The organism is Rhizobium sp. SJZ105 (assembly GCF_007828365.1).
Taxonomy (GTDB): Bacteria; Pseudomonadota; Alphaproteobacteria; order Rhizobiales; family Rhizobiaceae; genus Agrobacterium; species Agrobacterium tumefaciens.
The window spans coordinates 115343-173013 of record NZ_VIUP01000007.1 but is presented as its reverse complement, the minus strand read 5'-3'; the positions used below and the strand labels follow the sequence as shown (position 1 = coordinate 173013).

51 protein-coding genes and 1 pseudogene (1 of these 52 cut by a window edge) are annotated in these 57671 nt (G+C 58.9%); 16 read left to right on the top strand and 36 right to left on the bottom strand.

Annotated elements, in window-relative coordinates:
• The 4 genes from FB593_RS20045 to FB593_RS20030 all read left to right on the top strand — a co-directional run.
• On the top strand, positions 1-1037 hold the 3' portion of the coding sequence (locus FB593_RS20045; protein WP_035199683.1) for a 5'-nucleotidase C-terminal domain-containing protein. Its footprint begins 895 nt before the window's first position; the window shows 1037 of its 1932 coding nt (coding positions 896-1932); the start codon falls outside the window, past its left edge; the stop codon is at positions 1035-1037.
• A 357-nt stretch (positions 1038-1394) separates the two neighbouring features.
• Positions 1395-2429: a ferrochelatase gene (gene hemH / locus FB593_RS20040; RefSeq protein ID WP_013761853.1), complete on the top strand. Its 1035-nt coding sequence runs from the start codon at positions 1395-1397 to the stop codon at positions 2427-2429.
• Between the two features lie 60 nt (positions 2430-2489).
• Positions 2490-3539 carry an SPFH domain-containing protein gene (locus tag FB593_RS20035; RefSeq protein WP_013761854.1) on the top strand — a complete coding sequence of 350 codons (1050 nt, stop codon included), beginning with the start codon at positions 2490-2492 and terminating at the stop codon, positions 3537-3539.
• Positions 3540-3541: 2 nt separating this feature from the next.
• The gene (locus FB593_RS20030; protein ID WP_035199685.1) at positions 3542-4009 is read left to right on the top strand and encodes an NfeD family protein; all 468 of its coding nucleotides are present in this window, start codon (positions 3542-3544) and stop codon (positions 4007-4009) included.
• 3 nt (positions 4010-4012) lie between these two features.
• Here the strand turns inward: FB593_RS20030 and FB593_RS20025 are convergent, their stop codons facing one another.
• Both FB593_RS20025 and FB593_RS20020 read right to left on the bottom strand, forming a co-directional pair.
• A complete protein-coding gene (locus FB593_RS20025; protein WP_035199687.1) occupies positions 4013-5008 on the bottom strand; it encodes a KpsF/GutQ family sugar-phosphate isomerase in 996 nt (331 codons plus the stop codon).
• 60 nt (positions 5009-5068) lie between these two features.
• Positions 5069-5434 (bottom strand): PAS domain-containing protein, encoded by a 366-nt coding sequence (locus FB593_RS20020; RefSeq protein WP_013761857.1) that lies wholly within the window; start codon positions 5432-5434, stop codon positions 5069-5071.
• Positions 5435-5838: 404 nt separating this feature from the next.
• Here FB593_RS20020 and uppP point away from each other — a divergent pair, with 404 nt between their 5' ends.
• Positions 5839-7317: a polysaccharide biosynthesis protein UppP gene (gene uppP, locus FB593_RS20010; RefSeq protein ID WP_111782979.1), complete on the top strand. Its 1479-nt coding sequence runs from the start codon at positions 5839-5841 to the stop codon at positions 7315-7317.
• A gap of 59 nt (positions 7318-7376) precedes the next feature.
• Here uppP and galU read toward each other — a convergent pair whose 3' ends face one another.
• On the bottom strand, positions 7377-8264 hold the full coding sequence (galU, locus tag FB593_RS20005) for a UTP--glucose-1-phosphate uridylyltransferase GalU (RefSeq protein ID WP_003511458.1): 888 nt from the start codon (positions 8262-8264) through the stop codon (positions 7377-7379).
• A 195-nt stretch (positions 8265-8459) separates the two neighbouring features.
• On the opposite strand from galU, the gene FB593_RS20000 reads away from it, so the two are divergent.
• The 4 genes from FB593_RS20000 (at position 8460) to FB593_RS19985 (ending at position 13216) form a co-directional block, all read left to right on the top strand.
• The gene (locus FB593_RS20000; RefSeq protein WP_003511460.1) at positions 8460-9683 is read left to right on the top strand and encodes a lytic murein transglycosylase; all 1224 of its coding nucleotides are present in this window, start codon (positions 8460-8462) and stop codon (positions 9681-9683) included.
• Positions 9684-9747: 64 nt separating this feature from the next.
• Positions 9748-10983, top strand: a complete 1236-nt coding sequence (locus tag FB593_RS19995) for an SGNH family hydrolase (RefSeq protein ID WP_035200604.1) — start codon at positions 9748-9750, stop codon at positions 10981-10983.
• 206 nt (positions 10984-11189) lie between these two features.
• Positions 11190-11864: a response regulator transcription factor gene (locus FB593_RS19990; RefSeq protein ID WP_003511462.1), complete on the top strand. Its 675-nt coding sequence runs from the start codon at positions 11190-11192 to the stop codon at positions 11862-11864.
• On the top strand, positions 11861-13216 hold the full coding sequence (locus tag FB593_RS19985; protein WP_145166859.1) for a sensor histidine kinase: 1356 nt from the start codon (positions 11861-11863) through the stop codon (positions 13214-13216). The genes FB593_RS19990 and FB593_RS19985 overlap by 4 nt, the downstream gene beginning before the upstream one ends.
• Before the next feature lie 180 nt (positions 13217-13396).
• Here FB593_RS19985 and FB593_RS19980 read toward each other — a convergent pair whose 3' ends face one another.
• Genes FB593_RS19980 through gltB form a run of 3 tightly spaced genes read right to left on the bottom strand, consistent with a single transcriptional unit; the run spans position 13397 to position 19779 of the window.
• Positions 13397-14851, bottom strand: a complete 1455-nt coding sequence (locus FB593_RS19980; protein WP_003511464.1) for a glutamate synthase subunit beta — start codon at positions 14849-14851, stop codon at positions 13397-13399.
• A 15-nt stretch (positions 14852-14866) separates the two neighbouring features.
• Entirely contained in the window at positions 14867-15025 is a 159-nt protein-coding gene (locus FB593_RS27575) for a hypothetical protein (RefSeq protein WP_158006613.1), read from the bottom strand.
• Between the two features lie 8 nt (positions 15026-15033).
• Positions 15034-19779, bottom strand: a complete 4746-nt coding sequence (gene gltB, locus FB593_RS19975; protein ID WP_065704450.1) for a glutamate synthase large subunit — start codon at positions 19777-19779, stop codon at positions 15034-15036.
• A gap of 371 nt (positions 19780-20150) precedes the next feature.
• Between gltB and FB593_RS19970 the strand changes: the two genes are divergently transcribed.
• A complete protein-coding gene (locus FB593_RS19970; protein WP_019564929.1) occupies positions 20151-21203 on the top strand; it encodes a low specificity L-threonine aldolase in 1053 nt (350 codons plus the stop codon).
• Positions 21204-21239: 36 nt separating this feature from the next.
• Here FB593_RS19970 and FB593_RS19965 read toward each other — a convergent pair whose 3' ends face one another.
• The 10 genes from FB593_RS19965 to FB593_RS19930 form a co-directional block, all read right to left on the bottom strand.
• Positions 21240-21929, bottom strand: a complete 690-nt coding sequence (locus FB593_RS19965) for a response regulator transcription factor (RefSeq protein WP_003511468.1) — start codon at positions 21927-21929, stop codon at positions 21240-21242.
• A gap of 18 nt (positions 21930-21947) precedes the next feature.
• Positions 21948-24650: a sensor histidine kinase gene (locus FB593_RS19960; protein ID WP_019564930.1), complete on the bottom strand. Its 2703-nt coding sequence runs from the start codon at positions 24648-24650 to the stop codon at positions 21948-21950.
• Between the two features lie 54 nt (positions 24651-24704).
• Entirely contained in the window at positions 24705-25271 is a 567-nt protein-coding gene (kdpC, locus tag FB593_RS19955) for a potassium-transporting ATPase subunit KdpC (protein WP_025595364.1), read from the bottom strand.
• An 11-nt stretch (positions 25272-25282) separates the two neighbouring features.
• Positions 25283-27367, bottom strand: a complete 2085-nt coding sequence (kdpB, locus tag FB593_RS19950; protein WP_035199695.1) for a potassium-transporting ATPase subunit KdpB — start codon at positions 27365-27367, stop codon at positions 25283-25285.
• Positions 27368-27411: 44 nt separating this feature from the next.
• Positions 27412-27576 (bottom strand): hypothetical protein, encoded by a 165-nt coding sequence (locus tag FB593_RS27570; RefSeq protein ID WP_162995269.1) that lies wholly within the window; start codon positions 27574-27576, stop codon positions 27412-27414.
• Between the two features lie 9 nt (positions 27577-27585).
• The gene (kdpA, locus tag FB593_RS19945) at positions 27586-29289 is read right to left on the bottom strand and encodes a potassium-transporting ATPase subunit KdpA (protein ID WP_035199696.1); all 1704 of its coding nucleotides are present in this window, start codon (positions 29287-29289) and stop codon (positions 27586-27588) included.
• Positions 29290-29322: 33 nt separating this feature from the next.
• Positions 29323-29412: a K(+)-transporting ATPase subunit F gene (gene kdpF, locus FB593_RS19940; RefSeq protein WP_003511473.1), complete on the bottom strand. Its 90-nt coding sequence runs from the start codon at positions 29410-29412 to the stop codon at positions 29323-29325.
• A gap of 12 nt (positions 29413-29424) precedes the next feature.
• Positions 29425-29562 (bottom strand): hypothetical protein, encoded by a 138-nt coding sequence (locus FB593_RS27565; protein WP_003497749.1) that lies wholly within the window; start codon positions 29560-29562, stop codon positions 29425-29427.
• Positions 29563-29728: 166 nt separating this feature from the next.
• Complete coding sequence (locus tag FB593_RS19935; RefSeq protein WP_065704452.1) at positions 29729-30682, bottom strand: asparaginase; 954 nt, start codon at positions 30680-30682, stop codon at positions 29729-29731.
• Positions 30679-32136: an amino acid permease gene (locus FB593_RS19930; RefSeq protein ID WP_019564934.1), complete on the bottom strand. Its 1458-nt coding sequence runs from the start codon at positions 32134-32136 to the stop codon at positions 30679-30681. Before FB593_RS19930 ends, FB593_RS19935 begins: the two co-directional genes overlap by 4 nt.
• Positions 32137-32425: 289 nt before the next feature.
• On the opposite strand from FB593_RS19930, the gene FB593_RS19925 reads away from it, so the two are divergent.
• Positions 32426-33838 carry an aspartate ammonia-lyase gene (locus FB593_RS19925; RefSeq protein WP_065704453.1) on the top strand — a complete coding sequence of 471 codons (1413 nt, stop codon included), beginning with the start codon at positions 32426-32428 and terminating at the stop codon, positions 33836-33838.
• Here the strand turns inward: FB593_RS19925 and FB593_RS19920 are convergent.
• The 4 genes from FB593_RS19920 to FB593_RS19905 all read right to left on the bottom strand — a co-directional run bounded on the left by FB593_RS19920 (position 33807) and on the right by FB593_RS19905 (position 39970).
• Complete coding sequence (locus FB593_RS19920) at positions 33807-34523, bottom strand: FadR/GntR family transcriptional regulator (protein WP_019564936.1); 717 nt, start codon at positions 34521-34523, stop codon at positions 33807-33809. The two genes, FB593_RS19925 and FB593_RS19920, sit on opposite strands and share 32 nt — an antisense overlap.
• A gap of 217 nt (positions 34524-34740) precedes the next feature.
• Positions 34741-37812 (bottom strand): efflux RND transporter permease subunit, encoded by a 3072-nt coding sequence (locus FB593_RS19915; RefSeq protein ID WP_019564937.1) that lies wholly within the window; start codon positions 37810-37812, stop codon positions 34741-34743.
• Positions 37809-38894 carry an efflux RND transporter periplasmic adaptor subunit gene (locus FB593_RS19910; RefSeq protein ID WP_145166858.1) on the bottom strand — a complete coding sequence of 362 codons (1086 nt, stop codon included), beginning with the start codon at positions 38892-38894 and terminating at the stop codon, positions 37809-37811. The genes FB593_RS19915 and FB593_RS19910 overlap by 4 nt, the downstream gene beginning before the upstream one ends.
• Positions 38894-39970: an efflux RND transporter periplasmic adaptor subunit gene (locus tag FB593_RS19905; protein WP_113048788.1), complete on the bottom strand. Its 1077-nt coding sequence runs from the start codon at positions 39968-39970 to the stop codon at positions 38894-38896. Before FB593_RS19905 ends, FB593_RS19910 begins: the two co-directional genes overlap by 1 nt.
• 305 nt (positions 39971-40275) lie before the next feature.
• Here FB593_RS19905 and FB593_RS19900 point away from each other — a divergent pair, with 305 nt between their 5' ends.
• Both FB593_RS19900 and FB593_RS19895 read left to right on the top strand, forming a co-directional pair.
• Entirely contained in the window at positions 40276-40890 is a 615-nt protein-coding gene (locus FB593_RS19900) for a TetR/AcrR family transcriptional regulator (RefSeq protein WP_019564940.1), read from the top strand.
• 570 nt (positions 40891-41460) lie between these two features.
• The gene (locus tag FB593_RS19895) at positions 41461-42492 is read left to right on the top strand and encodes a fatty acid desaturase (protein WP_035199703.1); all 1032 of its coding nucleotides are present in this window, start codon (positions 41461-41463) and stop codon (positions 42490-42492) included.
• 47 nt (positions 42493-42539) lie between these two features.
• On the opposite strand, the gene FB593_RS19890 is transcribed toward FB593_RS19895, so the two are convergent.
• The 3 genes from FB593_RS19890 to FB593_RS19880 are packed head-to-tail and all read right to left on the bottom strand — an operon-like array spanning position 42540 to position 43944.
• Complete coding sequence (locus FB593_RS19890; RefSeq protein ID WP_035199704.1) at positions 42540-43115, bottom strand: DUF4865 family protein; 576 nt, start codon at positions 43113-43115, stop codon at positions 42540-42542.
• Positions 43112-43546 carry a cupin domain-containing protein gene (locus FB593_RS19885; RefSeq protein WP_080671296.1) on the bottom strand — a complete coding sequence of 145 codons (435 nt, stop codon included), beginning with the start codon at positions 43544-43546 and terminating at the stop codon, positions 43112-43114. The genes FB593_RS19890 and FB593_RS19885 overlap by 4 nt, the downstream gene beginning before the upstream one ends.
• Entirely contained in the window at positions 43543-43944 is a 402-nt protein-coding gene (locus tag FB593_RS19880; RefSeq protein ID WP_145166857.1) for a tautomerase family protein, read from the bottom strand. The genes FB593_RS19885 and FB593_RS19880 overlap by 4 nt, the downstream gene beginning before the upstream one ends.
• 107 nt (positions 43945-44051) lie before the next feature.
• Here FB593_RS19880 and FB593_RS19875 point away from each other — a divergent pair, with 107 nt between their 5' ends.
• From FB593_RS19875 to FB593_RS19865, 3 genes are all read left to right on the top strand, one after another.
• Positions 44052-44954 (top strand): LysR substrate-binding domain-containing protein, encoded by a 903-nt coding sequence (locus FB593_RS19875; RefSeq protein WP_013761885.1) that lies wholly within the window; start codon positions 44052-44054, stop codon positions 44952-44954.
• Between the two features lie 147 nt (positions 44955-45101).
• The gene (locus tag FB593_RS19870; protein ID WP_013761886.1) at positions 45102-45557 is read left to right on the top strand and encodes an Lrp/AsnC family transcriptional regulator; all 456 of its coding nucleotides are present in this window, start codon (positions 45102-45104) and stop codon (positions 45555-45557) included.
• Positions 45557-46186 (top strand): LysE family translocator, encoded by a 630-nt coding sequence (locus tag FB593_RS19865; RefSeq protein ID WP_035199708.1) that lies wholly within the window; start codon positions 45557-45559, stop codon positions 46184-46186. The genes FB593_RS19870 and FB593_RS19865 overlap by 1 nt, the downstream gene beginning before the upstream one ends.
• A gap of 38 nt (positions 46187-46224) precedes the next feature.
• Here the strand turns inward: FB593_RS19865 and FB593_RS27865 are convergent.
• The 13 genes and pseudogenes from FB593_RS27865 to FB593_RS19800 all read right to left on the bottom strand — a co-directional run.
• A pseudogene (locus FB593_RS27865) lies at positions 46225-46359 on the bottom strand (aldehyde dehydrogenase family protein); the annotation flags it as partial.
• Positions 46360-46395: 36 nt separating this feature from the next.
• Positions 46396-47478, bottom strand: a complete 1083-nt coding sequence (locus FB593_RS19855) for an ABC transporter ATP-binding protein (RefSeq protein WP_065660446.1) — start codon at positions 47476-47478, stop codon at positions 46396-46398.
• A complete protein-coding gene (locus FB593_RS19850) occupies positions 47475-48275 on the bottom strand; it encodes an ABC transporter permease (RefSeq protein WP_035199713.1) in 801 nt (266 codons plus the stop codon). The genes FB593_RS19855 and FB593_RS19850 overlap by 4 nt, the downstream gene beginning before the upstream one ends.
• A 1-nt stretch (position 48276) precedes the next feature.
• Positions 48277-49104, bottom strand: a complete 828-nt coding sequence (locus tag FB593_RS19845; protein WP_370647636.1) for an ABC transporter permease — start codon at positions 49102-49104, stop codon at positions 48277-48279.
• A gap of 109 nt (positions 49105-49213) precedes the next feature.
• Positions 49214-50224 (bottom strand): ABC transporter substrate-binding protein, encoded by a 1011-nt coding sequence (locus FB593_RS19840; protein ID WP_026330721.1) that lies wholly within the window; start codon positions 50222-50224, stop codon positions 49214-49216.
• 56 nt (positions 50225-50280) lie between these two features.
• Complete coding sequence (locus FB593_RS19835; RefSeq protein ID WP_145166856.1) at positions 50281-50610, bottom strand: NIPSNAP family protein; 330 nt, start codon at positions 50608-50610, stop codon at positions 50281-50283.
• 4 nt (positions 50611-50614) lie between these two features.
• The gene (locus FB593_RS19830) at positions 50615-52081 is read right to left on the bottom strand and encodes an aldehyde dehydrogenase (protein ID WP_065704548.1); all 1467 of its coding nucleotides are present in this window, start codon (positions 52079-52081) and stop codon (positions 50615-50617) included.
• Between the two features lie 4 nt (positions 52082-52085).
• Entirely contained in the window at positions 52086-53126 is a 1041-nt protein-coding gene (locus tag FB593_RS19825; protein WP_035199716.1) for an LLM class flavin-dependent oxidoreductase, read from the bottom strand.
• Entirely contained in the window at positions 53123-54061 is a 939-nt protein-coding gene (locus FB593_RS19820) for a flavin reductase family protein (protein ID WP_035199719.1), read from the bottom strand. Before FB593_RS19820 ends, FB593_RS19825 begins: the two co-directional genes overlap by 4 nt.
• Positions 54058-54903, bottom strand: coding sequence for an alpha/beta fold hydrolase (locus FB593_RS19815; RefSeq protein WP_145166855.1), 846 nt, complete (start codon positions 54901-54903; stop codon positions 54058-54060). Before FB593_RS19815 ends, FB593_RS19820 begins: the two co-directional genes overlap by 4 nt.
• 11 nt (positions 54904-54914) lie before the next feature.
• Entirely contained in the window at positions 54915-55517 is a 603-nt protein-coding gene (locus FB593_RS19810) for an amino acid synthesis family protein (protein WP_113048785.1), read from the bottom strand.
• Positions 55518-55635: 118 nt separating this feature from the next.
• Complete coding sequence (locus FB593_RS19805) at positions 55636-56814, bottom strand: iron-containing alcohol dehydrogenase (RefSeq protein ID WP_038494319.1); 1179 nt, start codon at positions 56812-56814, stop codon at positions 55636-55638.
• A gap of 97 nt (positions 56815-56911) precedes the next feature.
• Positions 56912-57643 carry an amino acid ABC transporter ATP-binding protein gene (locus tag FB593_RS19800; RefSeq protein ID WP_025595347.1) on the bottom strand — a complete coding sequence of 244 codons (732 nt, stop codon included), beginning with the start codon at positions 57641-57643 and terminating at the stop codon, positions 56912-56914.
• Between the last annotated feature and the right edge of the window lie 28 nt (positions 57644-57671).

The following is a 57671-nucleotide window of genomic DNA, read 5'->3' as shown; positions in this document are numbered from 1 at the left end:
TGGTCAAGGAAAGCAAGGGCGATCCGATCCTGATCGATTCATCCTTCAAACCCGACGAAGCAACGCTCAAGCGTATCGATGAACTGAAAGCACCAATCGAGGCGTTGAAATCGAAGGTCGTCGGCACTTCGGAAGGCCCGATCGAAGGTGACCGCAAGGTTTGCCGCGTCAAAGAATGCTCTATGGGTAATCTGGTAGCGGATGCGACCCTGGCCCGCGTCAAGGATCAGGGCGTCACCATCGCTTTCGCAAATAGCGGTGGCCTGCGCTCCTCCATCGATAGCGGCGATGTCTCGATGGGCGAAGTCCTGACGGTTCTGCCGTTCCAGAACACGGTCGCGACTTTCCAGCTGAAGGGCGAGGATATTCGCGCTGCCCTCGAAAACGGCGTCAGCCAGATCGACGATGGCGCAGGTCGTTTCATGCAGGTTTCAGGCATGAAATATTCCTTCGACCGCTCCAAGCCGGCCGGCAGCCGTGTTACTGCGGTCGAGGTCAAGGAGGGCGACGCTTTCGTGCCTCTCGACCCGGCAAAGACCTACACTGTTGCGGCGAATAATTACGTTCGCACCGGCGGCGATGGCTTCAAGGTATTCGCGACCAAGGCGATCAACGCCTATGACTTCGGCCCCAACCTCGAAGAGGCTGTAGCTGCATATATTACGGCCAACAGCCCCTATAAGCCCTTCACGGACGGCCGCATCACTGAAGTGACGCCTGCCGGTTATGTAGCTCCGGCAAAGCCCGCTGCACCAGCGCCTGCCGCAACAGCACCGGCGGCAACTGCAACCGCTCCGGCCGCCACACCGGCCCCGGCTCCCACAGCACCTGCCGCGACCGCACCTGCCACCACCACGCCGGCAGCGGCCGCGGCTGCCGCCAGCAAATATGTTGTCGCAAAGGGCGATTCGCTCTGGAAGATCGCGGCGGAGAAGTATGGCGACGGTGCCCTTTGGACCAGGATTGCCAAGGCAAACACGCTGAAGCATCCGAACCATATCGAGATCGGCGAGGAACTGGAGGTTCCGGCTCAATAAGCCGCGAACACATACAGACAGGGCAATTTGCCGCAGATGGGAAGCCGGCCTCGCACCATGAGGCCGGCTTCTTATTTTCCCTTTAAAAACAGATCATTACAGGCTGCGTTTTATCAAAAGACAATGCGTCCGTTACCGCACCTCGGAAATCACCTCCGCAGGTGGTTCAATCCTTACAAATTTCGTCTAGAACACGTGAACAAATTGACGGCACGAGCATATAGCTTGAGCATTTCCGGCAAAACCGCGTCACGGTTTGCGTCCGGCCATGTATAAAAACAAAAAATGGAGCGTTTCCGCCCTTTATCCCAAACGGAAACGTTCTCACGCAACCAGTACGAGTTCAGGGTGTCATTCATGACGACAGAATTATCCGCACTTCCCGTAGACCATCCCCGCGTAAGATTTGGCAAGGTTGGCGTTCTGCTTGTCAATCTTGGCACGCCGGATGGTACGGACTATTGGCCGATGCGCCGTTATCTGGCGGAATTTCTGAGCGACAAACGCGTGATCGAATGGTCGCGCCTCTACTGGTATCCGATCCTGTACGGCATCGTCCTCAACAAGCGCCCGCAGAAGGTCGGCAAGGCCTATGAGGCAATCTGGAACCGCGATCGCAACGAAAGCTATCTGCGCACCTATACCCGAAGCCAAGGCGAACTGATGGCACAGGCGCTGAAGGATTTGCCGAATGTCGTCGTTGACTGGGCCATGCGCTACGGCCAGCCTTCCATCGCCTCGAAAATCGACGCGCTGAAGGAGCAGGGATGCGAGAAAATCCTGCTATTCCCGCTCTATCCGCAATATGCCGCATCGACCACGGCGACGGTGAACGACAAGGCTTTCGAACATCTGATGAAGCTGCGCTGGCAGCCCGCCATCCGGACCGTTCCGCCCTATCATGACGATCCTGCCTATATCGAGGGGCTTGCCGCCTCCGTCAAAAACCATCTGGCAACGCTGGACTGGGAACCGGAGATGCTGATCACCTCCTTCCACGGCATTCCGCAATCCTACTTCAGGAAGGGCGATCCCTATTATTGCCACTGCCAGAAGACCGCCCGTCTGCTGAAGGAAGCGCTGGGACGGACCGAGAAGAACTTCATGATCACCTTCCAGTCGCGTTTTGGGCCAGAAGAATGGCTGCAGCCCTATACCGACAAGACCATGGAAAAGCTGGCATCCGAGGGCATCAAACGCATCGCCGTCATGAACCCCGGTTTCGTATCGGATTGTCTTGAAACGCTGGAGGAAATTGCCGGTGAGGCCGGAGAAATCTTCCTGCACAATGGCGGCGAGAAATTCACCCACATCCCGTGTCTCAACGACAGCGTAGAGGGTATGACAGTTCTCGAAAAGGTTGTACGACAAGAGTTGCAAGGTTGGGTGTAATCTTGCCATAACGATGCGGGTGTAAGATCCCAAAAGGTTGTGGTGCTGGAGGAAGAAGTGATGATTGCATTGGGCGGTTTCGATATCGTCGTCATAGCGGCGGTTGTTTTGGTCATTCTGGTGCTCTTTGCCGGCATCAAGACCGTACCGCAGGGACATCGCTACACGGTTGAACGGTTCGGGCGCTACACCCGCACACTCGAGCCGGGCCTCAACCTCATCGTGCCGTTCTTCGAAAGCATCGGTTCGAAGATGAATGTGATGGAGCAGGTTCTGCATATACCGACACAGGAAGTTATCACCCGCGATAATGCCAGTGTCTCGGCTGATGCCGTCACTTTCTATCAGGTCCTGAATGCCGCACAGGCCGCTTACCAGATTACCAATCTGGAAATGGCGATTGAAAACCTCACCATGACCAACATCCGCTCGGTAATGGGCTCGATGGATCTCGATGAGTTATTGTCGAACCGTGATGCCATCAACGATCGCCTGCTGCGCGTGGTGGACGAGGCGGTGGGACCATGGGGTATCAAGGTCACGCGCATCGAGATAAAAGATATCGCGCCGCCGAAAGATCTCGTCGATTCCATGGCTAGGCAGATGAAGGCGGAGCGTGAAAAACGCGCGCAGGTGCTGGAGGCCGAGGGCGCCCGCAATGCTCAGATTCTGCGCGCAGAGGGCGCAAAACAATCTGCCATTCTCGAGGCGGAAGGCCAGCGCGAAGCGGCGTTCCGCGATGCCGAGGCCCGCGAGCGTCTGGCCGAGGCCGAAGCCAACGCCACCCGCATGGTGTCGGAAGCCATCGCTGCCGGCAATGTCCACGCGATCAATTACTTCGTTGCCCAGAAATATACCGAAGCGCTCTCCAGTATCGGTACCGCCAAAAACTCGAAAATCGTGTTGATGCCGATGGAGGCGTCTGCGTTGATCGGCTCGCTCGGCGGCATAGGGGCAATCGCCCGTGACGTTTTCGGCGACAAGGGCGATGCACCAACGGCGCCTGCCGTCCCCGCATCTTCCCGCTCGGTGCCGCCGTCGCGGCCTTCGGCCCAGGCCATCAACGTGACAATTCCCGGTAATCCCTTCGGCTCTTCATCGGAGAAGTGACGATGCTGCAACGGCTTGCCACGGAACTGGGACCATGGAGCTGGTGGATTGCCGGCTTCATTCTGCTGGCTGCCGAGCTGGTCGCTCCGGGCGTGTTTCTGATCTGGATTGGCATTGCCGCGCTGGTGATCGGCGCGCTCTCCCTGCTGTTCTGGGATGCCGCATTCTGGGCGTGGCAATTGCAACTGGTGCTGTTTGCCGCCCTCTCCATCGCCTTCGCCCTGCTTGGCAGGAAATATTTCGGCAAAAACCGTGAGGCAAGCGACGAACCCTTCCTCAATCAGCGGGAAGCCAGCCTTGTTGGCCGCACAGCGACCCTGCAGGAGCCGGTTGTCGAAGGGCGCGGCCGCATAAGGCTGGACGATACCTGGTGGTCCGTTAACGGTGAGGACATGCCAGCAGGAACACGTGTCAGGATCGCAGCTGCGCGTGGCCGCACCCTGACAATAGAGCCGCTCGACCGCTCATAGCGATCAGGCCACACCGATTCTCAACAGATCGTGGAAATGCACCAGCCCTATCGGCCGGTTATCGTCATCAACGACGATCAGCGCACCGATGTGGAATTTTTCCAGCGTCGCGAGAGCGCTGGTCGCCAGCACCGATTTTTTGACCGTTTTCGGAGTACGGGTCATGATGTCGTCCACCGTCAATTCAGCGAGGTTGCGCGACAGGTTGCGCGCCATATCGCCCTCGGTGACGATGCCACACAGACGGCCATCCTCGTCCAGAATACCGACGCAGCCGAAATGCTTGCGGGAAAGAACACTGACTGCTTCCGGCATGGAAGTTCCCTTGCCGACTAGCGGCACCCGGTCGCCGGTATGCATGATATCGCTGACCAGCGTAAGGCCCGCGCCCAGTTTGCCGCCGGGGTGAAACACCTTGAAATCACCGGCAGTGAAATTGCGTGCTTCCAGAAGCGCAACGGCAAGGGCATCGCCAAGTGCCAGCTGCATCAATGTGGAGGTGGTAGGCGCAAGACCGAGCGGGCAGGCTTCCTGTTCATTGGGAACCAGAAGCACGATATCGGCTGCCTTCGCCAGCGATGCACTCTCCGAACAGGTAAGTGCAATCAGCGGGATGGAGAAACGGCGCGAATAGTTGATGATGCTACGCAGCTCTGAACTTTCACCGCCTTTGGAGATCGCCAGCACCACATCATCGCCGCCGATCATGCCCAGATCGCCATGGTTGGCCTCTGCCGCATGCACGAAAAATGCAGGCGTTCCGGTGGAGGCGAAGGTGGCCGCGAGCTTGGCGCCTATGTGGCCGCTTTTACCAACACCGGTGATGATGAGGCGGCCATTAGACTGGCCGATCGTCTCGATCGCCTTGCAGAAAGGTTCGGAAAGCCCGTTTTTGAGGGCCTCTTCAAGAGCGGCAAGGCCAGCCCTCTCCATCGAAATCGTCCGCACGGCGGATTCAATCGCATTGTCTTCAACCAGTTTCACGGCTCTCGTAATCATGGCCGACTGTTACTATTTCAACTGGAATAAGTCCACTCTACAGCCGAAAATTGCCGCTCTTTAGTGACGCAGGTTCGGCGGAGAAATCTCCTCCATCGTTCCCATCCGCTTGAAAGGGATGTTCTCTTCATCGACCAAATATCGCCCGACTGTCCTAATCCACGAGATAGAGCCGTCATCACGGCGCACAGCATATTCCTGATGGTAAAAGCTGGCGGCCTTGAGCGTCGTGAGCGCAGTTTCGATCACATGATTGCGATGGCCGATATCCACTTTTTCGAGCATCTGGAAAATGCTGATGCCCTGCATCGCCTGCCGCAAAGGAATGCCCAAGAGTTCAGCGCAGACTTCGTCTAGATAGAATCGGTCATTGGTAATATCCCAGCAATAAAAACCGACCTGCTTGACGTTCAAAACGGGATTCATGAAACGACGCTGTGACACAAAATAAAAATCAATTGGATTGCTAAAATAAAACGGATGAGTTCCACCCAATCATAGGGCGATTCCGTATCAAAATGAAACGTTTAAATCTGATCATATTCGAAATATTGGGCATCTCGGCAAATTTTCTTCAGTCGCGGTGCCGAAGCGGCCAGATCGAACTAGGAAGCCCCCCAGCTTTGCCGCAGCCACAGATGTGGTGAAATCCGGGAGGTCTTTATCAACTGTTAACCATAAAAATCCTATTGTTAAAGCGATATTAAAACTTGCGTCGCGTGTCTGGTCTCTGGGTCGTCCACTTCATCCGTCTGCCGCTCATTCGGCTTCAGGAAATGCTGAGACGAACTTTCGATCCGACATCGGCCAAATGCGCCGGGTGAAGAGGAATGATTGTGAAGGGCACCGCCACACGTCTGCCGACGTCGCGGAAAGCAGCAACCCTGCTGCTGCTTGCCTGTACGCTTCTCTACACCCCGGGAACTGTTTTCGCGCAAACAGCGGCCACGCGGCTGCCGGTCGCAGTTCCATCCGGCGATGCAACGCCGACAGAGAACCCCACAACGACAACTGAAAACGAGGCAAGCATGGTGCGAGCAGCACCGCAACAGCAACTATGGCGCCCCTCGAATAATCCGGGCGACCCGATTTCCGAACAGCGGGAAGAAGCGGGCCAGCCTTATGCCGACGCGGAAAACCCATATGAGCCAACGGTAGACGGCGGTGAAAACCCGCAAAGAGCCACCGAACCCGGACAAACCCCCGGTATCCGGCTCGGTACATTCCTGCTGCGGCCTTCGATCAGCCAGACGATCAATACGGAAAAGCAGACGAACACCGGCGGCCCTTCCAGACGTAACTACCTAACGACAGGTATTCGCGGCACACTAACCAGCGACTGGTCCCGCCATGCGCTGACTGTAACAGGCGATGGAGCCTGGGAGAAAAATTTCGGCAGCAAGAATGGTGAAGAGCCGAGGGCGCGGATAGAAGCCGATCTGCGCCTCGATCTCGGCGAAGAAACGACGGCTAATCTCAAGGCGGGTTACGAATTCAGTCGTGAAGGCACTACGGACCCCAACGCTTTGACTGGCGCTGCCGTGCAGGGCGGAGAACACCGTTTCACGACCGGCGCATCGATCCAACGGGATTTCGGCAAGCTGCGCGGGCTAGCGGCGCTCGATCTGTCGCGTACGGTCTACACGGATGCAAAGGGCATAAACGGCCAGCCGATCAGTCTTAGCGATCGCGACCAGAACGGCGCGAACCTGCGCGGCCGTATCGGCTACGAATTGTCACCGGCCCTGATCCCGTTCCTCGAATTGAACGCGGGAACGACCAAATATGACAGGCGCCTGGACAATACCGGTTACGCACGGTCCTCGAATTCCTACGGCGCCAAAATTGGAGCCGAGGTCGATCTTGGCGAGAAGACCCGCGGCGAGGCCGCCATCGGCTATCTACGTAAACAATATGACGACGACCGCATCGCTTCCATCGGCGCGCTGACACTGGACGGCGAACTGAACTGGTCGCCGCAGCGCGGCACCAACGTCAATCTTGGCCTGCGCACGACGATAGAGGATTTCGCCGGCGGACCACAGGGCGGCTGGATTTCCTATCGGCTGGATGCCGGGCTGACCCATGAATTGCGCAGCAATCTGGTCGCGCGGCTGACCGGGCAGATCGTGCACCGGACATTTCCCTCCTCCGATATCGAGGATGCCGTGGAATACACCGCAGGCGCTGGCTTGACCTGGGGGCTGAACCGCTATCTCGATCTGACGGCGGACGTTAGTTATCAGTGGACGCCAATTTATGACAGCAACGAACTGCGCGTCGGCGCGGGGCTTGTCCTGAAACGATAACGTTGCCCCAAACAGAAATCCCGGCGCGAAGGCCGGGATCCCGTTGTCCAGTTGGTAAATTACTTCAGTCCGTCGATAAGAGCCTTGATCGGCTCCTCGATTGCGGGGCGGATGTCAGCGCGTTCGAGCGCGAAAGCAACGTTGGCAAGAATGAAACCGTCCTTGGCGCCGCAATCGAACGTCTGCCCGCGGAAATGATAGCCAGCGAATTCCTGGGACTTGGCAAGCGTCAACATGCCGTCCGTCAGCTGGATTTCGTTGCCGGCGCCCCGTTCCTGATTTTCCAGAATGTCGAAAATCTCAGGCTGAAGGATGTAGCGACCGTTGATGTAGAAATTCGAAGGTGCCGTACCCTTGGCAGGCTTCTCGACCATTTCAGTGATCTTGAAACCCTCGCCCACGGCGTTACCCACGCCGACGATGCCGTATTTATGCGTCTGATCGGGAGCGCATTCCTGCACCGCGATGACGTTGCCGGCGGTCTGGTCATAAAGTTCGACCATGCCCTTGAGGCAGCTTTTCTGTGAATGCATGATCATATCAGGCAGCAGCACGGCGAAAGGTTCGTCGCCGACGATATCACGCGCACACCAGACCGCATGGCCAAGACCAAGCGGCACCTGCTGACGCGTGAAGCTTGCCGTGCCCGCCTTGGGCAGAAGGCCGGCCAGCAATGTAAGCTCGGCATTCTTGTTGCGCTCGCGCAGCATTTGTTCGAGTTCAAATTGAATATCAAAATAATCTTCAATCACCGCCTTGCCGCGGCCGGTGACAAATACAAAATGCTCGATGCCCGCTTCCGCCGCCTCGTCGACGACGTATTGAATGACCGGCTTGTCAACGACAGTGAGCATTTCTTTCGGAACCGCCTTGGTTGCGGGCAGGAAACGCGTACCCAGACCTGCGACCGGAAATACGGCCTTCCGAATTTTCTTATGTTCTACCACATATCCCTCCTGAGAGATAAAACTTGATCACAATCCCCGCACAGTGTTGTTATTTCAAAAATAACAACGTTTTGTAAAGGGTGACGCTACCATCTATTAATGGTAAAGAATTTGTTGACATTCTTTTGTTATGCATGACGACGCCCGATGCGTTTTCGCAATCGAAATGATATTCGAGAGAACGAAAGACTGACGATGACAAAGATGATCCTTTCAAATGTCCGCAAATTCGGCTGCATGATGGTTGCAGGTCTGGCGATCTCGCTGGCCCCCGTCTCGGCCCGGGCCGATGCTGGGTTCAAGCAGTGGATCAACCAGTTCTACGCAACAGCCGCGAAAGAAGGCATTAGCAAGGCGACCTACCAGAAAGCCTTTGCTGGTGTCAGCGAGCCGGATCCGGATGCGCTGCGCAAGGCGACCTTCCAGCCGGAATTCACCACCCAGATCTGGGATTATCTCGATTCCCGCGTCAACCCCTATACGGTGCGCATCGGCCGCGAGATGAAGATGAAGCACGCGACGACGCTCAACTGGATCGAGCGCAACTTCAACGTCGACAAACATATCATTCTCGCCATCTGGTCGATGGAATCGAATTACGGCGCGGTTCTCGAAAAGCCGGAGCGCCTGCACAATATTCCGCAGGCACTGGCCACGCTCGCCTATTCCGACCCCAAACGCGCCAAGTTCGCGCGCACGCAATTGATCGCCGCACTCAAAATCCTGCAGGCAGGCGATGTCACGCCCAAGCAGCTGACGGGTTCCTGGGCGGGGGCAATGGGCCATACCCAGTTCATTCCGACCAGCTACCTGCTCTATGCTGTCGATGCGGACGGCAACGGTAAGCGCGACATCTGGCACTCGGTTCCGGACGCGCTGGCGACGGCCGCCAATCTACTCGCCAAGAATGGCTGGGAACCCGGCCGGACCTGGGGTTACGAAACAGCCGTGCCGCGTGGCGGCGCCCGTTATGAGGGGCAGACGAAGTCCATTGCGGAATGGACCAAGCTTGGCTTTGCCCGCCCGAACGGCAAGAATTTCACCCGCGGCTCCGATCGCGCCATGCTGAAACTGCAGGGTGGGGCAAATGGTCCAGGTTTCCTGATGATGAAAAACTTCTTCACCATCAAGAAATACAACGCATCCGACAGCTATGCGCTGGCCGTTGGCCTGCTTGCTGACGAGATCGCCGGTTATGGCGGCATGCAGCAGAAATGGCCGCGTCCGGACGGCACGCTGGATATTCGTGAAAAATTCGAACTCCAGACCCGCATGAAGGAACTTGGCTATTACGATGGCGAAGTCGATGGCAATTTCGGCTCCGGCTCGAAGGCGGCGATCAGCGCCATCCAGTCGCGCATGGGCCTCGAAACCGACGGTCAGCCGTCGCAGCGATTGCTGAGAGCACTGCGGAATTGATAATATGCCGGTGAATTCGGCGGCGGTCTTCAACGCCGCCGAAGCATCCGGAAGGATCGATGTCATGAGTAGGAAACCTGCGGCGAAAAGCACAAGTACGGGCTGGCGCATCTGCGCCATCATTCTTTGTGCTGTCTTGTGCACGCCGCTTGTCCCTTCGCAAACCTTCGCCCAGGAACAGCGACGCACCCTTTTCGAAATGCTGTTTGGCCGGCCCGTGGGCCGGGAGGACACGCCCGGCCGCGAATACCAGCCCCGCAGTCGCCGGGATTTCCCGGCTGCCCCGCGTGAAAAATCAGTCACCCGTCCGCAACCCGCAAGAAAAGCGCCTTCGGTGGTTCAAATGCGAACCATAAAACCGGAGCCGACCGCCAAGCTTGAAAATGCCAGGCGTGTTCTGGTCGTCGGTGATTTTCTGGCCGGTGGCATGGGGGAAGAATTGGTCAATGCCTTCGCCAGCTCTCCGGGAATTTCGGTCGATGTGCGCGCGAATGGTTCTTCGGGCCTCGTACGCACGGATTATTACGACTGGTTCGCCAATCTGCCGCAGTTCATAACCGAAACAAATCCCGCCACCATCGTCATCATGATGGGATCGAACGATCGCCAGCAGATGCAGATCGGCGATACCAGGGAAAAATTTGGCACCGATGTCTGGTTCAAGGAATATGAGCGGCGGATCGATGAACTTCTGACCCTTGCCGGCCGCCCGAAGGTGCCGCTGCTGTGGGTTGGCCTGCCGGCCTTCCAGTCAACCTCACTCTCGGCCGATCTCGTCGGCTTCAACCGGCTTTATCGCAGCCATATCGAAAAATACGGCGGCGAATTCGTCGATGTCTGGGACGGCTTTGTCGACGAGGCCGGTAAATTTGTCATCACCGGCTACGACATGAACGGGCAGCAGGCCCGTCTGCGTGAGGCAGATGGCGTCGGCATGACGCAGGCCGGCAAACGCAAGCTTGCTTTTTACGTCGAGAAATTCGTGCGCAGGCACCTCGACAGCGCCGGACCGGACCTCGTGAAACTGGACGGCAGCAATTTGCCTGCACTCACCTCCCTGCCCGCGCTTGGCATCGACGCGGGACAGGTGCGCACCCAGCCGATCAGCCTGACCGATCCGAACCTCGATGGCGGTGACAAGCTGCTTGGCGATGTCCCTTCGACGGCCGTATCGGCACGTGTCTCGGTGGTGGAATCGCCACGCGAACGGCTGACCAAGCGGGGCGAGATGGCCGATGCACCGGCGGGTCGTATCGATGACTACCGGATTGTCCCGGATACTGCTCAGGCCAGACAGTAGCCACTTCTCCGCCGTCGCTACGGCTCGAACCGGCGTAATGTTGAGGCAACCCGGCAATGGCAGGATAAATTCAGCTTTGCAGCAAATGCGGGGTCGGCCAATTGCCCTCCCCTGCCCGCGTCTTACTGCACGGTGATATTTATCCGATGCCCCCGCGCCCCTTCCTCTCCGGGAAGGCGTACGCCAGACACTGCCGAGAACAATTCATGCGCCTGCTGCTTGTTGAAGACGAACGCGAAATGGCAGCAGCCCTTTCCGCCGCCCTGCACCGGTTCGATATCATCGTGGACAATGTCGGCACGCTCGATCTTGCCCGGCATGCGATCATGGACGGTGTTCACGATCTTGTCGTACTCGACCGGCAATTGCCCGATGGCGATGGCATCCAGCTTATAGAAGATCTGCGTCTGCTTCCCGTCACACCGCCCGTCATCGTGCTGACAGCGCAAGGCACGCTTGCGGATCGGGTGAACGGCCTGAACCTTGGTGCGGACGATTATCTGGCCAAGCCCTTCGCTGTCGAGGAACTCCTTGCTCGCATCCGCGCCCTGATGCGCCGGCCAGCCGGCAGCGTGACGATGACGGCGAAACTGGGCAAGCTGGAATTTTGCTTCGAAACCCGCGAAGTCCGCATCAAGGGAGAGTTTATTCCCCTGACCAGACGCGAATTGCTGATCCTTGAAGCCCTGTTGCGTCGGCAGGGCAGAACGGTGCTGCGATCGGTACTGGAAGAGGCGGTTTATAATTTCGACGATGAAATCCAGTCGAATGCGCTTGATTCCCATATCTCCCGTCTGCGCCGCAAATTGCAGGCAGCGGATGCGGGTCTGGAGGTTCACGGTATTCGCGGCGTCGGTTATCTGCTGAGGGCGGCCTCATGAAATCGGCCGGAAGGAAATCGCTCAAGCGACGCCTGACCATTCAATTGCTGCTTTTCCAGATCGGCAGCCTTTTCATCGTCACTGCCGCCTTCGTCGCTTACCTGTCCAGCGGCGCTTCGGGCAGCGCCCTTCTCAGCCCGGCAGCGGCCCAGATTACAGCCAATGCCATCATGCGTGACAAGGATGGCCGGCTGATGCTTGACGAAACAAATGAATTTGTCGAGCTGCGCGACAGCATGCCCGGTTTCTGGTTCGTTGCAGTCAGCGAGAAAGGTGAGATCGTGCAGGGTGGGCCGGTGCCTGAGGCCTTTAGCAACATGGATCAACAGCTTAGCGACGTCAAAGTGTCGGACGTACGCGATGCGGCATTGTCCTACTCCTATCTTGCTGTCTTGCGAATCGCCGTCGTGCGTCGTGCATCGGGACCGGCGGGCGAATTCGTTATGGTCGGCAAGGGCGGAGCCTTCAGTATGGCATTCCCGGTCCTGCTGTTCTCCAACATACTGATCATGCCGATCCTCCTTATCATGTCCATTGTGACAATCGTGACCATTCCATGGATCATCCGTCGGGAATTTTTCGCACTTTCCGCAATTGCGCGAACGGCGGAAAGCATCGACATCGACAAGCGCGGATATCGATTGCCGGATGGCGATATTCCATGGGAGGTGCAGCCGCTCGTGCATGCCGTCAACGGCGCGCTGAAACGGCTGGACGATGGTTACGAGCGGCACAAGCGCTTCATTCTCGACGCCGCCCATGAATTGCGGACCCCTGTCGCCATTCTCCAGACCCGTGTCGAAACGTTGCTGGACGGACCGGACCGGAGCCGGATATTAGCCGATGCCAGCCGTCTCGCCGTGCTTGCCGAACAGTTGCTCGATCTGCAACGACTTGGCGGGCAAAAGGCGCCGCTTATTCCACTAGATCTTGTTGGCCTCTGCCGGTCTGTCGTCGCTGATATGGCGCCGCTTGCAATCTCTCAAGGCTACGAACTTTCGTTCGAGCCGGACGAAGAGCCGATCCTCGCCCTTGCCGATGACGCCTCGCTGCAACGCGCCCTGATGAACGTCGTGCAAAACGCCATCGAACATGGCGGCAATCGCGGAACGATCACCATAAAAGTGGGGGCCAACCGCGTGATCGACATATCCGACCAAGGCAACGGAATTCCCGAAGAGGACCGGGAAGCCGTGTTTGACGCATTTCACCGGTTGATACCGAAGGATCGCGGTACCGGGCTCGGTCTCAATCTCGTGCAGGAAATCGTCCGCTACCATGGAGGGGAGATCACCATCAGTGATTCCTCATCCGGCGGCGCCTCCTTCCGTATCAGCCTTCCCTATTGCTGACACGAACCCCGTCTTCGGAAGCACGTAGTGTCATCGCAATTCTCAGGCGCGATATGTTGCCGTCCCCCTGCATGCGACACCTCCATCGCGTTTCGGTTCTCCAGTCAACCGAAAGGCCTGTTGTGAAACACAACAGGCCTTTTTGTTTTCGTTACGACGGCTTGCGCCGCGTCAACTCGCTCAGCGCGGAAGGACGGTTGCGCCCATCAGCTCTTCGTCGATCGCACGTGCGGCCTGACGGCCTTCGCGGATTGCCCAGACCACCAGCGACTGGCCACGGCGAACGTCGCCCGCCGCCCACAGCTTGTCGACCGAGGTCTTGTAGTCCGTTTCGTTGGCGATCACGTTGGTGGAGCCGCGACGATCGGTGTTGAGCGACAGCTTGCCATCCATTTCCTTCAGCACGCTATCGGTGAAAGGACCGGAAAAACCGATGGCGATGAAGGCGAGATCAGCCTTGATGATAAATTCCGTACCGGCAATGGGCTTGCGCCGGTCGTCCACCTGACAGCACTTCACACCCGTCAAAACGCCGTCTTCACCGACGAATTCAAGCGTGGCAACCTGGAACTCGCGAACGGCACCTTCTGCCTGCGAAGAAGAGGTGCGCATTTTCGTTGCCCAGAAGGGCCATACGGCAAGCTTGTCTTCCTTTTCCGGCGGCATCGGGCGGATATCGAGCTGGGTGACTTTAACCGCACCCTGACGGAAGGCCGTGCCGACGCAGTCAGACGCCGTATCGCCACCGCCGACGACGACGACATGCTTGCCGCCGGCGAGGATCGGATCGGCCGGCCAGCCGATGCTGTCGATGTTTTCGCGGCCAACGCGGCGGTTCTGCTGCACGAGATAGGGCATGGCGTCGTAAACGCCATTGAAATCGGCGCCACCGATGCCAGCCGGGCGCGGAGTTTCCGAACCGCCGCAATAAAGAACCGCATCGTGATCAGCCAGAAGCGCTTCGACCGTTACATCCACGCCGACGTTGACGCCGCAATGGAAGGTAACACCTTCACCCTTGATCTGCTCGACACGGCGGTCGATGAAGTTCTTCTCCATCTTGAAATCCGGAATACCGTAACGCAGCAAACCGCCGGGCTTTGATTCACGCTCGTAAACGTGGACCTCATGACCGGCGCGGCCAAGCTGCTGCGCTGCCGCCATGCCGGAAGGACCGGAACCGATGATGGCGACCTTCTTGCCGGTGTGGATCGTCGCCGGCTTCGGCACGATAAAGCCCAGCTCGTAGGCCTTGTCGGCAATCGCCTGCTCCACGGTCTTGATGGCGACCGGTGCATCCTCGAGGTTCAGCGTGCAGGCTTCCTCGCAGGGTGCCGGACAGACGCGGCCGGTGAATTCCGGGAAGTTGTTGGTGGAATGGAGGTTGCGGATCGCCTCTTCCCAATTGTTGTTATAAACCAGATCGTTCCAGTCGGGGATCTGGTTGTGCACGGGACAGCCCGTCGGGCCGTGACAGTAGGGAATGCCGCAATCCATGCAGCGCGCCGCCTGCTTCTGCACCTCGGCATCCGACATCGGAATGGTGAATTCGCGGAAATGGCGGATACGGTCCGATGCGGGCTGATACTTGCCCACCTGCCGGTCGATCTCAAGAAAACCTGTAACCTTGCCCACGTTTATGTCCTCACATCAAAGCGGAGCGCCTGTTAGGCCCCAGTACCAGTAAGCGAAACCGAAAGCCGCCCCCAATACGATGAATTCAAATCCGGTCTCGCCGCTTGTCCAATAGATCACCATGGGAACGGCGACCGCGATCATCAGCGAGACCAGTTGGTGTAGTATCCCCACGCGGCGGATTATTCCGCCGCGACGCCCATACGCATGCGCTCCATTTCCTCAAGCGCACGACGGTATTCGACCGGCATGACCTTGCGGAATTTCGGACGGAACTCGCTCCAGCGGTCGAGTATATCCTTGGCGCGTGCAGAGTTGGTGTAGTGGAAGTGATTGGAAATCAGCTGGTAGAGCCGCTCCTCGTCGTGACGCGTCATGTCCTCGGATACGTCAACGCGTCCCTTGTGCATGAGGTCGCCACCGTGATGGTGCAGCTTCTCGAGCATGTCGTCCTCTTCCGGAACCGGCTCCAGCTCGACCATGGCCATGTTGCAGCGGGTGGCGAAATCGCCCTTCTCGTCGAGAACGTAAGCCACGCCACCGGACATGCCGGCCGCGAAGTTGCGGCCCGTCTCGCCGAGCACCACGACAATACCGCCCGTCATATATTCGCAACCGTGGTCGCCGACACCTTCGACAACCGCGACCGCGCCGGAGTTGCGCACTGCAAAGCGCTCACCCGCAACACCACGGAAATAGCACTCGCCGGTGATGGCGCCGTAAAGAACGGTGTTGCCGACAATGATCGAGTTTTCAGCGACGATACGGGTGTTTTCCGGCGGGCGCACGATGATGCGGCCACCCGAAAGACCCTTGCCGACATAGTCGTTGCCGTCACCCACCAGATCGAAGGTGATGCCGCGAGCGAGAAACGCGCCGAAGGACTGACCAGCCGTGCCGCGCAGCGTCACGTGGATCGTATCGTCCTTCAGACCCTTATGGCCCCAGCGCTTGGCAAGCGCGCCTGACAGCATGGCACCGGCGGAACGGTCGACGTTCTTGATCGGCACTTCGAAAACGACAGGCTCGCGGTTTTCCAGCGACGGTAGCGACTTCTCGATCAGCTTGCGATCGAGAATATCGTCGATCGGGTGCTTCTGACGCTCGGTCCATAAAGTTGCCTCCTTGGGAGCCTCTACCTTGTGGAAGATGCGGCTGAAATCCAGACCCTTGGCCTTCCAGTGCGCCAGCATCTCATCCTTTTCGAGAAGTTCGGAAGCGCCGATGATCTCGTCCAGCTTGGTAACGCCAAGCGAGGCGAGTATTTCGCGCACTTCTTCAGCCACGAAGAAGAAGTAGTTGATGACGTGTTCCGGCGTGCCCTTGAAGCGCTTGCGCAGAACCGGGTCCTGCGTTGCGACGCCGACGGGGCAGGTGTTCAGATGGCACTTGCGCATCATGATGCAGCCCGCAGCAATCAGCGGCGCGGTGGCAAAGCCGAATTCATCCGCACCAAGCAGCGCGCCGATGATGACGTCGCGGCCGGTCTTCAGACCACCATCCACCTGCAGCGCGATGCGCGAACGAAGGCCGTTCAGCACCAGCGTCTGCTGGGTTTCGGCAAGGCCGATTTCCCAAGGCGAACCGGCATGCTTCAGCGACGTCAGCGGCGAAGCACCGGTGCCGCCATCGAAACCGGCGATGGTGATATGGTCGGCGCGCGCCTTGGCGACACCCGCCGCAACCGTGCCAACGCCCACTTCCGACACGAGCTTCACAGAAACATCTGCTTCCGGGTTGACGTTCTTCAGGTCGTAGATCAGCTGCGCCAGATCTTCGATGGAGTAGATATCGTGGTGTGGCGGCGGCGAAATGAGGCCGACGCCCGGCGTGGAGTGACGGGTTTTTGCAACCGTGGCATCCACCTTGTGGCCGGGCAGCTGGCCGCCTTCGCCGGGCTTGGCACCCTGCGCGACCTTGATCTGCAACATGTCGGCATTGACGAGATATTCCGTCGTAACACCAAAGCGGCCGGATGCGATCTGCTTGATGGCGGAACGCTCGGGGTTCGGCTTGCCGTTCAGAAGCGGCATGTAACGGTCGGATTCTTCGCCGCCTTCGCCGGTGTTGGACTTGCCGCCGATGCGGTTCATCGCAATCGCAAGCGTGGTATGCGCCTCGCGGCTGATCGAGCCGAAGGACATGGCGCCAGTCGAGAAGCGCTTGACGATATCGACCGCCGGTTCGACGTCGTCGATGGAAACCGGCTTGCGGCCGAGCGCTTCCGCCGATTTGACCTTGAACAGGCCGCGAATGGTGTTCATGCGCAGCGCCGTCTCATTCACCATGTCGGCAAATTCACGGTAGCGCTCCTGGCTGTTGCCGCGCACGGCGTGTTGCAGCGAGGCGACGGCATCCGGCGTCCAGGCGTGGCTTTCGCCGCGCATGCGATAGGCATATTCGCCGCCGATATCGAGCGTGTTGGCAAGGATCGGATCCTTGCCGAAAGCCGCTGTGTGGCGCGTTACGGTTTCTTCGGCGATCTCGGTCAGACCCACGCCCTCGATGGAGGTGGCGGTGCCGAAGAAATACTTCTCGACGAATTCCGACGACAGGCCGATGGCGTCGAAAATCTGCGCGCCGCAATAGGACTGGTAGGTGGAAATGCCCATCTTGGACATGACCTTGAGGATGCCCTTACCCACCGCCTTGATGTAGCGATAGACGACTTCGTCGTCCGACACTTCCTTCGGGAAGGCGCCGTGCTTGTGCATGTCGAGCAGCGTGTCGAAGGCGAGGTAGGGGTTGATCGCCTCCGCGCCATAGCCAGCGAGCAGACAGAAATGATGGATTTCGCGCGGTTCGCCGGTTTCAACGACGAGGCCGACCGAGGTGCGCAGACCCTTGCGGATCAGGTGGTGATGCACAGCAGCCGTCGCCAGCAGCGCGGGGATCGCAATCCGGTCCGGGCCGAGCTGGCGGTCGGACAGAACGATGATGTTGTAACCACCGCGAACAGCGGATTCAGCCCGCTCGCACAGGCGGTCGAGCATGTCAGGCATGCCTTCGGCGCCGCGCTCCACATCATAGGTGAAGTCGAGCGTCTTGGTATCGAAACGGTCTTCGGTGTGGCCGATGGAGCGGATCTTTTCCAGATCGCCATTGGTGAGGATCGGCTGGCGCACTTCCAGACGCTTGGCACGGGCCGCACCCTCGTGATCGAGAAGGTTCGGGCGTGGGCCAATGAACGAAACGAGGCTCATCACCAGTTCTTCGCGGATCGGATCGATCGGCGGGTTGGTCACCTGCGCGAAGTTCTGCTTGAAATAGGTGTAAAGCAGCTTGGACTTGTCCGACATGGCCGAAATCGGCGTATCGGTACCCATCGAGCCGATGGCTTCCTGGCCCGTTGTTGCCATCGGCGACATCAGGAGCTTGGTATCTTCGCTGGTGTAACCGAAGGCCTGCTGGCGATCGAGCAACGACACGTCACGCCGCAGCGCCCGTGGCTCCACCGGCTTCAGATCCTCAAGAATGAGCTGGGTGCGGTCTAGCCAGGTGCGATAGGGGTGCTTGGCAGCAAGCTCGTGCTTCACGTCCTCGTCGGAAATGATCGAGCCCTTTTCCATGTCGATCAGCAGCATCTTGCCGGGCTGCAAACGCCACTTCTTGATGATGCGTTCTTCCGGAACCGGCAGCGTGCCGGCTTCCGACGCCATGATGACGCGGTCGTCGTCGGTGACGAGATAGCGCGCCGGGCGCAAACCGTTACGGTCGAGGGTTGCGCCGATCTGCTTGCCATCGGTGAAGGCAACGGCGGCCGGGCCGTCCCACGGCTCCATAAGCGCGGCATGATATTCGTAGAAAGCCTTGCGTTCAGCCGACATGGACAAGTTGCCCGACCAGGCTTCCGGGATCAGCATCATCACGGCATGGGCCATGGAGTAACCGCCGCGCACGAGGAATTCGAGCGCGTTGTCGAAGCAGGCGGTGTCCGACTGGCCTTCATAGGAAATCGGCCAGAGCTTGGAGATATCGTCACCGAACAGCGCCGACGAAACAGACGCCTGACGCGCCGCCATCCAGTTCACGTTGCCGCGCAGCGTGTTGATCTCGCCGTTATGGGCGACCATGCGATAGGGATGCGCGAGCTTCCAGGACGGGAAGGTGTTGGTGGAGAAACGCTGGTGCACCAGCGCAACCGCGGATTCGAAACGCGGGTCCGCCAGATCCTTGTAATAGGCCCCAACCTGATAGGCGAGGAACATGCCCTTGTAGACGATGGTGGAGGAGGACAGCGAGACGGGATAGAAATCCTGCGTTTCCTTGCCGCCGCCCTCGTCGTAGATGCGGTTGGAGAGAACCTTGCGGATCAGGAACAGCTTGCGCTCGAAGTCATGATTGGTCGCCGCATCGCGGCCGGCGCCGATGAAAACCTGAACATGGTGCGGTTCGGTGCCAGCGATATCGGGTGCCTTGGAAAGGGAAGAATTGTCGACTGGCACGTCGCGGAAGCCGAGGAACTGCTGTCCCTCCTCGCCGATCACGTCGACAATGACCTTCTTGTAGTGATCGATACGGGACGGATCGCGCGGCATGAAGATGTGGCCAACGGCATATTCGCCAGCTTTCGGCAGCGTCACACCCTGGCTCGCCATTTCCTCGCGGAAAAAGCGGTCGGGGATCTGCACGAGAATGCCCGCACCATCGCCCATCAGCGGATCAGCGCCGACAGCACCGCGATGCGTCAGGTTTTCAAGAATGAACAGGCCGTCCTTGACGATCTGGTGCGACTTCTGACCCTTCATATGGGCAACAAAGCCGACGCCGCAGGCATCGTGCTCATTGCGCGGATCGTAAAGACCCTGCTTTTCCGGCAGGCCGCCCGCGAAACGCCCCTTCGCAGAAACGGGTGCGGCCGCAGCCGCGGTGGGACAGTCTGTGGTCAGGGTTGCGGCGACGTTGTCTGCCTGCAGCTTGTTTGTCATTTTCGTCCCTCCTGCAAAATTACTTGCATGGTTTCATGCGAAGATCCGGCTCGACACGAATTTCGCTTTCCGAAAAATCCGCATTCAATCCGGCTCGACCAAATTTAGGACAGCAAAGCTGTCTCAATTCGAGAGAATTTTGGCAGAAACCCGCGGGTTTAGCAAGGGTGCGAATCCAATTAGTCGCAGTGCCGATTTGCAGCGAAGTTTCGATACTGACCCATTGCGCGAAACTTTCTTGTCACAAAACGCTTCGGGCCGTTGCTTTCATTGCCGGATTTGCCAACCGCGAGGTTAGGTCCTAGAACTTTGCGGATCATCGTCAACGCATTCCCAACACCAGCACAACAGCCATCGGAAAGCTTTCAGAGATGTTTTTTGCCTCAGACAACTGGGCCGGCGCCCACCCTGCCATCAACGAGCGCCTTTCGCGGGAATCCACCCGATTTGCGGCTGCCTATGGCACCAGCGCCCTCGACCTTTCCATAGAAAAGCGCTTCAATGAAATATTCGAACGCGAAGTGGCGGTGTTTTTCGTCGCCACAGGTACGGCGGCCAATTCTCTTTCGCTGGCAAGCATTGCCCGCCCCGGCGGCCTGACCTTCTGTCATTCCGAAGCCCATGTGATCGAGGATGAATGTGGAGCGCCGGATTTCTTCTCCGGCATGCGCATGGTTGCCGTCGAGGGACCGAACGGCAAAATGCTGCCGGAAAATCTGATCGAGCGCATTTCGCGCTATCCGCAGGACGCCGTTCATCACGGACGCGCCGCAGCGGTTACGATGACACAGGCAACCGAGGCCGGTACTGTCTATACGCTCGATGAAATCGACGCGATTGCCAAAATCGCCAAGGAGAACGGCCTGCCGCTGCATATGGACGGCGCGCGCTTTGCCAATGCGCTTGCCGCACTCGGCACCACGCCCGCCGAAATGACCTGGAAACGCGGCGTTGATGTGCTCTCTTTCGGTGGCACGAAAAACGGCTGCTGGTGCGCGGAAGCGATCGTGTTTTTCGACCCCGCGCTCGCCAAAGACTTCGCCTTCCTGCGCAAGCGCACCGCCCAGCTTTTTTCGAAGTCGCGCTTCATCGCCGCACAATTCGAAGCCTATCTGCAGGACGATCTCTGGTTGGGTCTCGCAAGCCACGCCAATGCCATGGCCAATCGGCTGCGGGCCGGCTTCGCCTCGCTTAACAGTGCCCGTCTGGCATGGCCAACCACTGCAAACGAGGTTTTCGCCATTCTGCCGAAAGCCGCCGCTGAAGCGGCAACGGAGAAAGGCGCGAAGTTCTACGACTGGCTGGTGCCCCGCGATATGCCGGAAAAGGTCGGAAAGGACGAGGTGCTGATCCGCATGGTCACCAGCTTCGCAACGACCGAGGCTGATGTCGACGAATTCCTGTCGATCTGCGCCGCCGTCTGACAAAACATTCGGGGGCGCCGTTTCTTAACGGCGCCCTCAAACCTCCTGCAGCCGGTAGCCGACACCAGTTTCCGTAAGGATATAGCGCGGCTGATCCGGAATTTTTTCGATCTTCTGGCGAAGCTGGCGTACGTAAACGCGCAAATATTGCACGTCGGTCAACTCGTCCCACACATGCTCCAGCAGGAAACGGTGCGTCAGCACCTTGCCCGCATGCTGGACCAGGACCCGCAGAATATCATATTCCTTGGGCGAGAGTTTCACCTCCCGGTCCTCCACCTTGACGATGCGTCTGACGAGATCGACCGAAAGATCGCCGGTATGAAACACCGGTCTCTCACCCTGGCTCTGAAGGCGATGGCGCAGGGCGACACGAATGCGGGCAACAAGCTCGTTCATGCCGAAAGGCTTGGTGATGTAATCGTCGGCACCCAGCTCCAGTGCCTTGACGATACCCGCCTCGTCAGTGCGGCTGGAAAGAATGATGACGGGTAGGGAAAGTCCCTCGCCCCGCCATTTCTCCAGAAGCTCGTGTCCCGACATATCCGGAAGACCGAGATCAAGGACCACGAGATCGGGCTTGTCCTCGTTCATCAACTCCATCGCGACGCGGGCATTCATCGCCTCGCTGACCGCATAGTCCTGCGTCGAGAGACCGACCCGCAAAAGTTTGCGGATCGGCGGTTCATCGTCGACGATCAGAATGCGAACGGCGGAATTGGTCATTGCCGATCTCCTTCAGCCCTAGTCATGATTCAGCACCGGCACTTCGGCGGGAACGGGCAGGCTTATGGTAAATTGCGCGCCCGTGCGACCTGATCTGTTTTCAGCGCGGATAGATCCACCCATGGCCTCGATAAACCCCTTGCAGATGGAGAGCCCGAGGCCGGTCCCGGCCTGCACATGGTCCGCCTTGCGCACACGGTAGAAACTGTCGAACACCCGCTCGGTATCATCAGGGGGAATACCCGGCCCCTCGTCGGCAACGGACAGGAAGACATGTCTGCCCTGCCGCCACCCGCGAATCTGGATTAGGGTTTGTTCGGGCGCGTATTTGGCGGCATTGTCGATCAGATTGAACAGAACCTGCTCAAAAAGCACCGGATCGACCTTCAGCATCGGCAGATCGGAGGGAATGTCCAGAACGATCTCGTGCCTGACAATTATTTTCGCCGCGCGTGAAAGCGCTGTTCCGACCATATCGCCAACAAAGTGCAATCCGTAATTCGGCTCCATCGCGCCCGAACCGATCCTCGTCATATCGAGCAGGTTGGAAATGAAGCGGTTCAGCCGTTCGGATTCCTCGACGATGGTTAGAAGCAGTTCGGTGCGCGCCTCGAGCGGAATGTCGTCGGCGAAATCCTTCAGCGTTCCGGCGGAACCCAGAATGGCGGCGAGTGGCGTTTTCAGGTCGTGGGAGATGGAGGTCAAAAGCGCGGTGCGCAGCCGGTCGGTTTCCGCCGCAAGCCTTGCCCGATCGACATCCGAAACCAGCTGGATGCGCTCGATGGCAAGTGCCGCCTGATCCGCCAGCGCATCGAAAAGCCGCTGCTGCTCAGGTGTGAAAAGCGGGCCAAGCCGGTCGTCGTCCAGCCCCACCACCCCGACGGCGCCGCTGCCGGTGCGCAGCGGCAGATAAAGGCGTTTGGCACCCGGGAGCGTATCGGCGCCCCGGCCTGCAGCCTTGTTATGTTCCCAGGCCCAGTGAGCGGCCGCAATGTCCGCATCCACGAGCGTGTCATCGGGCGGATAGCCCGCCTTGACGGTGATCGAATTGTTTTCGGGCAGAAGCAGGACGACCCTGACTTTCAGCATCGACGCCATCTGGAACGCGGTTGCCCACAATACGTCATCCAGCGTGCCGGTAACCGCGAGTTTTTTGGAAAAAAGGTACAAATCTTCCGTGGTTCGCGCACGCATCCGTGCAGCTGCGGCCTGCCGCTGCACCGCCGCAGTCAGATTTGAGGCGACAAGCGCCACACCGAGATAGAACAGCAGCGCCACAACGCTTTCGGGATCGCGGACAGTCAGGGTATAACGCGGTTCAAGAAAGAAAAAATTGAACGCAAAGGCACCAAGCAGGGAAGCATAAAGGCCAGGCCCCAGCCCTCCGCGCACGGCCGCCGCAAAAACCGCCATCAGGAACACCAGCGCCAGATTTTGAACATCAAGGGCTTGGTCAAGTACGATGCCGGCTACGATTGCCAGTCCGACAAACAGGGTGCTGTTGAGATAGGGCAGTATCGAAAACCGCGATTGAGCCGTTGCCGGCTTCACGGTCTGGACCGGCTTCTCCGCGTTTTTGTCGCCGGAAATGACATGCACGCTGATATCGCCGGCATGGTCTATCAAATCATGCGTCAGCGAACGCTGCAGAATTCTCTGCCACCACGACCTTCTGGGACGGCCGATGATGATGTGGGTGAAGTTATTGGCGTTGGCATAGGATATGATTTCGTGCGTCAGGTCGAGCGCCGGCAGTGTTACTGTCTCGCCGCCCAACTGCTGCGCGAGCCGCATGGTGCCGGCCAGCCGATCCTTCTCCGCCTCCGACAATTGCTGAGAGCGAGGCGTGTCCAGATGCAGTGCCGTCCACGGCGCGCGCAGGCGATCGGCCTGCCTACGGGCATAACGCACCAGACCGGGGCCGTTGCCGCCGTGGTCCAGACAGACCAGAACACGGTCTCCCGCAGCCCACGGCCCGGAGATGGCGTGCGACTGCATGTGGTTGAGCAATTGCTCGTCCACCCGTTGCGCTGTGCGCCGTAGCGCAAGCTCGCGCAGGGCCGTCAGATTGCCGCGCGAAAAATAGTTCTCGATGGCGCGCCGCGCGGTGCGGGGCATATAGACCTTGCCGTCCTGCAGGCGCTTGATCAGATCGTCGGGGGTGATATCGATGATCTCAACATCGTCAGCCCGGTCAATGATGCTGTCCGGCACCGTTTCGCGCACGCGGATACGGGTGATCTGCGCCACCACATCGTTCAGGCTTTCCACATGCTGAATGTTCAATGTCGTATAGACATCGATGCCCTGCGCGAGAATTTCCTGAACATCCATATAGCGCTTGGGATGCCGGCTGCCGGCCGCATTGGTGTGGGCCAGCTCATCGACCAGAACCAGCGCCGGTCGACGGGCGAGAATGGCGTCGAGATCCATCTCGTTCAGCGACTGGCCGCGATAATCAATGTTCCGGCGCGCAATGATCTCGAAACCCTGCACAAGTGTTTCGGTTTCCTTGCGGCCATGCGTTTCCACGACACCGATAATGGTATCGACACCATCTGCGAGTTTTGCCCGGCCAGACATCAGCATTTCATAGGTCTTGCCGACACCGGGAGCTGCGCCCAGAAAAATCTTCAGCCGCCCTCGCGCCTCGCGCCGGGCGTTTTCAAGCAGCGCATCCGGCGATGGTCTGCTCGGCATATCACGATTATCGTCAGGCATTTAACTCACCAGTGGACAAGCTATGGCTTCCAAAGAAGCCATAGCCATTTCAGTTCATGAGCCGGCTGCGTCAAGAGCCATGTTGAGAGCCAGCACATTTACAACGGGCTCGCCCATGAAGCCCAATTCAGGCGCCTCCACATGGGCGTCGACGACGGCGCGCAGTGACGCTTCGTTCATGCCCCTTGCCTTGGCGACACGCGAGACCTGAAAATAGGCGGCCTCAGGCGACACATGCGGGTCAAGACCGCTGCCCGATGCCGTCACCAGATCAATGGGAACCTCGGCTGCCGAATTTTCGGCTTTAGCAGCCTCGTAGTCCTGCTTCACCCGGTCGATAAGCTTTGCGCTCGTCGGTCCCAGGTTGGAGCCGGAAGACGACGCGGCATTGTAGCCGTCGCCGGCAGCTGACGGCCTGCCGTGGAAATATTTCTCGCCGGTGAAGGCCTGCCCTATCAATTGCGACCCGACAACAGTCCCATTCTTCTCGATCAGACTGCCATTTGCCTGGAAGGGAAAGATAGCCTGTGCAAGGCCCGTCATTCCAAGAGGATAGGCAAGGCCGGTGATTGCGGTGGTGGCAAGGATCAGCACCAGTGCGGGACGTAGCTGTTTCAACATTTCCATACTCCTCAGGCGAGACCAAGCGCCGTAATGGCGAGGTCAATGGCCTTGATGCCGATGAAGGGCACGATAATGCCGCCCAGACCATAGATGACCAGATTGCGCGACAGCAGCGCCCCGGCCCCGATCGGGCGGTATTTGACGCCCTTCAGCGAGAGCGGGATGAGCGCGATGATGATGAGCGCGTTGAAGATGATGGCAGACAGGATCGCACTTTGCGGTGTCGAAAGACCCATGACATTCAGCACGCCAAGCTGCGGATAGAAGGCCAGGAACATTGCCGGGATGATGGCGAAATATTTGGCGATGTCGTTGGCGATGGAGAATGTGGTTAGCGCGCCGCGCGTCATCAGCAATTGCTTGCCGATTTCGACGATTTCGATGAGCTTGGTCGGATCGCTGTCGAGATCGACCATGTTGCCAGCCTCGCGCGCTGCGACCGTGCCGGTGTTCATGGCGACACCCACATCGGCCTGCGCCAGTGCGGGCGCATCGTTCGTGCCGTCACCGCACATGGCGACGAGCTTGCCCTTGGCCTGTTCCTCGCGGATAAGCTCCAGCTTGTTTTCCGGGGTCGCCTGGGCGAGGAAATCGTCCACCCCTGCTTCCGCCGCGATGGCAGCGGCCGTCATGGGATTGTCGCCGGTGATCATCACCGTGCGGATGCCCATGCGGCGAAGTTCGGCGAAGCGCTCGCGAATGCCGCCCTTGACGATATCCTTCAGCTGCACGACGCCGAGCAGCTTTCCGTCGCGCACGACGGCAAGCGGTGTGCCGCCTGTCTTGGCTATCTCTTCCGCGATCGTGCGGATGTCGCGCGTTACATCCGTTTCGGTTTTAACGGCAAGCGCCGTATTGCCTTGCTGCGTAACACCGCCATCGACATAGGAAAGAACGGCATCGACAGCCCCCTTGCGAATGGAAGAGCCTTCGAAATCCACACCGCTCATGCGGGTCTGGGCGGTGAAGGGCACGAAAGTGGCGTGCAGTTTCTGCATGTCGCGGGCACGGATGCCGTATTTTTCCTTGGCGAGAACGACGATGGAACGGCCTTCCGGCGTTTCGTCGGCAAGCGATGCAAGCTGCGCCGCATCGGCCAGTTCCTGTTCGGAAACACCGGTGACGGGGCGGAATTCGGTTGCCTGGCGGTTGCCGAGCGTTATCGTGCCGGTCTTGTCGAGCAGCAGCGTGTCGACGTCGCCGGCGGCTTCCACCGCGCGGCCGGACATGGCAAGCACGTTGAAACGCACCAGCCTGTCCATGCCGGCAATGCCGATCGCCGACAAGAGAGCGCCGATGGTCGTCGGGATGAGCGTCACAAACAGCGCCACCAGCACGATGATCGGGATGGAGCCACCGGCATAGGCCGCAAAGCTCGGAATGGTCGCGGTGGCCAGAACGAAGATGAGCGTCATGCCCGCAAGCAGAATGTTGAGCGCGATTTCGTTCGGCGTCTTCTGGCGCTCGGCGCCTTCAACGAGCGAAATCATCCGGTCGAGGAAGGTGGAGCCGGCAGCAGCGGTGATGCGAACCCTTATCCAGTCCGACAGCACCTGCGTACCACCGGTGACAGCCGAGCGATCGCCGCCGGATTCGCGGATAACAGGGGCGGATTCGCCCGTTATTGCCGCTTCATTGACTGAGGCAACACCTTCGATGACTTCACCGTCGGACGGAATGATGTCGCCAGCCTCGACGAGAACGACATCGTTCACCTTGAGGCCAGCGCCGGCTACCATCGTATATTGGCTACGATCATCACCGGTCAGAAGTTTCGCCTGGGTTTCCGTGCGGGTTTTCCGCAGCGAATCCGCCTGCGCCTTGCCGCGCCCTTCGGCTACGGCCTCGGCGAAATTGGCGAAGAGAACGGTGAACCAAAGCCATAGATTGATCTGGAAGGAAAAGCCGAGATTTGCATTGCCGATGATGAGATCGCGAACGAACAGCACGGTAGTCAGCACCGATACCGTTGCCACGACAAACATGACCGGATTGCGCGCAAGCGTGCGCGGATTGAGCTTTTTGAATGCGTCGGCAATTGCCGGAACGAGAATGCGAGAATCAAGGATGCTCGCTTGTTTGGACTGGCTCATGAAGAGACTCCAGCGTTTGAAACAGGGCGACCGATGAGGGTCGATCAGCCCGTGAGAACTTCGAGAGCGCAGACGGCGGCGAACAGAGCCGCCATCATTGCAAGAATGAGATTGGATGCGCACCAGCCGCCCGGGCCGGCGCTCCCGTGAACAGGAGCGCCAGTGCGGACAGGAAGGGTGCGGTTACGTCGGGGAGTATCCTTCGTCATGGCACCACCTCAAAATACCTGGCCGGTGGCCATGACCAGATGTTCCACGACCGGACCAAGCGCCAGGGCCGGCAGGAAGGTGAGGCCACCGACGACCACGATCGTGCCGACGAGCAGACCGACGAAGAGCGGGCCGTCCGTGGGGAAGGTGCCGGCTGATGCCGGAACGGTCTTTTTGGTAACCAGCGAGCCGGCAATCGCCAACGCCGGGATGATCACCAGAAAACGTCCCATCAACATGCCAAAACCAAGCGTGATGTTGTACCAGGTCGTGTTGCCCGTGAGGCCGCCGAAGGCAGAGCCGTTATTGGCAGCAGCCGAGGTATAGGCATAAAGAATCTCGGAGAACCCGTGCGGTCCGGCTGTGCCGACCGACGCGACCGCCGAGGGCAGGATGGTGGCGGTGGCTGTGAAAACCAGCATGGCGAGCGGCAGGCAGAGAATGGCCAGAACCGCCATCTTCATCTCCTTGGCCTCTATCTTCTTGCCGAGATACTCCGGCGTGCGCCCGACCATCAGCCCCGCCACGAAAATGGCGATGATGATGAAGAGAAGAATGCCATAGAAACCCGCGCCAACGCCGCCGACGATTACCTCACCCAGTTGCATGTTGATGAGCGGAATGAGACCACCGAGCGCCGTGAAGCTGCCATGCATGGCGTTGACCGCACCGCAGGAGGCAGCGGTGGTGATGACCGCAAAGAGCGACGAGAGTGCCACGCCGAAGCGAGCTTCCTTGCCTTCCATGTTGCTTCCGGCAAGGCCGAAGCTGTGCATAAGCGGATTTCCGGCCGCTTCCGCCCAATAGGTCACTGCAACACCGGCGATGAACAGAACACCCATGGCAGCAAGGATTGCCCAGCCCTGACGGGTGTTGCCGACCATACGGCCGAAGACGTTGGTGAAGGCAGCACCGATCGCGAAGATCGACACCATCTGGATCATGTTGGAGATGGCATCAGGGTTTTCGAACGGATGCGCGGAATTGGCATTGAAGAAACCGCCGCCATTGGTGCCGAGCATCTTGATCGCCAGCTGCGACGCTACCGGGCCGACTGCGATCGTCTGCCGCGCGCCTTCAAGCGTCTGGGCACCGACATAAGCGCCAAGCGTCTGCGGCACGCCGAGCCATACGTAAACCAGGGTAAGCACGATACAGGCAGGCAGCAGGATGTAGAGCGTCGAGCGCACCATATCCACCCAGAAATTGCCGATGGCCTTGCCGGAAGCGCGCGCGAAGGCGCGGATTAGCCCGATTGCAATCGCCATGCCCGTCGCGGCAGAAACAAAGTTCTGCACGGTGAAACCAGCCATCTGGGTCAGATAGGACATGGTGCTTTCGCCACCATAATTCTGCCAGTTGGTATTGGTGACGAAGCTGACTGCCGTGTTGAAAGACAGTTCCGGCCCGACTGCTGCCATTCCTTCCGGATTATATGGCAACATACCCTGAAAGCGCATCAGGGCGTAGAGCAGGGCAAAACCGAAGAGGTTGAAGAGGAGCATGGAAAACGCATAGGTCGTCCAGTGCTGTTCTTCGCGCTCGCTTGTCCCGGCAAGGGCATAAAGGCCGCGCTCGACGGGTGCGAGAACCGGCGAAAGCAGGGTGCGTTCGCCATTGAAGACTCGCGCCATATAGAAGCCGAGAGGCTTCACCAGCGCGACAACGATCCCGCAGAAAAGCAGGATCTGAAACCATCCATTGAGGGTCATGGTATTGAACTTTCAATAGCCGCCGCTTCCCGATCAGAAGCGTTCGGGGCGAATGAGAGCATAGGTGAGGTAGGCGGCGATAAAGACGGTGACGGCACCGCTCAAAACATAATCGAATAACATCTCGACCTCCGCCTAAAGCCGGTCGCAGGCGCGCGTATAGGCAAAGCAAAGCGCGAAAAACACCGTGGCTGCACCGATCAGAATAACGTCCATCATCGATGGGACTCCTTTTTTAACCGAGGAGCCGGACAGGAAGAAAAGCGCCGTCATGTGGGACGTCGCTTTTCATTCTTTCTGGCTGGGAAGAAACACCATCCCTTCCCGCACAGAAGAATGCACCCGAACCGCATAAAGGTTCGAGACGGCGGCAGATGGAATAAAATAGGAATCTCATAGGAATTTCGATGCCCGCCAATGCGGGCATTGCAGCCGATGCTTAAGAGAGCGAGCCGTCTTTGAACGCGGAAACGATCTTTTCCGCCGGGCTGTTGGCGGCAATCAGCGCCGCAAGCAGTATACGCGCCTGTCCGGGGCGCAGCGTTGACGAATGGATGGCACCGGCCGCGACCAGATCGTGACCACCGCCGCCACCGCCGTAACTCGCCACCAGCAGTCCTTCCGGGACCCTGCTGGAGACGACGACGGGAACGCCTCGCTCGGCACAGCGCTTCACCGCCACAGCGATGCCCGGATTGGCGTTGCCGGAGCCAAGTGCGGCAAGCACGATCCCATCCGCACCGGCCTGCAGGCTTGCCTCGATATGGGCGGCATCACAACCGGGATAAATGGCAACGATATCAACCCGCAGATCGGCGAGGGGCGCAGCAAGCTCCAGCGCTGCGGCATGGGCCGCCGGCCGCGCAGAGCGGAACGCATCCGCCGCATCCGCGCTCAGCTTGTACAGCCCCCATGCCGGCAGACATCTGCCGCCGAAGGATAAAAGCACGCCGCGTTCGGCATTCGTCTGATCAAGCGCCGTTTCTATGGCCGCGGCCAGATTGGACGGCCCGTCCGCATTCGGATGGTCGGCCGTAAACTGTGCGCCGGTGAAGACAACCGGCTTGGTGGTGGCATGCTGCAAATGCACGAGCAGCGAGGATTCTTCCATCGCATCGGTTCCATGCAGAACGACGACACCGGTGACAGCGGGATCATTGAGCTCCACGCCTACCGCATCGCTGATGCGCTGTATGTCGGCCAATGTCAGGCTGGAGGAATCCTTCGCCATCAGATCGACCGGCTTCAGCCTCGCGTTGATTTGCGGAACCAGTGCAAGCAGGTCTTCACCCGAAAGGCTTGGTGTGCTGGCGCCATCGGCGCCGCGCCTGCTGGCGATGGTACCACCGGTGGCGATGACCGCCACCAATGGAGCTTCACCATGCCCGCTCAATGCGACGCTCCCGCGCCTGCACGTTCGCCGGCCAGACGGTGGATACGGTCGCGCAGCATATACCAGCCGATGACCAGCGCCGGGATGATGACCAGCAGCGAAGCGATGGTCCACGAGCCGACAGGGTAATCAAAAGCCATCAGCACCAGCACGCCGAACAGGAAGACGAGTGTGAGAATGCCAGTGTAAGGCGCACCGAACATGCGGAAATCCGGGCGAGCCAGTTCGCCGCGCCTGGAAAGCTGCCACAGTTTGAGCTGGCAGAGCACGATGACGGCCCATGCGCAGATGATGCCGAGCGCCGACAGGTTGAGTGCAATTTCGAAGGCCGCAGCTGGCACGACGGCGTTCAGCGCCACACCGAGAACGGTGACGGCGGCGGTCACCGCAATACCGCCATAGGGCACGCCGGCCTTGTTCATCTTTGCCAGCGCTGCCGGCGCCGATCCAGAGACCGCCATCGAATGAAGAATACGGCCGGTAGAATAAAGCCCGGCATTGAGCGAAGACAGCACGGCGGTTAGCACCACAAGGTTCATGATCACATCCGCACCCTGAACACCGATGGAACCGAAGAAGGTAACGAAGGGGCTCTCGCCAGCCTTATAGGCGGTATAAGGCAGAAGCAGCGTGAACAGCAATACCGAGCCGACATAAAACACCACGAGGCGCAGCACCACGGCGCGGATGGCGCGGGGCATGACTTTGCGAGGGTCTTCGGTTTCCCCTGCCGCCGTGCCGATCAGTTCGATCGAGGCGTAAGCGAACACTACCCCCTGAATGATGACGAAGGCAGGAAGAATGCCGTTCGGGAAGAAGCCGCCATTGTCGGTGATAATGCTGAAGCCTGTCACATGCCCTTCAATGGGCGTGCCAAAGATGACGAAATAGACGCCAACGACGAGGAAGATCGCAAGCGCCAGCACCTTGATCAGGCTGAACCAGAACTCAAGCTCGCCAAAAACCTTCACCGACAGCATGTTCATCGCCAGCACAACCAGAAGTGCCGTCAACGCAAACACCCATTGGTCGATGCCCGCCAGCCAGGGGACGTAGTGCTTGAAGAAGTTCATATAGAGCGCAACGGCGGTCACATCGGCCACCGAGGTCATTGCCCAGTTCAACCAATACATCCAGCCGGCAAAGAAAGCCATCTTCTCGCCATAGAACTCGCGGGCATAGGACACGAACGAGCCGGAACTCGGGCGATGCATGATAAGTTCGCCAAGTGCACGCAGCACCAGAAACGCAAAGAAGCCGCAAAGCGCATAAACAAACACCAGCGCCGGACCGGCCTGCGCCAGCCGTCCACCGGCGCCCAGGAACAGCCCGGTGCCAATTGCGCCACCAATCGCGATCATCTGGATCTGACGCGGTTTAAGTGCCTTGTGGTATCCGAGGTCTTCTTCCGTGAAGACCTCGCGTTCGGCAGGTGCCGTTTTTACAGATTTCATTGATATTTCTCCTCCCAATGAATTTGCTTTGCAGTCGGCGATACGCCGGAAATCAAAATTGGAACTGGCATGCTCGGCGCTGGATACAGCGCCAGCAAGCTCATGCATCGCTGTAAAGCTGCATGACAGATTTTTGCCCTCATAATTGCAGAGAATGCCGTTCGTCAAGGGGATCGAAGCATTATTGACCTTCGTACGGCGAAGGATTAAGGTCGAAAAATCTGTAAGACAGCTTTACAGATTTTGGTAACGCTTTGAGCTATTGGAGGAAAAAGTGGGCGTGACGCGCATGGAGCATGATTTGCTCGGAACGAAGGAAATTCCGGCAGATGTTTATTGGGGCGTGCACACGGCACGCGCGGTGGAGAACTTTCAGATCACCGGCGTAACGATCGGCCACAACCCCTATCTCGTCAGGGGACTTGCCTATGTGAAGGAGGCCGCCGCCCTCGCCAATCACGAGCTTGGCTTGCTTGACCAGGAGCGGATGGAAGCAATCGTCAGAGCCTGCCGCGAAATTCGTGAGGGTGCGCTTCACGAGCAGTTCGTCGTGGACGAAATTCAGGGCGGTGCTGGCACTTCCACCAACATGAACGCCAACGAGGTCATCGCCAACCGGGCACTTGAACTGCTCGGCCACGCGAAAGGCGATTATGCCCACCTTCACCCCAACGACCACGTCAATCTCAGCCAGTCCACCAACGATGCTTATCCGACGGCGGTCAATGTAGGAATGATCGAAGCGATCGACGATCTCGCGGCTTCGATGGGTGTGCTGAAAGACGCGTTCGATCGCAAGGCACAGGAGTTTTCCGGCTTCATCAAGCTGGGACGGACGCAATTGCAGGATGCCGTGCCGATGACGCTCGGTCAGGAGTTCCGCACTTTCGTGGTGATGCTGGGCGAGGATCAGGCCCGCCTCATCGAATCCGCAGCCCTGCTGCACGAGATCAATCTCGGCGCCACCGCCATCGGCACCGGGCTCAATGCACCGCGCGGTTATGCGGCGCTTGCCTGCCAGCATCTGGCGCGGTTGACCGGACGCCCGCTGGTGACGGCCGCCGACCTGATCGAAGCGACGCAGGACCCCGGCGCATTTGTGCATCTGTCCGGCGTGTTGAAACGTGTCGCCGTCAAACTGTCAAAAACCTGCAACGACCTTCGCCTGCTCTCTTCCGGCCCGCGCGCCGGCATCGGCGAAATCACCCTGCCCTCCGTTCAGGCGGGGTCCAGCATCATGCCGGGCAAGATCAATCCGGTCATTCCCGAAATGGTCAATCAGGTGGCTTATGCGGTAATCGGCAACGACATCACCATCACAATGGCCGCCGAAGCCGGGCAGCTACAGCTGAACGCCTTCGAGCCGATCATGGTGCGTGCCCTTTCCCAGAGCATCAGCCAGCTGAGCGCCGCTTGCCGGACTTTGGCGGCACGTTGTGTCGATGGCATCGTCGCCAATCCCGCCATCATGGCACAGCGTGTGGAGGAATCGATCGGTCTCGCAACCGCGCTTAACCCGCTGATCGGATACTATGCAGCAACTGACGTCGCAAGGGAGGCGCTGGCCAGCGGCCGCACCGTCCCGCAGGTGGTGCTGGAGCGCGGCTATCTGACGGAGGAGCAACTTCATCAGGCACTGAGCCCCCGCCACCTCGCCAACCTACCCGCGCTTACGGGTGTCGAGCCCGATCTTCTCCAATAATGGTCGTTACCACCTGCTTCACCTGACCCAGGTGAAGCTCCATCGCTTCGCGCGCATCGGGGGACGAACCCCGCCGGATCGCCTCGACGATCCGGCGGTGCTCCAAATTCGATGCAACGCGCCGGCCAGCCATCAGGTTGACCATCTCGGACTGTTGGGAAAGAGCCTCGCGCGCATCGGCCACAACCTTGGCAAACAGTGCATTGGACGAGGCTTCCGCAATGGCGCAATGAAATTGCCCGTCCAGCAGCACCCACGGATGCGGCCTTTCCTCAGCCTCCATCCTGTCGCAGAGTTCGAGCAGGGTCTCTAGTTGGGCATCCGTGCGCCGTAGCGCCGCCCAACCGGCCGCCGGCACCTCAATGAAGGGGCGTGCCTCGATCAGGTCACGGGCGGAATATGCTCCGTAACTCAATTCAGCAGGCGGTGTGGCGGTCATTACATAGGTGCCGCTACCCGTGCGCGTCTGCGTCAACCCCAGAGTCTGGAGAGATCGCAACGCCTCGCGCACGATCGGCCGGCTGACACCATATCTTTCCGCCAGATGGGCTTCGGAGGGCAGCCGGGTTCCGACCACGAGCTGACCAGAGGTGATGGCCGAACGGATATCTTCGAACACCACTTCTGCGGCATTCTTGCGATTGATCGGCTTTGCGTCCGCAAGCCAATCCGACAACCCGCCCATCCTTGAACCCTCCGGCACCCTTGGTCTGTCAACGACGCAGAAGCAAACGCTTATCTATTGAAGGACAGCGCCGCTCCCGCAGCTAAGCCGATCTTCCTAACACTATCTGCGCCGAAGGAACAACGATGGCGGGCACATTTGCAGAATTTAAGCGGGACAGTGGCTTTGCCGGCGCCACACCCTCGCGATCACGAGGGTGTGGCTGTCTCACAGGAAATTACGTCTTGATTTCCTGTGCTTCCTGCTTGTCATCTTCGCGCGGAATGCGGAACCACGCGACATAGAGTGCCGGAAGGAACAGCAGCGTGAGCGCCGTGCCAACCACGATGCCGCCCATCATGGCATAGGCCATCGGACCCCAGAATATCTCCCGAGATATGGGGATGAGGGCAAGTGTTGCCGCCGCAGCCGTCAGCATGATCGGTCGCATGCGATGCTCGGTCGCCTCGATGACGGCGCGCCAGGCCGAGACCCCCTCGCTTCTGAGATGTTCGATCTGAACGACGAGAATGACCGAGTTTCGGATCAGAATACCGATCAGTGCCAATATGCCGAGAATGGCGACGAAACCCATCGGCGCGTTGGAGAGCAGCAGCGCTGCCACCACGCCGATCAGCGCCGTCGGAGCAACGGCAAAGACAAGAAACAGCCGGCTGAAGCTCTGCAACTGAACCATAAGGATCGTTGCCATCGCAAACAGCATCAGAGGCACCACGGCTACGATTGGCGCCTGCGAATCCGCGCTGGATTCCACCGAGCCTCCTATTTCCACCTTGTACCCCACGGGGAGCGACTTTTCGAAAGCCTCGAGTTTCGGCTTCAACTGCTCCACGATCGTCGCCGGCTGCGTCGGGCCGATGATGGCAGCCTTGACCGTGACTGTCGGAATTCTGTCGCGACGCCAGATGGTCGGCTGTTCCAGCTCGTAGCGGAAATTGGCGATTGCCGACAGCGGCACGGCCTTGCCGTTCGTGGCCGGCAATTGCAGGTTCTGCAATGTTTCGATGGAGCCGCGCTCCGCCAGCTGCGCACGCGCCACCACATTGACGAGGTAGATATCATCCCTGACCTGCGTCACGGTGGAACCCTCGACAATGCTGTTCATTGCATTGGCGATGTCTTCCGAAGAGACACCGAGCTGGCGGGCCTTGTCCTGCAAAACGTCGACCTTGACCACCCGCGTCGGCTCATTCCAGTCCATGACCATGTTGGACAGCAGCCGATGCTCGCCGACGATGCCCGCCAGCTGCTGGCCTAGTTCGCGGACATGCTGGATATCCGGACCGCTCAAGCGATATTGCACCGGCTTTCCGACCGGAGGGCCGATGTCGAGCAATTTCACGAAGGCGTCGGTGCCGGTAAACGTCCGGTTCAGATAGTCCTGCAACTCAGCGCGCACCTTGTCGCGCACATCAAGCCCCTTGGTGACGATGATTGTCTGGCCGAAGGTGACATCAGGCGTCTGCACGTCAAAGGAGAGGATGAAACGTGGTGCGCCTTCACCGACATAGGTCGTCCAGTGGTCGATGTCGGGGTTTTTCGCCAGCGCTTCCTGCTCGAACTGTGCCATCTGCCGGTTGGTTTCGGCAATCGAGCTGTTCTGTGGCAGGTTCCAGTCTACGATCAATTCCACACGGTCAGAAGCCGGGAAGAACTGCTGCTGCACGAGGCTCATGCCGCCAACGGAAAGGGCAAACAACGCAACCGTGAGGATGATCGTAACCCAACGAAAGCGCAGCGCCCGGGCTAGAAGCCAGGAAAAGCCAGAGGCAAAACGGCCCTTCTTCTCATGGTGCGATTTCATCGTCTTGGGCAACATCGCCACGCCAAGCAGTGGCGTGAACACAACCGCGACAATCCACGACACGATCAGCGAAACGGCGATCACCACGAACAGGGTGAATGTGAACTCACCCGCCGCGCTGTTGTTGAGGCCGACGGGAATGAAACCGGCAACGGTGACCAGCGTACCGGTCAGCATCGGGAATGCGGTCGAAGTATAAACATAGGTCGCCGCTTTTCTGAGATCATCGCCGACCTCGAGGCGTGCGACCATCATCTCGACAGCAATCATAGCATCGTCGACGAGAAGCCCGAGCGCGATGATAAGCGCGCCGAGCGAGATGCGTTGCAGCGAAATGCCGGTATATTCCATATAGACGAAGGTGATCGCCAGCACGAGCGGTATGGAGACCGCAACCACCATGCCCGCCCGCAATCCGAGGCTGATGAAGCTGATGACGAGAACGATTGCGATCGCCTCGAACAGCGCCGAAGTGAAGCCGGAGACCGCCTCATCGACCACGGCCGGCTGATCGGACACGCGATGCACATCGACGCCAACAGGCAGGTCCGCCACGATACGCTTCATCTGTGCATCCAGCTCCTCGCCGAAATGCACGAGGTTCGCACCGGTTTTCATGCCTATGGCAAGACCGATGGCCGGTTGCCCGTTAAAGCGGAACAGCGAAGACGGCGGATCGACATAACCGCGCCGGATCGTCGCCACTTCCGTCAGCGGGAAGAACCGGTTGTTGACGCGCAGATTGATGGCGCGAAGGCTGTCTTCCGAGGTGAACTGGCCGCTGACACGCAGCGCAACACGTTCCGGCCCGGCATTGACGAAGCCGGACTGGGTGACAGCATTCTGGGCTTGCAGCGTCTTGATAATCGATTGCTGATCGATGCCCAGCGCTGCGATCTGCCGCGTGGAAAACTCCAGATAGATCGCCTCGTCTTGCGCGCCGATGACATCAACCTTGCCGATATTGTCGACAGTCAGAACCTTGGCACGCGCGTCCTCCACCAGATCGCGCAATTGCCGCTGGCTGAGACCGTCGCTGGTGAAGGCGTAGATATTGCCATAAACATCGCCGAAACGGTCGTTGAAGAACGGGCCGACAACGCCCGAGGGGAAGTCGCCCTTGATGTCGCCGATCATGTTGCGCACGCGCACCCAGGTGGGTTCGACATTCTTGGCTTTGGTTTCCGGCACGAGTTCCACGAAAATCGTCGTCTTGCCAGCGACTGTCTGGCTGCGCAGATAGTCGAGATTGTCGAGTTCCTCGAGCTTCTTCTCGATCCTGTCGGTCACCTGCCTGGCCACTTCCTCCGCCGAAGCGCCGGGCCATTGCGCGCTGATCACCATTGTCTTGATGGTGAAATTCGGATCTTCCTCACGTCCGAGGTTGAGATAGGAGAAAACACCGGCAAGAACGAAGACCAGCATGAAGTACCAGACGAGCGAACGGTGCTCGAGCGCCCAGTCGGAAAGATTGAATTTCTTCACTGATGGACCTCCTGATCGATCCTGATGGCTTGACCATCCTTAAGCTTGTGAACGCCGGCACTGGCGACACGTTCGCCGGGCTTGACGCCGCCGGTGATGCGCACACTGCCGCCTTCAGCGGGCTCGCCCTCTATTTTGACCGGGCGCGAGGTGACCGTGGCCGTATCGGTATTGACGATCCAGACACTCCAACCGTCTTCGGTTTTCAGCAGGGCCGACGAGGGGAGCATGATCTGCGATTCGGAGGCGGCAATTGCTGAGGCCGTGACGACCGAGCCGAGCCGGAATGTCGGCGGCGCATCCTGAAGGCTGATTTTCGTGCGGCGCGTGCGTGTTGCGGTTTCGGCTTCTGGGGCAATCTCACGCACCACGCCGGTGGTGCGTATCTTTGGGTCCAGTTGCAGGGCGATATCGAAGGTCGATCCGATATCAAGTCGCTGCGCCGCAAATTGCGGAACATCGACCACAACATCCCGCACTTCCGGGCGGGCAATGGTCACGACCGTCTCTCCGGCAGAGACGACCTGGCCAATTTCACCGGATGTCGCAGTCACCACGCCGTCAAATTCCGCGTGTAGCTGCGTATAGCCCAGTTGCTCCTCGGCCTTATCAAGATTTGCACGGGCTTTGGCGACGGCGGCATTGGCCGTTCGCGTGGCCTGCTCGGCCTCTTCAAGTGCTGCTTCCGTGCCGCTGCGGGCCTCGGCCAGCACGCGCTGACGCTGCTCGGTCGTCACCGCATTGGCCAGTTGCGCTTCGGCGTTGGACAGATCGGATTGGGCGCTCTTTACCGAAAGTTCCAGCGCGAGCGGATCGATCGAGGCCACCACATCGCCTTTCTTGACCAGATCGGCCACATCGACATTGCGGGCAATGATCCGGCCGAGAACACGAAAGCCGAGATCGGTCTGAATTCTCGATTCCACCGTGCCGGTCAGCCGCAGCGCATCGGCGCGCGTCTCCCCTACGACAACGGAGAGCACCGGGCGCGGCGCCTCAGCGGGCGCTTCCTGCTTTTCCTGGCAGGACGAGACCGCAATCGCCGGAAGCAGCAAAAACAAGCTTCTGTTTATCCTGAACATTATTGTGCCTGCCCCTTTTCATAGGCGACCTTTTCACCGGTGCGGAGAAATTTGGTCCCGCTGGTCACGACGAGATCGCCGGGAAGAAGTCCTTCCGCCACGACGAATTGACCCGTCTCATAGTCGGAGACCTCAACCCGGCGCATGGCGATTTCCGAGGACTGCGCATCGACCACCCAGACGGCGGGAAGGTCGTTCTGCGATGCCATTGCCGACCAGGGAAGCTCAATCGCCTCCACCTGCTTGAAGCGGAAATGACCCGATACCGGTGCTCCGAGCGGCATGGTCATATCGCCGTTCAGGCCAACCTTGACCCGGATCGTCCCATTGTCGGGATCGATCGTCGGGGAAATCTCCCGCACCGGTCCCTCGACAGCGCGGGCGGGATCCGACAGGAGGCTGACATTGACGAGATTGTCGATATCGCGCTCGAGGAACAGGGATTCGTAGACATCAAATACCGCATCGCGCGGCCCGTCATGCGCCAGCGTGAAAACGAGCTGAGCGGCCTGCGCCACCTGACCGACTTCGACATTGCGCGCGGTGATCACACCATCCGCATCGGCCCTGAGTTCGGTGTAGGAAAGCGCATCGCGCGCCGTATCCAGCTGGGCCTGCGCCGATCTGACGGCGCCTTGTGTGGTGAGCAGGGTTTCCTGCGCCTTGTCGACCGCGGAGCGCGAAGTCACCTGCGTCTTGAAAAGACTTTGCTGGCGATCGAATGCCAACTGCGCCTGCGTCATCTGCGCTTCGGCAGATTGCAGGTTGGCCACCGCAACGTCGATATCCGCCTTTTGCTCTTCCGGGTCGATGCGAGCAAGCAATTGCCCGGCCTTTACCGGGGTACCCACATCCACCAGCCGCTCGGTGATCTTGCCGCTCACCCGAAAGGAAAGGTCCGTCTGGACCCGTGCCCTTACTTCACCGGTGATGACGCTGCCACGGCCGACGGGCTTTTTCGCTGCCGCAACCACATCGACGACACGCAACGGCTTTTCAGCAGGCGGCTCTTCGTTGCTGCAGGACGACAGGGCGAAAATGCCGCCGACCGCCATTGCTAAAAGAATGCTTTTCATGGTGACCTCTTGATCTTCGCCTCACCCTATAATATTTGACTGACTGAATAGTCAATGAAATTCTTGTGTCGCCGATCGGGAACCGTCCGGACGTCAAACCGGGCTCCCCGAATGATCATTACGAATGCCCGGCGCGTCCTCTCGGACGCATCGGGGGATGTGCCGACATATTGAACCACGCACCACGTCTTGTAAAAATCGATTCCGGTTTTTACGCCGGTGCTATAGGCAAACCACCTGTCATTTCCGCCGATTGCGACGGGTAAAAAGGCAAGTGCCGAAAGAATACGTAGGGATCCGGGGTTATGGCAAAAGCAAAACTGACACGCGCAGAACAGAAGATACAACGTCCGTTGGAAATTCTCGACGCCGCATTCGAGGAATTCACCAAGAGAGGATTTACGGCCACGCGGGTGGAGGACATTGCCGAGCGGGTGGGAGTGACGAAAGGCACGGTCTACGTCTATTTCGAAACCAAGGAGGCTCTTTTCGAGGCGATGATCAGGCATGCCTCGGCACCTTTTCAGGAGGCATTCAAGGCTTATGCACGCACGTCGGATGATCCCGTCGAGGAGCTTCGGATGCTTCTTGAATTCCTGTTCGACGCCCTCGTCGACAATAGAAAGATGCGGGAACTGTTTCGCTTCATCGTTGCGGAAGGAGCAAAATTCCCCGATCTCATCGACCAGCACCATGACGTGGTGATGGCGCCGGTATTCGAGCGGATCAATACGATCCTCGAAGAGGGCGTGGCGAAAAAAAGGTTTAGAGCCAACCCCACCGAACTGGCCAAGGTCGTCATGTCACCCATAGTCGGAACATTGGTTTTCCGGTTGATTTTCGACGATCGGCGCAGTCTGGACAAGCAGGTCGTTCTGAAGATTCATCTCGAACTGATCATGCGCGGGCTGCTGGCATAAGGGGCACTCTCCTGCCAGTCGATGACCCCTGATGCTGCGATCTGATACATCGCAAGAAACCTTACATGTCGGGCGCGATACAGCCACAATGCTGCGGTAAGGGTCTGTTGCCTCGAGCATATTGCTCGTATTTGAACGAGTAATTGCCATCCTGTTGCCGAGACCCGCTCACCACTCCAACTTTTCAGCGATTTTAGTTGCCGAGTCGAGCTGTGCTCCTGCGAGAGAATGCCAGTGCCGATTAAATTCTAGTACCCTTCAATCAATTTGAGGTCACCCTGCCCCTCTGTGCAAACAGCGCCGGTACAGTTAGACAGAACAGGTTCCAGCCGCGCAGAGTTGTGCGAGATCCTCGCCGAGCAGATCGACTTAATTAACCGTTTCAGATTTCAGGAGCGAGCTTACAGCTCGAACATTTATGAACAAAACAGTGAATGCCCGCGCCGAGCAGAGCACGGAACCGCCGCGGCAACGCGTGTTGGCTCGAGATCGGGCTATTCCAGAAAACGACCGCCAGCGCGGTGAACACTTTTTTCGAAATGCAGGCGACCAGAAGGATTGCTATCAACCATGACCGCGACGTTAACAGCCCAATTACCTGGCGGCGCGAGTGAAAAGGCCCTGCTTAAAATACTTTCGAATTATCGCAAACCCCGCACCGGCCGCAGCCTGTACGAACTTGCCGTGACGCTTGTTCCCTTTGTATTCCTTTGGGCAGCAGCGTCGGTATCGATTCATTTTGGTTACTGGCTTGGCCTGCTTCTGGTGATCCCCGCAGCCGGATTCCTGTTGAGGCTCTTCATACTGCAACACGATTGCGGACACGGCTCTTTTTTCGGGCGCCGTCGCTGGGATGACTGGACGGGTCGCGCAATCGGTATCCTGACGCTGACGCCCTACGACTATTGGCGCCGCGCGCATGCGGAACACCATGCGTCAGCCGGCAATCTCGATGAGCGAGGGGTTGGCGACATTACAACTCTGACCGTGACCGAATATCGTGCACTCTCCTCACGCGGAAAACTCGGTTATCGCTTGTACAGGCATCCGCTGGTGATGTTCGGCATCGGTCCTGCTTTCCTGTTTCTGTTCAAACAAAGGCTACCGTTTGGCATGATGCGGTCTGGAGCGTTGCCCTGGATTTCGACAATGGCAACAAATGCCGGTGTGGCCGTATTGGCCATTCTTCTTATCTGGGCGATAGGGCTCGTGCCTTTTCTGTTGGTTCATCTGCCAATAGTGCTGCTTGCCGGGTCAGCAGGTGTCTGGCTGTTTTATGTCCAGCACCAGTTTGAAGAAACCCACTGGTCCAAGCCTCCGGAATGGGCTTTTCCCCATGCGGCGATGCATGGCGCCTCGTATTACGATCTTCCGGGTCCGCTGCGTTGGATCACCGGCAATATCGGCATGCACCATGTCCACCATTTGTCGAGCAAGGTACCTTTTTACAGGTTGCCAGAGATTCTGCACGACTACCCGGAGCTTGCGAAACTTGGTCGCATCAGCCTTCGCGACAGCCTGGGCTGCGTAAAGCTCATTCTGTGGGACGAATCCACCAAACGGCTGATTTCGCTACGTGAGGCAGAAAAGCAACCGCGATAGACGAGAGCTGGAACGACGCAATACCCTTTGAGCCGGTGCGTGAGATATCATTCCGCTAAATGCAGAACCGACCCCAATGAGACGTGGCCAACAGTGTAGGTTTGCATTGTTTCAGTAACGGCCGGCACTGTCGGCCAGAGATTGAATTGTAGCAGCAGCCATTTTGTTGGATCGAATGCGGCTATGGCCGCGAGCGCGCCGGCCCTGATTGCTGAACGCGCGTCCGCGGTCGCCGTATCGCGTAGCTTGGCCAGATCAGAATGGGGCGCTATGGACCGAGCCTCCCGTGTGGCATATCGCGAAGCTGTAAGATCAGGTACGTGGTCGGCGTGCCAGACCAGCCATGTCTGCACCGATGGCCAGCCGAAGTCCCGTGTCAGAACCGCAAAACCTGGACCGGACAGGAAGCTGTCTATCCCTTCTGGCTCGTCCCAGAGATAGAACGGCGCGTAGAGATTTTCAGCACTGGTGAAGCCGGCATCCTGCTTTCTCGCCGAAAGATAGGCCTTGAAACGCAGGCGTGGAAAGCCATCGAGCAGCGGCCCCTTCTCCCTTATGCGCCGGTCTATGATCGCCATGTCGTAGCCGGCAGGCAGCGTGAAGCTGTATTGCATGGCGATCATGACGTGCTCTCCTCTTTTTTGACAGGTTCCATCCAGTGGACGGCAGTTCCACTCCTGACCGGCTGGACGCTGAGATAGCTGAAGGGACAGGACGGCGCGGCGCCATGCCAATGGGCTTCGCCGGGCGCAAACCACACCGCATCTCCGGCACGGACTTCACGCGGATCGTCACCCTTGCGTTGGATGAGACCGATGCCATCCAGCACGAAGAGAAGCTGGCCGCGCGGATGACTGTGCCAATGGGTCACGACCCCCGGCGGCACAAAAGCGCGCATTGCCGTCATCTCGCCATCGATCCGGCTCGATAACAGCATCTGGACGAGGAAGGATCCGCTGGAGATACCCTCAGGTGCAGCAACTATTCCGTCACCGGCTCGACGCACGCTCATGGTGGATGGACAGGCCGGTTGCATCTCGAAAAAATCGGTCATCGGCCACTCCCATCCGCTGGTGTGCCTGCTGAAACGCCTGATGCAAAGGACCAGTCATCAAACGTCGAGTTGACGATGGCGACCATCACATCCTCCGGCCTCACACCGGGCGACACCGCCAGGTTTTCGACGAGCCTCGCATAGAAGCGCGCCTTGGTTTCCGGCGATCGCGTCTTGCCGGTGGTGATATGAAAGAAAATGAAATCATCCGACCGAGGGCCGCCGCGATATGTTCGGTCGAAGATCAGTTCGCCCGGTTGGTGCTCGTGGATTGCAGCGAAGCGGTCGTTTTCCGGAACGTCAAAGCAGTCGACAAGCGCGCGGTCGAGACTGTCGGAAACCGCCTTGAGATAGTCGGTGGATTTGCCCGCAAGCAAAGATATTCGGGTGAAAGGCATGGATGCGCTCCGTTCAAGAGGATTGACAGCCACACTATGAAACGACATCATCATCCTGAAAATCAAATTATTCAGGACACTACGTCCTGATTTTAGGGACATTTAATTTGCGCCTTACCCATTTGGATCTGGACGCGCTCCGCAGTTTCGTGATTGGCATCGAGAGCGGGTCGTTCGCGCAGGCCGCAGACAGACTGGGGCGTTCGACCTCTGCGGTCAGCGCACAACTCAAGAAGCTGGAGGACCAGACCGAAACCGCTCTGGTGCGCAAATCCGGCCGGGGGCTGGCGCTGACCGAGAGCGGCGAAGTGCTGCTGTCCTATGCCCGCCGCATATTGAGCCTGAATGACGAGGCGATCAGCGCCGTTCGCGGGCCGGAACTCGCAGGCTGGATCCGCCTCGGGATTCAGGAGGATTTCGGAGAAACCGTGTTGCCGCAGGTGCTGGGCCGTTTCGCACGGGCCCATCCGCGGGTTCGGATCGAAGGGCGCATCGCTCGCAATAGCGAATTGCGGGAGAAGGTCGAGTCCGGCCATCTTGACCTCGCCTTGGCTTGGAATGACGACACGGCTTCGCCGGCTGAAACGGTTGCATCCATGCCACTGTGCTGGCTGGGCGCGGCGGAAACAGAAACTGTCTGGCAGACCGGCGGGAAAGAGCCGCTGCCACTTGCAGTCTTGGAAGCGCCGTGCCTTTTACGTAGCATTGCCTGCAACCACCTTGATCAACAGCGTATCGCCTGGCGCATTGCATTCGTCAGCCCTAGCCTCGGCGGGTTGTGGGCTGCGACAGCCGCAGGCCTTGGCATCGCACTTCGCACACCGTTCGGCCGGCCGCCTTCCGTACGGGTTCTCGATCCACTCACCAATGGTTTGCCACAACTCCCGTCGCTGGGGCTCAGCCTTCTTCGCTCCGGAAAAGACGAAAATCCAATCAGCGCCCATCTCGCCACGATCATCCGCCAAGCCTTGCAGGAAACGCTGCCGGAAGCATGGATAGTGCGACCGTAATCGCTGAAATAGCATGAGCTTCCGCCAAGATTACAGGCACGGCGAAGCTGCAGGGGATTCTTGGCTCGGTTTAAAGGCTTGCGCTCGATTCACAAAAATTCCGCATAATATCTTTCATTATCACAATAAACATGATTATCTGCGGAAATGGATTCAACAGACCGCAAAATCATCAGTCTTCTTGCAGAAGACGCCCGCCGCTCTCTGGCCGATATCGGAAATGTCGTGGAGCTTTCCGCTTCGGCCGTGAACGAGCGCATCCGACGCCTGACGGCCAGCGGGGCGATCCGTCGCATCACCGTTGATGCCGATCCATCCGCATTCGATTTGCCCGTGATCGCCTTCGTGTGGATCGCGTTGGCGCCGGATGCGGACGAGGCCGCGTTTCGTGTCTATGCGGCGTCGCAGTCCGCTATTGCGGAATGTCACCATGTGACCGGGCAGTGGTCCTACCTCGTCAAAGTTCACGTCGGGTCGCTGGCGGAGATCGAAACCTTTCTGGCGACAATGAAACAGAACGGGTTCCTTGCCCGTACCGAAACGATCATCGCCCTGTCTTCTGTCGTGCCGGGACCATTTATGCCGAAGGAAAGCGTGGACTGATGGAACTGATGCTCGTTTTGAAAAGCATTGTGCTGGGCCTTGCGGTCGCAGCCCCGCTCGGCCCCATCGGCGCCCTCTGCATCAACCGGACCCTTGAGCGCGGGTTCTGGGCGGGAGTGGCAGGTGGCCTTGGGACTGCTCTGGCGGATGCCGTGTATGCCAGCCTCGCAGCGCTGGGCTTTTCCGCTTTCGCGGCGACCCTTGCGACAATCGATACGCCGCTCAAAATCGTCGGCGGCCTTTTCATGCTGTGGCTCGGCTGGAAAAGCCTGAGGCCCAAACCTCTGGCAGAAGCGGCCAAGGTTGGAGCGCGCGATCTGCTCGGCACCATCACCGCGACCTTTTTCCTGACGATCACCAACCCCATGACGATTCTGTCCTTTGCAGCAATTTTCGCGGGTCTCGGCCTTGCTGACGCATCGGGAGCGACGAGCGCGTTTTTTGTGGTCGCGGGCGTTTTTCTAGGGTCTTTATTGTGGTGGTTCATGTTGAGCGGCGGCGTTGCATTTGCCCGGCAGCGCCTTCCCACCACCTTTGCCCGCTGGGTTTCCCGCCTGTCCGGAGTGATCCTTGTCTTATTCGGGATTTTTTCCCTAGGTTCACTTGCCTGGGGCATGATGGCTCATTGAAATGCAACGGTTTTTTCTGCGGCTCCAACTTCTGGGAAAATCGGCGCTCCCTCCACGGCCGCATCGAGATCGGCGTCGTCGACGATGAAGGGCGCATTGCCGCAAAGTTCCAGTCCCAGTTTCTTGATGGTCGGCGCGCATTGCCGGTAGAGATGTCCTCCCGTGCTCGCCGAAGAGCATGGGATCATTAAGATGCATATTTCCGACCCTCAACAGAAAACCTGCGCCGACGCGGGATCGAAGGCCAGATGCACGAGATCACCACGGTTGAGGCCCGAAATCGCCTCATGGCCAAATGGCAGGCGCACGGCAAAGGGCTCTCCCGAACCTGTATGGGCGACGACATGGACGTTGTTGCCAAGGAAGGTGATATCGCTGACGGTGGCCTGAAAACCGGCGTAAGAGCCGGGCCTGTTGCGGCTGAGCTGTAAACGCTCCGGACGCAGCATCAGCGCCGCCTTTTTTCCCGGTGCAGCTTCGCCATGAACCGGAATATGGTCAAAGACGATATTCTGCCCGAGCGAAACCGTCGCCTTGCCGCCCGAGGCGGCGAGGAGATCGCAGGCGATGAAGTCGCTGTCACCGATGAATTCGGCCACGAAGCGGGTGGTGGGGTGAGCGTAAAGCTCCGGCCCCGTACCGATCTGGTCAATCACGCCTTTTGAAAACACCGCGATCCGGTCGGAAAGACGCAAGGCCTCTTCCTGATCATGGGTGACGTAAAGGATCGTTACTTCCGTCTGCTGGTGGATGCGACGGATTTCGAACTGGATTTCTTCCCTGAGCTTCTTGTCGAGCGCCGAGAGCGGCTCGTCCATCAGAAGAACCGGCGGATCATAAGCGAGCGCCCTTGCCAAGGCCACGCGCTGCTGCTGGCCGCCCGACATCTGCGCAGGCTTTCTGTCCTCGAAACCTTCGAGACGAACGAGCCTCAGCATCTCCTTCACCTTCGCATCGATTTCCGCCTTGCTCTTTCGGCGCACTTTCAGCGGAAAGGCGATATTCTCGCCAACAGACAGATGCGGAAACAGCGTGTAACGCTGGAAGACCATGCCGATATTGCGCTTGTGCGACGGCGTGGAGAGCAGACTTTCGCCGTTCAGCAGGATGTCGCCCGCCGTCGGCTGTTCGAAACCGGCCAGAATGTAGAGCGTCGTGCTCTTGCCCGAACCGGATGGTCCGAGAAACGTCATGAACTCGCCCGGCTGCACCTCGAGATTGACATCCTGAACGGCGACGACCGGTCCGTATTGCTTGGCGATGCCGCGAATTTGCAGGAGCGGTTTGGTCATGTTTTCAATCCTTTTCGCACAGCCGCGACAAGCAGCATGAGAATGATGGTCACCGCGATGAGAAGCGTCGATGCAGCGGCGATCACCGGCGTCAGATCCTGCCGCAGCGTCGCCCAGATTTTCACCGGCAGCGTCTGCAACGTTGGACTTGCCATGAAGATCGCCAGCACCACCTCATCCCAGGAAGTGAGGAAAGAAAAGATCGCGGCTGAGAACAGGCCATGGCTGATGGCCGGCAAGGTGATGCGGATTTTGGCCTGCAGCGGGCTCGCGCCGCATAGCACTGCAGCGTCTTCGATCGATTTATCGAAATCCTCGAGCGCGCTGGTCAACGCCAGAATGGAGAAAGGCAGCGCCACGACAAGATGGGCAATGACAAAGCCCGTAGTGGTGCCCGCAAGGCCGAGCTTCAGGAAAAAAGCATAAAGCGCCACCGCCAGCACCACGACAGGCAGGATCATCGGCGTCATGAACAAAGCCCGCAGACCCTCGCGCCCAATGAAACGCCCCCGCACCAGGCCGAAGGAGGCCACGAGGCCGATCAACACCGACAGGACTGTGACCATCACGGCGATACGCAGGCTTGTCCAGGCAGCATCCAGCCACCTCGGATCGGCAAAGAAATCCGCATACCATTTCAGCGTCCAGCCGGGCGGCGGAAAGATCAGCCATTGCGACGAGCCGAAGGACAAAGCAGCGATGAAGACAATCGGCAGGATAAGGAATGCCGCTGTCAGCACGGTGATTAAAAGGAGCAGCCACTTCCATGCGCCAAGGCTGTTGTAGTTCAAAAGCATGTCAGCGCCCCCCTGCCCCGGCCGCGCCGAAGAATTTCAGCTGGATTGCGTAAAGCGTCAGCGTCACCACCAGAAGCACCAGCGCCGCTGCCCCGCCCATGCCCCAGTTGACGAGAGACTGCACGAATTGCGCGATAAGCTCGGCCAGCATCATGTTCGCCGTGCCGCCCAGCAGCGCCGGGGTGACGAAATAGCCAAGCGACATGACGAACACCATCAGCGCGCCGGAGATCATACCGGGAGCGGCAAGTGGAATGAGAACGCGGGTCAGCGCCTGAAAGCGGGTTGCCCCGCACAGCGCCGCCGCCTGGAGAATGGCCGGATCGATCTTGCGGATGACGCCATAGAGCGGAATGATGATGAATGGCAGCATGATATAGGTCATGCCGATCGTGACGCCGGTCAGGTTGTTGACCAGTGCAAGCGGCTTGTCGATGATGCCAAGGCCCATCAGCGTCTTGTTGACGACACCCGTCCGCTGCAACAGCACCATCCAGGCATAGGTGCGTGCCAGAAGGTTGGTCCACATGGACAGAAGCAAAATTGCGAAAACGACGGAGGCAAGCCGCGACGGCATGATGGCAAGCGCCCACGCGACAGGAAAACCGATGACCAGCGTTACGAGCGTGACCAGCGCCGAGACCGCGAATGTATTGAAGAAAATCTTCAGGTAGGTGGAGCTGCCCAGCAATGCGGCGTAATTGCCAAAGCCCAGAACAGGCTCGGTAACGCTGCGCGACAGCAGGATGATAACCGGCACGACGAAGAACAGGGCAAGCAGAACGAATGCCGGCAGGGTGGCGGCAAAATTGCCGGGCCGGAAGGGCATCCGCACCTTCGTCTTCGGGCTTTCTGTTTCATCGGTAAGCGAGACCATGCCCAAACCTCCCCGGAGGTGAAAATTTGCGCGGGCGCTTTTGGCTGCCCGCGCCGTTGCCTTACTTGGCCTGCCAGGCGTACCAGCGCTCACCGATCTCGTCACGATGTTGCGCCCAGTAGTTCATGTCGGCATTGACCTGGCTCGCTGTCTGCTGGTCAGGCAGGGTCTTTGCCGTTTCCGGATCCATCAGCTTTGCGGATTCGACATTGACCGGGGCATAACCCGTGGCAGACGCCATATCCGCCTGCGCCTGCGCGGAGGTCGCAAGAGCGATGAACTTCATCGCCGCGTCCTTGTTCTTCGTTCCCTTGGGAACGACGAGAGAATCCGCTGCCGTGATGTTCTGCTCCCAGGAGGTCTCCACCTTCACACCGCTCTTCTCAAGCGCTGTCATGCGGCCGTTCCAGACGCTGCCGAAGGGTGCCTCCGCAGAAGCGATCAACTGCTGCGATTGCGCACCGCCAGACCACCAGATGATATCGGATTTGATCGTGTCCAGCTTCTTGAAGGCGCGATCGAGATCGAGCGGGTATAGCTTGTCGGCGGCAACACCATCGGCCAGCAGGGCTGCTTCGATCACACCCGGCGCGGACCACTTGTAAAAGGTGCGCTTGCCGGGGAACTTTGCCGTATCGAAAAGGTCGGCCCAGCTCTTGGGGCAGGCGGCTACAGCATCAACATTGCAGCCGATGACGAAGGAATAATAGAAGCTTCCGACGGAGTAATCAGTGACGAAACGAGGGTCTAGCTTCGTTTTGTCGATGACGGCGAAATCAAGCTTCTCCAGCAGGCCCTTCGGCCCGGCCTGCGCGGCGTAGTCGCCCTCCACGTCGACCACATCCCATGTCACGCCGTTCGCCTCGACCATGGCTTTCAGCTTGCCATAGTCCGTCGGGCCATCCTGAAGCACGTTGATGCCGGTCGCCACCATGAATTTTTCGGCCCAGGCCGCCTTCTGCGCGTCCTGCGTGGTTCCTCCCCAGCTGGAAAAAACCAGATCATTCGCCTGTGCGGATGCGCCCAGGGCGAAAATTGCTGCGCATGTCATCAATACCAGTTTCGATCTCATGTTCCCTTACTCCGTTTTAGAGCTTGTTGTTGGCATGCACTTCGCGGCCGGCAGATTCACTTCAGCGGTGAAAAAGGCACCGGCTTCATGATCTTGTTTTCGGCGACTTCAATGAGGTCGCGGATCTTAGGCAGGAAAGACAACCAGCGTGGATCGGCCAGGAGCCGCGCGCGCCGTTCTTCGCGGTCATCCAGGCTGGAAAAAGCCCAGATGTGGACAATTTCATTGATCGGCCCGATCTCGGAAAAGAAGTAACCCACCAGCTCGCCCAGATGGCTTTTCTGGATTTCGATGCCTTCCTCCTCGACAACCCGAAGGTAGGCCGGAATGGCGTAGGCCGGAATGGCGCCGTTCTTCAGCCGGTAGGTGCGGATCTCGTAAAACATCGCGTCACCGCATCACGAATGGATCGGGGATCGGGTCATCGGAGGTTCTAAGCCATATGGTCTTCGTGCGCGTGTAATCGAGCGCTGCCGCAAGCCCGCCTTCGCGACCATCACCGGAAAGACCGAAACCCCCGAAAGGCGCAATCGGTGAGACGGCGCGATAGGTGTTCACCCAAACCACACCGGCACGGATCGCCTTCATCAGCCGATGGGCGCGCGTCAGGTTCTGCGTGAAGACGCCCGAGGCGAGGCCATAGACCGTGTCATTGGCCAAAGCGATCGCTTCCGCCTCGGTTTCGAAGGAAACAACCGAAAGAACCGGGCCGAAGAACTCCCTTTCCATGGACGGCGAACGAATGCCGTCACAATCGAGAATGGTCGGAGGGTAGAAATAACCAGCGCAATCCACCGCCAGACCGCCCGTCACCACCTTCGCACCGGCTTTTTCGGAAGCAGAGACCAGAGAGACAATATGCTTGCGCTGCCGCTCGGTCGCGAGCGGCCCCACTTCCGTTGCCATGTCCAGCGGCGAGCCGATGCGGATCGCCTCAGCCTTCGCCTTCAAAATCCCGAGGAAGCGATCCTTCACGCTTCTCTCGACGATCAGCCGTGATCCGGCAACACAGCTCTGACCGGTTGCCGCGAAAATTCCCGCGACCTGCGCATTGGCGGCGCTTTCGAGATCGGCGTCGGCAAAGACGAGGATTGGCGATTTGCCGCCGAGTTCGAGCGACGTGGAGGCAAGATTTTCGGCCGAGTTGCGAACGATGTGACGCGCCGTTTCCGGGCCGCCGGTAAAGGCGATATGGGCCACCTTGGGGTGTGTGGTGAGTGCCGTGCCGCAGGACGCACCGAAACCAGTGACTATATTGACGACGCCGGCAGGAAAACCAGCCTCCTGCACCAGCCGGGCGAACTCCAGAAGCGGCGCCGGTCCGTCTTCCGAGGCCTTGATGACGATTGTGCAGCCGGCAGCGAGCGCCGGGCCGATTTTAACGGCTGCCAGAAAAAGCTGGCTGTTCCACGGGACGATCGCGGCCACCACACCCACGGGTTCGCGCCGCAGCCAGACATCCATGTCCGGCTTGTCGATCGGCAGGTAGGCGCCCTCGATCTTGTCAGCCAAGCCCGCATAATAGCGATAATAGTCCGCGACATAGGCAATCTGCGCCGAGGTCTCGCGGATGATCTTACCGGTGTCACGGGTTTCGAGCTCGGCAAGCGTCTTTGCATTTTCGGCAACCAGATCGGCAAGCCGATAGAGCAGCTTGCCGCGTTGCGTCGCCGTCAGTTTCGACCAGGCGGCATCGTCATAAAGCGCCCGATGCGCAGCCTCTACGGCGCGGCTAATATCCGCTTCGCGGCTTTCCGGCATTTCTGCCCAAGGTTCACCGGTTGCCGGGTCGAGGCTCGAAAAGCTCGCCTCACCATCCTCGAAGCGCCCGTCGATGTAACATTGGAAACGGCGCATCATCTTACTCCTTGAAAGCCGGCATGACATCGGAAAGGAAGCGTTCCAGCGAGGCCTTCTTGCGCTCGAAGCTCATGCCGGTATCGATCCAGAAGGAATATTCGTCGTAGCCCATGGCCTCGTAGGCCTTAAGCCGGGTAATAACTTCATCGGCATCGCCGACAACGTTGTTCTTGCGCATGACATCACCGGAAAGCATGGCGTTTGCGGCAATCTCCTCCGGCGCAATACGCTCGATCAGCCCCTGATGAACGGGCTTTTCGTTTTTGAACCATGCAAAGAAGTAGTTGTAATAGACGCTCATCTCATGGGCCGCCTGGGCAATATCGGCTTCATCGGAACCGACATAGGTGTGGCGCAGCAGCATGATTTTCGGCCGCTGTTTATCCGGATTTTTCGCACAGGCATCGTTGAAGCGGCCCATCAGGGTTTCCACCTCGTCATCGCCTTGCCAGAGCGGCGTCACCTGAACATTGCAATCATTGGCGACAGCGAATTCATGCGAATTCGGATCACGCGCCGCCACCCAGATGGGCGGAAAAGGCTGCTGCAGCGGTTTGGGAGCCGATGTGGTGGCCGGGAACTTGAAGAATTCGCCGTCGTGGGTGTAGTCACCCGCCCAAACCCCTTTGACAGCCGGAATAAGCTCGCGCATCCGCTGGCCGGCGCCCCAGGCATCGAGGCCTGGAAGCAGCCGCTCATATTCGAACGAATAGGCGCCACGCGCGATGCCGATATCAAGACGGCCGTCACAGATCAGATCCGCCATCGCCGCTTCTCCGGCAAGCTTGATCGGGTGCCAGAAAGGCGCGATCACCGTTCCCGTACCCAGGCGTGCCGTCTTCGTACGCCGCGCCAGATCGGCGATCGTTACAAAGGGGTTGGGCGCTATGGTGAAATCCATGCCGTGATGTTCGCCGGTCCAGATGGCATGCATGCCACCACGATCGGCGATTTCGCAAAGCGTTACGAACTCCTCGTAGAGTGTCTTGTGGTCCTGGGAGGCGTCCAGCCGCTCCATGTGAACGAAGAGGGAGAATTTCATGGGTTTGGCCCCTTCATGGAGATGGGATGAACCTTGCCGGCAGTCTCGTTACCGACATAGACGCCGAAGTTGCCGATCGAGCTTTCCAGCACGAAACGATTGACGATATCCGCCGTAGCGCCGGAGTCGAATTTTGCCGAAGCCAGCGCGCCGGGCAACAGAAATCGGCCCTCGCGCGGCGCTTGATCGCCATCGGCAAGCGCGTGATAGACGACGTGTTGGCGCCCATCCGTCTTGTTCTCATAAACCGAGTAGAGAAATCCCGTTTTGACGGAGAGACCCGTCAGGTCTTCGAGACGTGATGTCAGCGCCGCGACCGGATCGCCGCTTGCCACGACACAACCGGGAAGCGACAGCACGTCGTCGCCAACGAGGTAAATCTCGCCGCGCCGTTCCAGAACGGCGCCCACGACGATATCGCCCTCTGCCGCTGCCGATACCGCCTTTGCAGCCAGCATCGGCGTGAAATAGCCGCCGCGCGCATAACCGAGACCGTTCAGGCCGCTATTGTCGAAAGCCTCGATACGGCCGAGCAGAATGACATGATCGCCGGCCTCGATAACCTCCTGCATCGAACATTCGAACCAGGCCGCGACGTCTGCAAAGACCGGGGAGCCCTTCGGCGCATCCAACCAGCTGGCGGTGGCGAAACGGTCTTCGACCGGCCGGGCGAAGGTGTTGGAGAGGTCCTTCTGGCTTTCCGACAGAATATTGACCGCGAAGTTTTTGGTGCCCGTCATCGTCGCGAAATTGCGCGAGCTACGGGCAAGGCAGATCAGCAGCAACGGCGGATCGAGCGAAACCGAGGTGAAGGAGTTGGCGGTAAAACCGATGGGCTTTCCTGCATCGTCCCGGGTGGTCACGATTGTTACTCCCGTAACGAAAGCGCCGAATGCATCGCGCAAAGCGCGCGGATCAAGGGTTGCAACAGTCATTGCGGCTCCTCCTCTAAAGCCAGCCATTCGGCCATCATTGCATTGACAGTTTCAGGCGCGGTCAGGTTGACCATATGCCGGTGCGCCTCAACGACGCGGGCGTAACCGCGCGGTGTGATCGCCGCCATCTGCTCGGCCATCAACGGCGTCGAATTGGGGTCGTCCGAACCCGTCAGGAAAAGAGCCGGGCAGATGACCGAGGGCCACCGATCCGCATAGGTCTCGTCGCCGCCCGCAAATGCGGTATAGGCAACCGCGTAACCTTCGGGATCGACCATTTCCAGCCAGCCCCGCGTCAACTCCCGCGCCTGCTGGCTCTTTGGATCGTCGCCGAACCAGCGTAACAAAGGGCCTTCCTTGTCCACGCCAGTGGTCCGGATGGCAGCCGCGCGTGCAAGAACCGCAGCCTTCGCGGCCGGATCACGGCGGTAGACGCCGTTCAGATAACCAACGCGCGCAATTCGATCTCCAAAGGTTGCAGCGGCACCGCCGGAAATCAGCGCACCCATGGAGTGCCCGGCCACATTGGCACGCGCGATCCGCATATCGTCAAGAAACCGGCCGAACCAGCCGACAAAATCCTTGAGCGAGCTGCCCCCTGGCAGGCGTTCACTGCCGCCATGCCCCGGCATATCTACCGCGATGACACGGTGCGTCTTTGAAAAGATTTCGATCTGCGGCTTCCAGGCTTCCAGCCGCATTCCCACGCCGTGGATGAGGATCAGGTCTTCACCGGCGCCTGCCTCGAAATAGGCCGCCCCGCCCTCGGTCACCTTGCGAGGGAGCACAGCAGCACCTGCCTTTGCAGCATTGACCCGTGACGTGGTGGCGGCCTCCTGCATTTGCATCACCCTCAAACGCCCGCCGGGTTGGCAACATCCTGACCGAGATCCTTCAGATCCTGATACCGGTCGCCGATGCGGTGATGAGGCCTGCCGCCGACTGAAGCACCGAGCGCCACGACGATCTCGTCGGCAGCCGGAGCATCGGGAACGGAGGTCTGGATAGTCAGGTAGTGCGAACGGCGGCCTTCATCGTTCTTGTCCATTAAGGGGATCATGATCGGCGCATTGCCGGGACCACGCGTATTGCAGAAGGCGAGATAGGACTTGGCACCCACAGCCTGACGATAGTGATTGCCGAAACGCAACGTGTGAATGAGCGCGGAGGCATGTTCGATCTCACCATCCAGCCCGACGACGGCCGCCTTGCCATAGGCCTCCACCGCTTCGCCGGAACCCACGGCATCAAGGATCATCTTCGTCAGGAGTTCGCCCAGCACCGGCGCACCGGCGTGGATTTCCGGTTTGAGATCATCCACGAAGCCTTTTCCAGCCCAGGGATTTTTCACGACCGCGATGGCGGTGAACAGCTTCAAAGGTGTCGCTGCGGCCTTGCCTCCTTCAATCAACGTTGTTTCGACCTGCAACACGGTCTTACGGATCTGGATGGGCATAGGCGTTCTCTCCGATAAATATGATGTCTTATGGTATGCCATAATATGCAGGTGTCAAGTGGCGGAAGTCTGCGGCTTGAAGTTGTGAAAAATAACAATTCTTACAGGAGGTTATGGCTCAAGGCCCTTCCATGCGGCCGTCAAAGGCAAGTTCGTAAAGGCGCGTCATTTCCGCTGCCGTCGGAACCCGTGGGTTATTTGCCGGTGTGCCGGAGGCGAGGCCTTGCCGCACCATTTCCGGCAAAAGATCGAGATAGCGGGTTTTGTCGATACCGAATTCCTGCGGGGTCGGCACCTTCAACCGCCTGTTCAGGTCGATGAAAGCCTCCACCATCTTTGCGCCTGCAATCTGGTCACTGTCCGTCGAACTGGCGCAACCAAGTGCTCGGGCGGCGGCGGCATATTGCGGTAGAGCGGAATTCAACGAAAATTGTGTGACCAACGGCAGCACCATCGCATTCGACATGCCGTGCGGAACATGGAAAAAGGCACCGACCGGCCGGCTGAGGCCGTGGATCAACGCTGTGGATGTGTTGGAAACGGCAAGACCCGCATGCGTCGCCCCGAGCATCATCGCTTCGCGTGCTTCCCGGTTTTGCGGGTCGTTCGCGACTTTTTCGAGATTTGCCCCGATCAGTTTCAGCGCGGACAGCGCCAACGCCTCGGAATGGGCATTACCGTTGCGGTTGACCAGCGCTTCCAGCGCATGGGTCAGCGCATCTATGCCGGTATCGACCGTGACGCGGTAAGGGCAGGTCAGCGTCAGCTCGTAATCGATGATGGCCGCAACGGGCAAAGCGGCAGTGCCGAGGATGAGCATTTTTTCGCTGGCAGCCGTATCCGTCACGACGGCGGCGCGTGTTACTTCCGATCCGGTTCCTGCGGTTGTGGGTATGGCAATTACCGGCATGACGGCAAAATCCACGATCCTTGGAACTTTCAGCGCCCGCAGCTCTTCGCCACTGGTTGCAACGATGGCGCCTGCTTTCGCCGTATCCATGGCGCTACCGCCGCCGAGTGCGACGAGACCATCATGACCGCCCCCGGAAACGCGTTTCACCAGTGTGGCGATGGATATATCCGTTGGATCTTCTACGACATCCGCAAAAATGGCGGCATCGATACCCTCACCGCCAAGCGCCTGCAAAAGCGCATCCGCATGGCCGAGTTTCTGCATGACTGGATCGCAGACGAGTAGAGGGCGCTTCACCCCCAGAGATTTCAACAGTGACGGCAATCGGAAACGGCTGCCACCGCCGATGAGCATTTCGCGAGGCATCAGGACACGGTTTATCATTGCGGTTCTCCGCCACTATCATTCTGCGTTGTTCGGAACGGCCTAAGGCACACGATCTGAAGCGGGATTTCGCCATCCCGCTCCGGTCACCGTGGCGTCAATGCGCCAGGATTTTCGACAGGAACGAGCGTGCGCGATCCGTCTTCGGATTGGTGAAGAAGCTGTCACCCTCGCCGATCTCGACGATCTCGCCGCCATCCATGAAGACGATGCGGTCAGCCACCTTGCGGGCAAACCCCATTTCATGCGTCACCACCATCATCGTCATGCCTTCCTGCGCAAGCGAGACCATGACGTCGAGCACCTCGTTGATCATTTCCGGATCAAGCGCCGATGTAGGCTCGTCAAAAAGCATGGCGACCGGATCCATCGCCAGCGCGCGGGCGATTGCGACGCGCTGCTGCTGACCGCCGGAAAGTTGACCGGGATATTTCTTCGCATGCGCGGTAAGCCCCACCCGCTCCAGAAGGGCGTTGGCTTTGACCAGCGCCTCCGCAGGGGAGCGGCCGAGAACCTTCTCCTGCCCGATGCACAGATTTTCGAGGATCGTCATATGCGGGAAGAGTTCGAAATGCTGGAACACCATGCCCACTTTGGAGCGCAGCTTAGGCATATCGGTCTTGGGGTTGGTCACCTCAACCCCGTTGACGGTGATGATGCCGTTGCCGATCGTCTCCAGCGCATTGACGCATTTGATCAGCGTCGACTTGCCCGAACCGGACGGCCCGCAGATCACGACGACTTCGCCCTTGGCGACATTCAGGCTGCAATTGGTCAGAACCTGAAAGGTCGGACCGTACCATTTGTTGACGGATTGAAGTTCGATCATGCTGGTTGCTTGAGACATCGGACTTCTC

What these genes read in the sequence shown, in the direction of transcription:
- hemH (WP_013761853.1), top strand. Translation starts at nt 1,395, where the DNA reads ATGACGACAGAATTATCCGCACTTCCCGTAGACCATCCCCGCGTAAGA.
- FB593_RS20035 (WP_013761854.1), top strand. Translation starts at nt 2,490, where the DNA reads ATGATTGCATTGGGCGGTTTCGATATCGTCGTCATAGCGGCGGTTGTT.
- FB593_RS20030 (WP_035199685.1), top strand. Translation starts at nt 3,542, where the DNA reads ATGCTGCAACGGCTTGCCACGGAACTGGGACCATGGAGCTGGTGGATT.
- FB593_RS20025 (WP_035199687.1), bottom strand. Translation starts at nt 5,008, where the DNA reads ATGATTACGAGAGCCGTGAAACTGGTTGAAGACAATGCGATTGAATCC.
- FB593_RS20020 (WP_013761857.1), bottom strand. Translation starts at nt 5,434, where the DNA reads ATGAATCCCGTTTTGAACGTCAAGCAGGTCGGTTTTTATTGCTGGGAT.
- uppP (WP_111782979.1), top strand. Translation starts at nt 5,839, where the DNA reads ATGATTGTGAAGGGCACCGCCACACGTCTGCCGACGTCGCGGAAAGCA.
- FB593_RS20000 (WP_003511460.1), top strand. Translation starts at nt 8,460, where the DNA reads ATGACAAAGATGATCCTTTCAAATGTCCGCAAATTCGGCTGCATGATG.
- FB593_RS19995 (WP_035200604.1), top strand. Translation starts at nt 9,748, where the DNA reads ATGAGTAGGAAACCTGCGGCGAAAAGCACAAGTACGGGCTGGCGCATC.
- FB593_RS19990 (WP_003511462.1), top strand. Translation starts at nt 11,190, where the DNA reads ATGCGCCTGCTGCTTGTTGAAGACGAACGCGAAATGGCAGCAGCCCTT.
- FB593_RS19985 (WP_145166859.1), top strand. Translation starts at nt 11,861, where the DNA reads ATGAAATCGGCCGGAAGGAAATCGCTCAAGCGACGCCTGACCATTCAA.
- gltB (WP_065704450.1), bottom strand. Translation starts at nt 19,779, where the DNA reads ATGACAAACAAGCTGCAGGCAGACAACGTCGCCGCAACCCTGACCACA.
- FB593_RS19970 (WP_019564929.1), top strand. Translation starts at nt 20,151, where the DNA reads ATGTTTTTTGCCTCAGACAACTGGGCCGGCGCCCACCCTGCCATCAAC.
- FB593_RS19965 (WP_003511468.1), bottom strand. Translation starts at nt 21,929, where the DNA reads ATGACCAATTCCGCCGTTCGCATTCTGATCGTCGACGATGAACCGCCG.
- FB593_RS19960 (WP_019564930.1), bottom strand. Translation starts at nt 24,650, where the DNA reads ATGCCTGACGATAATCGTGATATGCCGAGCAGACCATCGCCGGATGCG.
- kdpC (WP_025595364.1), bottom strand. Translation starts at nt 25,271, where the DNA reads ATGTTGAAACAGCTACGTCCCGCACTGGTGCTGATCCTTGCCACCACC.
- kdpB (WP_035199695.1), bottom strand. Translation starts at nt 27,367, where the DNA reads ATGAGCCAGTCCAAACAAGCGAGCATCCTTGATTCTCGCATTCTCGTT.
- FB593_RS27570 (WP_162995269.1), bottom strand. Translation starts at nt 27,576, where the DNA reads ATGACGAAGGATACTCCCCGACGTAACCGCACCCTTCCTGTCCGCACT.
- kdpA (WP_035199696.1), bottom strand. Translation starts at nt 29,289, where the DNA reads ATGACCCTCAATGGATGGTTTCAGATCCTGCTTTTCTGCGGGATCGTT.
- kdpF (WP_003511473.1), bottom strand. Translation starts at nt 29,412, where the DNA reads ATGTTATTCGATTATGTTTTGAGCGGTGCCGTCACCGTCTTTATCGCC.
- FB593_RS27565 (WP_003497749.1), bottom strand. Translation starts at nt 29,562, where the DNA reads ATGACGGCGCTTTTCTTCCTGTCCGGCTCCTCGGTTAAAAAAGGAGTC.
- FB593_RS19930 (WP_019564934.1), bottom strand. Translation starts at nt 32,136, where the DNA reads ATGAAATCTGTAAAAACGGCACCTGCCGAACGCGAGGTCTTCACGGAA.
- FB593_RS19925 (WP_065704453.1), top strand. Translation starts at nt 32,426, where the DNA reads ATGGAGCATGATTTGCTCGGAACGAAGGAAATTCCGGCAGATGTTTAT.
- FB593_RS19920 (WP_019564936.1), bottom strand. Translation starts at nt 34,523, where the DNA reads ATGGGCGGGTTGTCGGATTGGCTTGCGGACGCAAAGCCGATCAATCGC.
- FB593_RS19910 (WP_145166858.1), bottom strand. Translation starts at nt 38,894, where the DNA reads ATGTTCAGGATAAACAGAAGCTTGTTTTTGCTGCTTCCGGCGATTGCG.
- FB593_RS19905 (WP_113048788.1), bottom strand. Translation starts at nt 39,970, where the DNA reads ATGAAAAGCATTCTTTTAGCAATGGCGGTCGGCGGCATTTTCGCCCTG.
- FB593_RS19900 (WP_019564940.1), top strand. Translation starts at nt 40,276, where the DNA reads ATGGCAAAAGCAAAACTGACACGCGCAGAACAGAAGATACAACGTCCG.
- FB593_RS19895 (WP_035199703.1), top strand. Translation starts at nt 41,461, where the DNA reads ATGACCGCGACGTTAACAGCCCAATTACCTGGCGGCGCGAGTGAAAAG.
- FB593_RS19890 (WP_035199704.1), bottom strand. Translation starts at nt 43,115, where the DNA reads ATGATCGCCATGCAATACAGCTTCACGCTGCCTGCCGGCTACGACATG.
- FB593_RS19885 (WP_080671296.1), bottom strand. Translation starts at nt 43,546, where the DNA reads ATGACCGATTTTTTCGAGATGCAACCGGCCTGTCCATCCACCATGAGC.
- FB593_RS19880 (WP_145166857.1), bottom strand. Translation starts at nt 43,944, where the DNA reads ATGCCTTTCACCCGAATATCTTTGCTTGCGGGCAAATCCACCGACTAT.
- FB593_RS19870 (WP_013761886.1), top strand. Translation starts at nt 45,102, where the DNA reads ATGGATTCAACAGACCGCAAAATCATCAGTCTTCTTGCAGAAGACGCC.
- FB593_RS19865 (WP_035199708.1), top strand. Translation starts at nt 45,557, where the DNA reads ATGGAACTGATGCTCGTTTTGAAAAGCATTGTGCTGGGCCTTGCGGTC.
- FB593_RS19855 (WP_065660446.1), bottom strand. Translation starts at nt 47,478, where the DNA reads ATGACCAAACCGCTCCTGCAAATTCGCGGCATCGCCAAGCAATACGGA.
- FB593_RS19850 (WP_035199713.1), bottom strand. Translation starts at nt 48,275, where the DNA reads ATGCTTTTGAACTACAACAGCCTTGGCGCATGGAAGTGGCTGCTCCTT.
- FB593_RS19845 (WP_370647636.1), bottom strand. Translation starts at nt 49,104, where the DNA reads ATGCCCTTCCGGCCCGGCAATTTTGCCGCCACCCTGCCGGCATTCGTT.
- FB593_RS19840 (WP_026330721.1), bottom strand. Translation starts at nt 50,224, where the DNA reads ATGAGATCGAAACTGGTATTGATGACATGCGCAGCAATTTTCGCCCTG.
- FB593_RS19835 (WP_145166856.1), bottom strand. Translation starts at nt 50,610, where the DNA reads ATGTTTTACGAGATCCGCACCTACCGGCTGAAGAACGGCGCCATTCCG.
- FB593_RS19830 (WP_065704548.1), bottom strand. Translation starts at nt 52,081, where the DNA reads ATGCGCCGTTTCCAATGTTACATCGACGGGCGCTTCGAGGATGGTGAG.
- FB593_RS19825 (WP_035199716.1), bottom strand. Translation starts at nt 53,126, where the DNA reads ATGAAATTCTCCCTCTTCGTTCACATGGAGCGGCTGGACGCCTCCCAG.
- FB593_RS19820 (WP_035199719.1), bottom strand. Translation starts at nt 54,061, where the DNA reads ATGACTGTTGCAACCCTTGATCCGCGCGCTTTGCGCGATGCATTCGGC.
- FB593_RS19815 (WP_145166855.1), bottom strand. Translation starts at nt 54,903, where the DNA reads ATGCAGGAGGCCGCCACCACGTCACGGGTCAATGCTGCAAAGGCAGGT.
- FB593_RS19810 (WP_113048785.1), bottom strand. Translation starts at nt 55,517, where the DNA reads ATGCCCATCCAGATCCGTAAGACCGTGTTGCAGGTCGAAACAACGTTG.
- FB593_RS19805 (WP_038494319.1), bottom strand. Translation starts at nt 56,814, where the DNA reads ATGATAAACCGTGTCCTGATGCCTCGCGAAATGCTCATCGGCGGTGGC.
- FB593_RS19800 (WP_025595347.1), bottom strand. Translation starts at nt 57,643, where the DNA reads ATGATCGAACTTCAATCCGTCAACAAATGGTACGGTCCGACCTTTCAG.